The organism is Pseudorhodoferax aquiterrae, from assembly GCF_014652235.1.
Taxonomy (GTDB): domain Bacteria; phylum Pseudomonadota; class Gammaproteobacteria; order Burkholderiales; family Burkholderiaceae_C; genus Pseudorhodoferax; species Pseudorhodoferax aquiterrae.
Genome location: NZ_BMYK01000009.1, coordinates 1 through 56,479, shown reverse-complemented (window position 1 = coordinate 56,479; position 56,479 = coordinate 1). Strand labels below are relative to the sequence as shown.

50 protein-coding genes and 2 pseudogenes (1 of these 52 cut by a window edge) are annotated in these 56,479 nt (G+C 70.3%); 31 read left to right on the top strand and 21 right to left on the bottom strand.

Annotation, left to right across the window (positions count from 1 at the left end; all coding sequences use genetic code 11):
• Positions 1–1,054, bottom strand: partial view of an aromatic ring-hydroxylating oxygenase subunit alpha gene (locus IE209_RS15905; protein ID WP_189687936.1) — the 5' portion only. 122 nt of this gene lie to the left of the window's left edge; the window shows 1,054 of its 1,176 coding nt (coding positions 1–1,054); its start codon is at positions 1,052–1,054; the stop codon falls past the left edge of the window.
• A gap of 260 nt (positions 1,055–1,314) precedes the next feature.
• On the opposite strand from IE209_RS15905, the gene xseB reads away from it, so the two are divergent.
• The 4 genes from xseB to IE209_RS15885 all read left to right on the top strand — a co-directional run bounded on the left by xseB (position 1,315) and on the right by IE209_RS15885 (position 5,677).
• Positions 1,315–1,554 carry an exodeoxyribonuclease VII small subunit gene (gene xseB, locus IE209_RS15900; protein ID WP_189687935.1) on the top strand — a complete coding sequence of 80 codons (240 nt, stop codon included), beginning with the start codon at positions 1,315–1,317 and terminating at the stop codon, positions 1,552–1,554.
• Positions 1,551–2,513 (top strand): polyprenyl synthetase family protein, encoded by a 963-nt coding sequence (locus IE209_RS15895; RefSeq protein WP_189687934.1) that lies wholly within the window; start codon positions 1,551–1,553, stop codon positions 2,511–2,513. Before xseB ends, IE209_RS15895 begins: the two co-directional genes overlap by 4 nt.
• Before the next feature lie 22 nt (positions 2,514–2,535).
• Complete coding sequence (dxs, locus tag IE209_RS15890) at positions 2,536–4,461, top strand: 1-deoxy-D-xylulose-5-phosphate synthase (RefSeq protein WP_189687933.1); 1,926 nt, start codon at positions 2,536–2,538, stop codon at positions 4,459–4,461.
• Between the two features lie 133 nt (positions 4,462–4,594).
• Complete coding sequence (locus tag IE209_RS15885) at positions 4,595–5,677, top strand: TRAP transporter substrate-binding protein (protein WP_189687932.1); 1,083 nt, start codon at positions 4,595–4,597, stop codon at positions 5,675–5,677.
• 66 nt (positions 5,678–5,743) lie between these two features.
• Here the strand turns inward: IE209_RS15885 and IE209_RS15880 are convergent, their stop codons facing one another.
• On the bottom strand, positions 5,744–7,570 hold the full coding sequence (locus IE209_RS15880) for a TRAP transporter large permease (protein ID WP_189687931.1): 1,827 nt from the start codon (positions 7,568–7,570) through the stop codon (positions 5,744–5,746).
• 15 nt (positions 7,571–7,585) lie between these two features.
• Positions 7,586–8,188 (bottom strand): TRAP transporter small permease subunit, encoded by a 603-nt coding sequence (locus IE209_RS15875; RefSeq protein ID WP_189687930.1) that lies wholly within the window; start codon positions 8,186–8,188, stop codon positions 7,586–7,588.
• A 158-nt stretch (positions 8,189–8,346) separates the two neighbouring features.
• Here IE209_RS15875 and IE209_RS15870 point away from each other — a divergent pair, with 158 nt between their 5' ends.
• Entirely contained in the window at positions 8,347–9,561 is a 1,215-nt protein-coding gene (locus tag IE209_RS15870) for an SUMF1/EgtB/PvdO family nonheme iron enzyme (protein ID WP_189687929.1), read from the top strand.
• A gap of 3 nt (positions 9,562–9,564) precedes the next feature.
• Here the strand turns inward: IE209_RS15870 and IE209_RS15865 are convergent, their stop codons facing one another.
• Positions 9,565–10,134, bottom strand: coding sequence for a hypothetical protein (locus IE209_RS15865; RefSeq protein ID WP_189687928.1), 570 nt, complete (start codon positions 10,132–10,134; stop codon positions 9,565–9,567).
• Between the two features lie 75 nt (positions 10,135–10,209).
• Positions 10,210–11,085, bottom strand: coding sequence for an NAD(P)-dependent oxidoreductase (locus IE209_RS15860; RefSeq protein ID WP_189687927.1), 876 nt, complete (start codon positions 11,083–11,085; stop codon positions 10,210–10,212).
• A gap of 98 nt (positions 11,086–11,183) precedes the next feature.
• On the opposite strand from IE209_RS15860, the gene IE209_RS15855 reads away from it, so the two are divergent.
• Positions 11,184–12,269 carry an isocitrate/isopropylmalate dehydrogenase family protein gene (locus IE209_RS15855; RefSeq protein WP_189687926.1) on the top strand — a complete coding sequence of 362 codons (1,086 nt, stop codon included), beginning with the start codon at positions 11,184–11,186 and terminating at the stop codon, positions 12,267–12,269.
• A 2-nt stretch (positions 12,270–12,271) separates the two neighbouring features.
• Here the strand turns inward: IE209_RS15855 and IE209_RS15850 are convergent, their stop codons facing one another.
• The 6 genes from IE209_RS15850 to IE209_RS15825 all read right to left on the bottom strand — a co-directional run bounded on the left by IE209_RS15850 (position 12,272) and on the right by IE209_RS15825 (position 18,697).
• Positions 12,272–12,997, bottom strand: a complete 726-nt coding sequence (locus IE209_RS15850) for a transcriptional regulator NanR (RefSeq protein ID WP_189687925.1) — start codon at positions 12,995–12,997, stop codon at positions 12,272–12,274.
• Positions 12,998–13,033: 36 nt separating this feature from the next.
• Positions 13,034–14,419, bottom strand: coding sequence for a 3-oxo-isoapionate kinase OiaK (gene oiaK, locus IE209_RS15845; RefSeq protein WP_189687924.1), 1,386 nt, complete (start codon positions 14,417–14,419; stop codon positions 13,034–13,036).
• On the bottom strand, positions 14,419–15,681 hold the full coding sequence (locus IE209_RS15840; protein ID WP_189687923.1) for a ribulose-bisphosphate carboxylase large subunit family protein: 1,263 nt from the start codon (positions 15,679–15,681) through the stop codon (positions 14,419–14,421). The genes oiaK and IE209_RS15840 overlap by 1 nt, the downstream gene beginning before the upstream one ends.
• A 5-nt stretch (positions 15,682–15,686) precedes the next feature.
• Positions 15,687–16,661, bottom strand: a complete 975-nt coding sequence (locus IE209_RS15835) for a TRAP transporter substrate-binding protein (protein ID WP_189687922.1) — start codon at positions 16,659–16,661, stop codon at positions 15,687–15,689.
• A gap of 32 nt (positions 16,662–16,693) precedes the next feature.
• The gene (locus tag IE209_RS15830) at positions 16,694–17,524 is read right to left on the bottom strand and encodes a phosphogluconate dehydrogenase C-terminal domain-containing protein (RefSeq protein ID WP_189687921.1); all 831 of its coding nucleotides are present in this window, start codon (positions 17,522–17,524) and stop codon (positions 16,694–16,696) included.
• 96 nt (positions 17,525–17,620) lie between these two features.
• Positions 17,621–18,697 (bottom strand): helix-turn-helix domain-containing protein, encoded by a 1,077-nt coding sequence (locus IE209_RS15825; protein WP_189687920.1) that lies wholly within the window; start codon positions 18,695–18,697, stop codon positions 17,621–17,623.
• Positions 18,698–18,858: 161 nt separating this feature from the next.
• Here IE209_RS15825 and IE209_RS15820 point away from each other — a divergent pair, with 161 nt between their 5' ends.
• From IE209_RS15820 to IE209_RS15790, 7 genes are all read left to right on the top strand, one after another.
• Positions 18,859–19,329, top strand: coding sequence for a (2Fe-2S)-binding protein (locus tag IE209_RS15820; RefSeq protein WP_145546056.1), 471 nt, complete (start codon positions 18,859–18,861; stop codon positions 19,327–19,329).
• Positions 19,330–19,347: 18 nt separating this feature from the next.
• On the top strand, positions 19,348–21,717 hold the full coding sequence (locus IE209_RS15815) for a xanthine dehydrogenase family protein molybdopterin-binding subunit (protein WP_189687919.1): 2,370 nt from the start codon (positions 19,348–19,350) through the stop codon (positions 21,715–21,717).
• A gap of 14 nt (positions 21,718–21,731) precedes the next feature.
• On the top strand, positions 21,732–22,523 hold the full coding sequence (locus tag IE209_RS15810) for an FAD binding domain-containing protein (protein WP_189687918.1): 792 nt from the start codon (positions 21,732–21,734) through the stop codon (positions 22,521–22,523).
• Positions 22,524–22,588: 65 nt separating this feature from the next.
• Positions 22,589–23,488, top strand: coding sequence for an AAA family ATPase (locus IE209_RS15805; protein ID WP_189687917.1), 900 nt, complete (start codon positions 22,589–22,591; stop codon positions 23,486–23,488).
• Positions 23,488–24,672 carry a vWA domain-containing protein gene (locus IE209_RS15800; protein ID WP_189687916.1) on the top strand — a complete coding sequence of 395 codons (1,185 nt, stop codon included), beginning with the start codon at positions 23,488–23,490 and terminating at the stop codon, positions 24,670–24,672. Before IE209_RS15805 ends, IE209_RS15800 begins: the two co-directional genes overlap by 1 nt.
• A gap of 21 nt (positions 24,673–24,693) precedes the next feature.
• The gene (locus IE209_RS15795) at positions 24,694–25,227 is read left to right on the top strand and encodes an SRPBCC family protein (protein ID WP_189687915.1); all 534 of its coding nucleotides are present in this window, start codon (positions 24,694–24,696) and stop codon (positions 25,225–25,227) included.
• A gap of 28 nt (positions 25,228–25,255) precedes the next feature.
• Positions 25,256–26,356 (top strand): XdhC family protein, encoded by a 1,101-nt coding sequence (locus IE209_RS15790; RefSeq protein WP_189687914.1) that lies wholly within the window; start codon positions 25,256–25,258, stop codon positions 26,354–26,356.
• On the opposite strand, the gene IE209_RS15785 is transcribed toward IE209_RS15790, so the two are convergent.
• Positions 26,357–26,605 (bottom strand): hypothetical protein, encoded by a 249-nt coding sequence (locus tag IE209_RS15785; RefSeq protein WP_189687913.1) that lies wholly within the window; start codon positions 26,603–26,605, stop codon positions 26,357–26,359. It abuts the gene before it with no gap.
• Positions 26,606–26,681: 76 nt separating this feature from the next.
• Here IE209_RS15785 and IE209_RS15780 point away from each other — a divergent pair, with 76 nt between their 5' ends.
• The 10 genes from IE209_RS15780 to queC all read left to right on the top strand — a co-directional run bounded on the left by IE209_RS15780 (position 26,682) and on the right by queC (position 37,231).
• Positions 26,682–27,539, top strand: a complete 858-nt coding sequence (locus IE209_RS15780; RefSeq protein ID WP_189687912.1) for an SIR2 family NAD-dependent protein deacylase — start codon at positions 26,682–26,684, stop codon at positions 27,537–27,539.
• Positions 27,540–27,675: 136 nt separating this feature from the next.
• Positions 27,676–28,983, top strand: a complete 1,308-nt coding sequence (locus IE209_RS15775) for an ABC transporter substrate-binding protein (protein ID WP_189687911.1) — start codon at positions 27,676–27,678, stop codon at positions 28,981–28,983.
• Positions 28,984–28,993: 10 nt separating this feature from the next.
• Positions 28,994–29,851, top strand: coding sequence for a carbohydrate ABC transporter permease (locus IE209_RS15770; RefSeq protein WP_189687910.1), 858 nt, complete (start codon positions 28,994–28,996; stop codon positions 29,849–29,851).
• Between the two features lie 3 nt (positions 29,852–29,854).
• Positions 29,855–30,691, top strand: a complete 837-nt coding sequence (locus tag IE209_RS15765; RefSeq protein WP_189687909.1) for a carbohydrate ABC transporter permease — start codon at positions 29,855–29,857, stop codon at positions 30,689–30,691.
• Between the two features lie 11 nt (positions 30,692–30,702).
• Complete coding sequence (locus tag IE209_RS15760) at positions 30,703–31,737, top strand: ABC transporter ATP-binding protein (RefSeq protein ID WP_189687908.1); 1,035 nt, start codon at positions 30,703–30,705, stop codon at positions 31,735–31,737.
• A gap of 3 nt (positions 31,738–31,740) precedes the next feature.
• On the top strand, positions 31,741–33,147 hold the full coding sequence (gene dalD, locus IE209_RS15755; protein WP_189687907.1) for a D-arabinitol 4-dehydrogenase: 1,407 nt from the start codon (positions 31,741–31,743) through the stop codon (positions 33,145–33,147).
• Positions 33,148–33,149: 2 nt separating this feature from the next.
• Complete coding sequence (locus tag IE209_RS15750) at positions 33,150–34,100, top strand: carbohydrate kinase family protein (protein WP_189688075.1); 951 nt, start codon at positions 33,150–33,152, stop codon at positions 34,098–34,100.
• A gap of 3 nt (positions 34,101–34,103) precedes the next feature.
• Positions 34,104–35,033, top strand: a complete 930-nt coding sequence (locus IE209_RS15745) for an AraC family transcriptional regulator (protein WP_189687906.1) — start codon at positions 34,104–34,106, stop codon at positions 35,031–35,033.
• A gap of 12 nt (positions 35,034–35,045) precedes the next feature.
• Entirely contained in the window at positions 35,046–36,518 is a 1,473-nt protein-coding gene (gene xylB / locus IE209_RS15740; protein WP_189687905.1) for a xylulokinase, read from the top strand.
• A 2-nt stretch (positions 36,519–36,520) separates the two neighbouring features.
• Positions 36,521–37,231 carry a 7-cyano-7-deazaguanine synthase QueC gene (gene queC, locus IE209_RS15735; protein WP_189688074.1) on the top strand — a complete coding sequence of 237 codons (711 nt, stop codon included), beginning with the start codon at positions 36,521–36,523 and terminating at the stop codon, positions 37,229–37,231.
• Here the strand turns inward: queC and IE209_RS15730 are convergent.
• The 3 genes from IE209_RS15730 to IE209_RS15720 form a co-directional block, all read right to left on the bottom strand.
• Positions 37,205–37,786: a chromate transporter gene (locus tag IE209_RS15730; RefSeq protein ID WP_189687904.1), complete on the bottom strand. Its 582-nt coding sequence runs from the start codon at positions 37,784–37,786 to the stop codon at positions 37,205–37,207. The two genes, queC and IE209_RS15730, sit on opposite strands and share 27 nt — an antisense overlap.
• On the bottom strand, positions 37,783–38,373 hold the full coding sequence (locus tag IE209_RS15725) for a chromate transporter (RefSeq protein ID WP_189687903.1): 591 nt from the start codon (positions 38,371–38,373) through the stop codon (positions 37,783–37,785). Before IE209_RS15725 ends, IE209_RS15730 begins: the two co-directional genes overlap by 4 nt.
• Before the next feature lie 79 nt (positions 38,374–38,452).
• Positions 38,453–39,388 carry a bifunctional helix-turn-helix transcriptional regulator/GNAT family N-acetyltransferase gene (locus tag IE209_RS15720; RefSeq protein WP_189687902.1) on the bottom strand — a complete coding sequence of 312 codons (936 nt, stop codon included), beginning with the start codon at positions 39,386–39,388 and terminating at the stop codon, positions 38,453–38,455.
• 166 nt (positions 39,389–39,554) lie between these two features.
• Here IE209_RS15720 and IE209_RS15715 point away from each other — a divergent pair, with 166 nt between their 5' ends.
• From IE209_RS15715 to IE209_RS15700, 4 genes are all read left to right on the top strand, one after another.
• Positions 39,555–40,058: a sigma-70 family RNA polymerase sigma factor gene (locus tag IE209_RS15715; protein ID WP_189687901.1), complete on the top strand. Its 504-nt coding sequence runs from the start codon at positions 39,555–39,557 to the stop codon at positions 40,056–40,058.
• Positions 40,055–41,014 (top strand): FecR domain-containing protein, encoded by a 960-nt coding sequence (locus IE209_RS15710; protein ID WP_189687900.1) that lies wholly within the window; start codon positions 40,055–40,057, stop codon positions 41,012–41,014. Before IE209_RS15715 ends, IE209_RS15710 begins: the two co-directional genes overlap by 4 nt.
• Positions 41,015–41,158: 144 nt before the next feature.
• Positions 41,159–43,618 carry a TonB-dependent siderophore receptor gene (locus tag IE209_RS15705; protein ID WP_229882879.1) on the top strand — a complete coding sequence of 820 codons (2,460 nt, stop codon included), beginning with the start codon at positions 41,159–41,161 and terminating at the stop codon, positions 43,616–43,618.
• A gap of 19 nt (positions 43,619–43,637) precedes the next feature.
• The gene (locus IE209_RS15700) at positions 43,638–45,188 is read left to right on the top strand and encodes a PepSY-associated TM helix domain-containing protein (RefSeq protein WP_189687899.1); all 1,551 of its coding nucleotides are present in this window, start codon (positions 43,638–43,640) and stop codon (positions 45,186–45,188) included.
• A 48-nt stretch (positions 45,189–45,236) separates the two neighbouring features.
• Here IE209_RS15700 and IE209_RS15695 read toward each other — a convergent pair.
• From IE209_RS15695 to IE209_RS15680, 4 genes and pseudogenes are all read right to left on the bottom strand, one after another.
• Positions 45,237–46,043: pseudogene (locus IE209_RS15695) on the bottom strand (prephenate dehydratase).
• A 39-nt stretch (positions 46,044–46,082) separates the two neighbouring features.
• Positions 46,083–47,237, bottom strand: coding sequence for a mechanosensitive ion channel family protein (locus tag IE209_RS15690; RefSeq protein ID WP_189687898.1), 1,155 nt, complete (start codon positions 47,235–47,237; stop codon positions 46,083–46,085).
• 83 nt (positions 47,238–47,320) lie between these two features.
• Positions 47,321–48,493 (bottom strand): MFS transporter, encoded by a 1,173-nt coding sequence (locus tag IE209_RS15685; protein ID WP_189687897.1) that lies wholly within the window; start codon positions 48,491–48,493, stop codon positions 47,321–47,323.
• Between the two features lie 73 nt (positions 48,494–48,566).
• Positions 48,567–49,844, bottom strand: coding sequence for an HD-GYP domain-containing protein (locus IE209_RS15680; protein WP_189687896.1), 1,278 nt, complete (start codon positions 49,842–49,844; stop codon positions 48,567–48,569).
• Positions 49,845–49,990: 146 nt separating this feature from the next.
• On the opposite strand from IE209_RS15680, the gene IE209_RS15675 reads away from it, so the two are divergent.
• Positions 49,991–52,309 (top strand): YgiQ family radical SAM protein, encoded by a 2,319-nt coding sequence (locus IE209_RS15675; RefSeq protein ID WP_189687895.1) that lies wholly within the window; start codon positions 49,991–49,993, stop codon positions 52,307–52,309.
• Between the two features lies 1 nt (position 52,310).
• Here the strand turns inward: IE209_RS15675 and IE209_RS15670 are convergent, their stop codons facing one another.
• A complete protein-coding gene (locus IE209_RS15670) occupies positions 52,311–53,207 on the bottom strand; it encodes a transglutaminase family protein (protein WP_189687894.1) in 897 nt (298 codons plus the stop codon).
• A gap of 55 nt (positions 53,208–53,262) precedes the next feature.
• Positions 53,263–53,433, bottom strand: coding sequence for a hypothetical protein (locus IE209_RS15665; protein WP_186329730.1), 171 nt, complete (start codon positions 53,431–53,433; stop codon positions 53,263–53,265).
• Between the two features lie 157 nt (positions 53,434–53,590).
• Here IE209_RS15665 and IE209_RS33880 point away from each other — a divergent pair, with 157 nt between their 5' ends.
• The 3 genes and pseudogenes from IE209_RS33880 to IE209_RS15655 all read left to right on the top strand — a co-directional run.
• Positions 53,591–54,781 carry an imelysin family protein gene (locus IE209_RS33880; protein WP_229882878.1) on the top strand — a complete coding sequence of 397 codons (1,191 nt, stop codon included), beginning with the start codon at positions 53,591–53,593 and terminating at the stop codon, positions 54,779–54,781.
• Positions 54,778–56,202, top strand: coding sequence for a di-heme oxidoreductase family protein (locus IE209_RS33875; RefSeq protein WP_373305353.1), 1,425 nt, complete (start codon positions 54,778–54,780; stop codon positions 56,200–56,202). Before IE209_RS33880 ends, IE209_RS33875 begins: the two co-directional genes overlap by 4 nt.
• A pseudogene (locus IE209_RS15655) lies at positions 56,202–56,479 on the top strand (imelysin family protein); the annotation flags it as partial. The gene IE209_RS33875 and the pseudogene IE209_RS15655, both read left to right, overlap by 1 nt.

Genomic DNA, 56,479 nt, shown 5'->3' with positions numbered 1-56,479 from the left:
CGCCGCGCTCGAGCAGCGCCTTGCGGCCCGCGTCCATGCGCAGCGCGATCTCGTCGTCCTCCACGCAGGTTTCCATGTAGGCGGCCTGCTGGGCCTCGACGAACTCGCGCTCGAAGGCCGCGATCTCCTCGGGGTAGTAGAACTCCACGGTGTTGAGCGTCTTCTGCGGCGAGACCGGGTACAGCGTGGACACCGTCAGCACGTGCGGATACCACTCCACCATCACGGTGGGGTAGTAGGTCAGCCAGATCGCGCCATAGCGCGGCGCCTGGCCCTCGCGGTAGTCCATCAAGGCCTTCTGCCAGCGCTGGTAGGCCGGACTGCCGGCCTTGCCCAGGCGGCCGGCCACGCCCACGGTCTGCACCGAATGGTGCTCGCCGAACTCCCAGCGCAGGTCGTCGCAGGTGACGAAGTTTCCGAGGCCGGGGTGGAACGGGCCGACGTGGTAGTCCTCCAGGTAGACCTCGATGAAGGTCTTCCAGTTGTAGTCGCATTCGTGCAGCTCGACGCGGTCGAACACGTAGCCGTCGAAGCTGAGGTCCGCGCGCGGGCCCAGGCGGGCCAGTTCGCGCTCCACGCGGCCGGGTTCGGCACCCTCGAACAGCAGGCCGTTCCAGCTCTGCAGCGGGTAGTTCGCCAGGTTCAGGCAGGGGTCTTCGGCGAAATGCGGCGCGCCCAGCAGCGTGCCGGCCTTGGCGCCGCGGCCGCCGCTGTAGGTCCAGCGGTGCAGCGGGCAGACGATGTTGCCGCCGGCGCTGCCGCTTTGCGTGCTGGCCAGGTTGCCGCGGCCCTTGAGGATCACGGCCTGGCGGTGGCGGCAGACGTTGGACACCAGGTCCACGCCCTGCGGGGTGCGCACCAGCGCGCGGCCTTCGCGCTCCTGCGGCAGCACGTGGTAGTCGCCGACGTTCGGCACCAGGAGTTCATGCCCCACGTAGCGGGGCCCGCGCTGGAAGATGGTCTCCAACTCGCGCTGGAACAGCGCCTCGTCGAAGTAGCTGGAAACGGGAAGTTGGCTTTGGGCCTGCTGAAGTTGAAGACTTAAATCAGACATGCATGTCCTGACCTAGAGACTCCCCCTATGAAGGGGCAGGGTAGGCGCCTGTTCCGTCGGCACCAAGGCACCAGTGGAGATCTGCGCGGGAGGGGTGGATCGGCTGAGCCGCCGAGGCTCCTTTCGAAGCGTTGCCGCTTGCTGGGAAAAAGGGAGGGGCGATTGTAGCCGCGACCGATGTCAATGCACCCCGTAAGGAATGCCCCGCGGCACAAGGCCTAAAATCCCGCCCTTCGCCTCCAACTCCTTGCACTTCGCCCATGCCCAAGGCCACCGCCTCGCCCCCATCTGCCCCGGTCAGCTACGAGGCCGCGCTGCAGGAGCTGGAAGCGCTGGTGGGCCAGATGGAATCGGGTCAGATGCCGCTCGATGGCCTTTTGACCGGTTACCGCCGCGGCGCAGAGCTGCTGCAGTTCTGCCGCGGCCGGCTCGATGCCGTGGAAGAGCAGATCCGCGTGCTCGACCAGCAGGGCCAGGTCAAGCCCTGGAGCGCCGAATGAGCGGCGCCCGCTCCTTCGACCTGGCGGGCTGGAGCACGGCCACGCTGGACCGCGTGGAAAGCGCGCTGTCGGCCTGGGTCGCGCCCGAGACGGCCGAGGACGATGGCCACGAAGCGCCCGCCGCGCTGCGCGAGGCCATGCGCTATGCGGTGCTGGACGGCGGCAAGCGGTTGCGGCCCTTGCTCGTGCTGGCGGCCCGCGCGGCCGTGGCCGGCGCCGAGCCCGCAGACGTGGCCCGCGCGCTCGACGATGCCGCGCTGCGCGCGGCCTGCGCGGTCGAACTGATCCATGCCTACTCGCTCGTGCACGACGACATGCCCTGCATGGACAACGACGTGCTGCGCCGTGGCAAGCCCACCGTGCACGTGCGCTTCGGCGAAGCCCAGGCCCTGCTGGCCGGCGACGCGCTGCAGGCCCTGGCCTTCGAATTGTTGACGGCAGAGCAGGCCAGCGCCCCGGCCAGCGTGCAGGCCAGGCTGTGCCGCCTGCTGGCGCGCGCCGCGGGTTGCGAAGGCATGGCCGGCGGCCAGGCCATCGACCTGGCCAGCATCGGCCGCAGCCTGTCGGAAGACCAGCTGCGCGACATGCACCGCCTGAAGACCGGCGCGCTGCTGCAGGGCAGCGTGATGATGGGCGCGGCCTGCTGCGACCCGCAGAGCAGCTGCAGCGCCCAGGCGCTGCAGGGCCTGGCGGCCTACGGCGCGGCGCTCGGCCTGGCCTTCCAGGTCGTGGACGACATCCTGGACGTGACGGCCGATTCCGCCACCTTGGGCAAGACCGCCGGCAAGGACGCCGCGCAGGACAAGCCCACCTACGTTTCGGTGCTGGGTCTGGCACGCTCGCAGGCCTATGCCCAGGAGCTCCTGGGCCAGGCCCTGGCGGCGCTGGACGGCGCCGGCCTGGCCGACACGCGCGCGCTGCGCGCCCTGGCCGACATGGTCGTGAACCGCTCGACCTGAGCGTTACGGAGAGAACAACCCCATGGCGAATCCGGACGCAGCGGCCTACCCGCTGCTCATGCGCATCAACGACCCGGCCGACCTGCGCCGGCTGCCGCGCCACGAACTCAAGCCCCTGGCGGACCAGCTGCGTGCCTACGTGCTGGACAGCGTCTCCAAGACCGGCGGCCACCTGAGCTCCAACCTGGGCACGGTGGAACTTACCGTGGCCTTGCACTACGTCTTCAACACGCCCGAGGACCAACTGGTCTGGGACGTGGGCCACCAGACCTACCCGCACAAGATCCTGACGGGCCGGCGCGACCGCATGCCCACGCTGCGCCAGCTGGGAGGGCTGTCGGGCTTCCCGATGCGTTCGGAAAGCCCGTACGACACCTTCGGCACGGCGCACTCGTCGACCTCGATTTCGGCCGCCCTGGGCATGGCCATGGCGGCCAAGCAGAAGGGCGAGGACCGCCATGCCGTGGCCATCATCGGCGACGGCGCGCTGACGGCCGGCATGGCCTTCGAGGCGCTCAACAACGCGGGCGTGTGCGACTGCAATCTGCTCGTGATCCTCAACGACAACGACATGAGCATCAGCCCGCCCGTGGGCGCGCTGAACCGCTACCTCGCGCAGCTGCTGTCGGGCAACTTCTACGCGCGCGCCAAGAACGTAGGCAAGCAGGTGCTCAAGGCCGCGCCGCCGCTGTTCGAGCTGGCCAGGCGGCTGGAGCAGCATGCCAAGGGCATGGTCGTGCCGGGCACCATGTTCGAGCAGTTCGGCTTCAACTACATCGGCCCGATCGACGGCCACGACCTGGAATCGCTGATCCCCACGCTGGAGAACATCCGCCAGCTCAAGGGCCCACAGTTCCTGCACGTGGTGACCAAGAAGGGCCAGGGCTACAAGCTGGCCGAGGCCGATCCCGTGGCCTACCACGGGCCCGGCAAGTTCGACCCGCGCGTGGGCCTGGTCAAGCCCAGCACGCCTGCCAAGCCCACCTTCACGCAGGTGTTCGGTCAGTGGCTGTGCGACATGGCCGCCCACGATCCGCGCCTGGTCGGCATCACGCCGGCCATGCGCGAGGGCTCGGGCATGGTGGAGTTCGAGCAGCGCTTTCCCAAGCGCTACTACGACGTGGGCATCGCCGAACAGCATGCCGTCACGTTCGCCGCAGGCCTGGCCACCCAGGGCCTGAAACCCGTGGTGGCGATCTACTCCACCTTCCTGCAGCGCGCCTACGACCAGCTGATCCACGATGTGGCGCTGCAGAACCTGCCCGTGGTCTTCGCGCTGGACCGCGCCGGCCTGGTCGGTGCCGACGGTGCCACGCATGCGGGCGCCTACGACATCCCGTTCCTGCGCTGCATCCCGAACATGGCGATCGCCTGCCCGGCCGACGAGAACGAATGCCGCGGCCTGCTCAGCGCCGCCTTCGCGCAGGCGGGCCCGGTGGCCGTGCGCTACCCGCGCGGCGCCGGCGTCGGCGCCGCCGTGGCCACCGACCTGCAGCCACTGCCCTACGGCAAGGGCGAGGTGCGGCGCCAGGCACAGCAACCGGCGGCCGGCCGGCGCATCGCCATCCTGGCCTTCGGCACCTTGCTGTACCCCGCGCTGGAAGCGGCCGGGCGGCTCAATGCCACGGTGGTCAACATGCGCTGGGTCAAGCCGCTGGACACCGCGCTGCTGCTGCAGGTCGCGGCCGAGCACGATGCGCTGGTCACGGTGGAGGAGGGCGCGGTCATGGGCGGTGCCGGCAGCGCCGTGGCCGAGGCACTGGCGGGGGCCGGTGTGGTCAAGCCGCTGCTGCAACTGGGCCTGCCCGACCGCTTCATCGAGCATGGCGATCCGGCCAAGCTGCTGGCCTTGCAGGGCCTGGACGCTGCCGGCATTGCCCGCGCGATCTCCACACGCTTTCCGAGCCTGGTGGAGCAGGCCCAGGCCGCGCTCAAGCTGGTCGCCTGAGTTGTACATACAGGGGAAAACCCGCAAGGGTCGCTCTGTAACCGCTTTCTACAATCCGCGCCTGACGTTGTGTCCCCGTTCCTCCAAAAGAGGAGCGGGTTTTTCTTTTGTCGAATCTTCGGAGAGCTTTTCAATGGATCGTCGTTCCGTCATCAAGAATGCAGGCATCGCCGGCGTGCTGGCCACGGGTATCGCGCCCGCCGTGCACGCCCAGGCGGCAGTGCGCTGGCGCCTGGCTTCGAGCTTCCCGCGCTCGCTGGACACCATCTTCGGCAGCGCCGAAATGCTGTCCAAGACGGTCAAGGCCCTGTCGGGCGGCAAGTTCGAAATCTCCGTGCACCCCGCCGGCGAACTGATGCCCGCCTTCGGCGTGGTCGATGCACTGCAGGGCGACAACATCGAGATGGCGCAGACGGCGGCCTACTACTTCACCGGCAAGGACCCTGTCTTCGCGTTCAGCTGCGCCGTGCCCTTCGGCCTGACCGCGCGCCAGAACACCTCGTGGAAGGACCATGGCAACGGCCGCAAGCTGCTGGACGCCTTCTTCGCGCAGTACAACTTCAAGACCGCCAGCGCCGGCAACACCGGCACGCAGATGGGCGGCTGGTACCGCAAGGAAATCAAGACCGTCGCCGACCTCAAGGGCCTGAAGATGCGCCTGGGCGGCGGCGTGTTCGGCGAAGGCATGGCCAAGCTGGGCGTGGTCTCGCAGAACATGCCGGCCGGCGACGTCTACCAGGCGCTGGAGAAGGGCACGCTGGACGCCGCAGAGTTCGTCGGCCCCTACGACGATGCCAAGCTGGGCTTCAACAAGGTCGCCCCGTTCTACTACTACCCCGGCTGGTGGGAAGGCGGCGCCGACCTGGAGTTCTTCATCAACGTGAAGAAGTACAACGCGCTGTCCGACGAGAACAAGGCCATCCTGGATGCGGCCTGCAAGGTGGCGGCCACCGACATGACGGCCAAGTACGACGCGGTCAACCCGGTGGCGATCAAGAAGCTCGTGGCCGAAGGCACCAAACTCATGGCCTTCCCCAAGGCCGTGATCGATGCCGGCTTCAAGTCCTGCATGGAAGTGTTCGCCGAACACGAAGCCAAGTCGCCCGAGTTCAAGAAGATCCACCAGGACATGCGCGCCTTCCAGCGCGACCAGATCCTGTGGAACCGCTTCTCGGAGTTCCCGTTCAACCAGTACATGAACGGCGTGAAGATCTGAGTCTTCGGCCCCGAATGAAAAAAGCCCCGCGGCGCAGGCCGCGGGGCTTTTTTCATGTGCGCCCGGTCAGGGCTTTGGCTGCTTGAGCGCGTCCTGCATGGCCTTCATCGGATCGTCCTCGGCCGGGGCCGCGGCCGGCGCCTCGGGCGCCGGTACCTCGGGTGCCGAGGCGCCGCTCTCGGGCTCGGCCGGCTTCTCGTCGGCACCGTAGCCGCCATCGGAGCCGTAGCCTTCACCGGCTTCGGGCTGCAGGCCCTGGCGCATCTGCTCGCCGACGGCCTTGAGGTCGTAGGCCTGGGCCTTGTCCAGGCTGCCCGTCACGAGGTTGGGGAAGGCGATCATCACGCCGACCATGAACAGCTGGATCAGCAGGAACGGGATCGCGCCCTTGTAGATCTGCATGGTCGTGACCGGGTCCATGACCTTCTTGGTCACGCGGTCCACGTAGGGCTTGTCCGGTGCCACCGAGCGCAGGAAGAACAGCGCGAAGCCGAAGGGCGGGTGCATGAACGAGGTCTGCATGTTCATGGCCAGCAGCACGCCGAACCAGATCAGGTCGATGCCCAGCTTGTCGGCCACCGGTGCCAGCAACGGCACCACGATGAAGGACAGCTCGAAGTAGTCCAGGAAGAAGGCCAGCACGAACACCAGCAGGTTCACGAAGACCAGGAAGCCGACCTGGCCGCCCGGCAGGCTGGACAGCAGGTGCTCGACCCAGATCGGGCCGTCGGCGGCCTGGAACACCAGGCCGAACACGGTCGCGCCGATCAGGATGAACATCACGAAGCTGCCGAGCTTGGTCGTCGTGGCCAGCGCCTGCTTGAGCAGGGCCAGGCTCAGCCGGCCGCGCGCCCAGGCCATGACCAGCGCGCCGATGGCGCCCATGGCGCCGCCTTCGGTCGGCGTGGCCACGCCCAGGAAGATCGTGCCCAGCACCAGGAAGATCAGCAGCAGCGGCGGGATCAGCACGAAGGTCACGCGCTCGGCCAGCCGCGACAGCAGCTTCAGGCCGGCGAACTTGTTCACGAGCGCGATCAGCAGCGCCACCATGGCGCCGCCGCACATAGCGACCACGACCTTCTCGTCGGTCGCCACCGTGGTGATCTCCTTCTCCAGCCACCAGCTGTGCACCGCGGCCATGTGGCGCGCGAGGAAGGCCGAGACCAGGAAGGAGATGATGGTCAGCACCAGCAGCGAGGGGTAGCCGCCGCTGCCGTTGGCCTCGCGGTAGATGCGGGCCTCGGGCGGCAGCGCCGGCACGCTCTTGGGTTTGAAGATGGCCAGGAAGGCGATGTAGGCCACGTAGCAGCCCATTAGCAGGAAGGCCGGCACGAAGGCGCCCTTGTACATGTCGCCCACGCTGCGGCCGAGCTGGTCGGCCATGATGATCAGCACCAGCGAGGGCGGGAGGATCTGCGCCAGCGTGCCCGAGGCCGCGATCACGCCGCTCGTGAACTTCCGGTCGTAACCGTAGCGCAGCATGATGGGCAGCGAGATCAGCCCCATGGAGATCACGGAGGCTGCGACCACGCCCGTGGTGGCCGCCAGCAGCGCACCCACGAACACCACGGCCAGCGCGAGGCCGCCGCGCATGGGGCCGAACACCTGGCCGACCGTGTCGAGCAGGTCCTCGGCCATGCCGCTGCGTTCCAGGATCAGGCCCATCAGCGTGAAGAAGGGCACGGCCAGCAGCGTGTCGTTGGCCATGATGCCGATCAGCCGCTGCGGCAGCCAGGCCAGCACCGAAGAGGGGAACACCCCGAGTTCGATGCCGATGATGCCGAAGGTCAGGCCGCAGGCGCCCAGGCTGAAGGCGACCGGAAAGCCCAGCAGCAGGAAACAGATCAGCCCCGCGAACATGATCGGGGCGAAGTTGGTGGCGATGAATTCCATCGAACGGTGCTCCGATCAGTTCGCGGTGGCGGCCTTGGCGGCTTCGCGCTCGCGCAGGATCTCGGCCAGTTCTTCCTCGGCGCTCTTCTCGCCGGCCTTGAGGGTCGGGTCGGGGCCGTGACCGCTCAGGAAGGCAAGGCGCTTGATGAGTTCGGACCAGCCCTGCAGCATCAAGAGCGTGAAGCCGACCGGCAGGGCCAGCCACACCGGCCAGCGGATCAGGCCACCCGGGTTGCCCGACATCTCGCCCGATGCGTACATCTGCTGGGTCATGGGCACGGTGTAGTACAGCACCAGCAGGCACAGCGGCGTGAGGAAGAACGCGAAGCCGACGATGTCGATCCAGACCTGCGCCTTCTTGGGCAGGCGGCTGTTGAGCACGTCGATGCGCACATGCTCGCGGTTGAGCAGCGTGAAGCCGGCGGCCACCAGGAACGACCAGGCGAACAGATACCACTGCACTTCCAGGTAGGCGTTCGAACTGGTATTGAACACCTTGCGCACCACGGCGTTGATCGCGCTGATGGCCGTGGACGCCAGGATCAGCCAGATCACCCATTTGCCGACCTGGGCGTTGAGCCAATCGATGGCCCGCGAGAGCTTTAACAAGCCTTGCATGTCTTCCTCGTGTGTGTTGGATGCCCCGATGCGAAAGCACCCGGCACGCCGGCGTTGTGCGCCAGCGGGTCGGGTGCGTGAGGCGCGCGGATTTTATAGGGTGCGCCCGGCGCCCCTGCCGCGCGGGGCAGCCCGCGCCAGCATGCCCATAATGGCCCATGCCCACGTCTTCCGCCGCCACGCTGTCCGCGTCCGTGGACACGCCCGCCTTCCGCCGCGCCGGCCGCGAGGCCTTGTCGCTGGCGCTGATGGATGCACGCAACCACACGCTGCACCTGCTGGAGCTGTGCGAGCGCCATGGCGCGGGCATGGCGGGCCGTGCGGGCGACCCGCTGTGGCTGGCCGGCCATGCCGGCTGGTTCGCCGAGCACTGGATCGGCCGCAACCCGCAGCGCCACCAGGGCGCGGCCTGTCCACCGCGACCGCTGCGGCTGGCCTCGATCGAACCGCGTGCCGACCTGTGGTGGGCCGATGGCGCGGAGCAGGGCCCCGATGCGTCCACCACGCGCGCCTACCTGCTCGAGCAGTTGGAGAGCACGCTGGAACTGCTCGAGAAGGCGCCCGACAACGACGCCGGCCTGTACTTCTTTCGCCTCGCGGTGCTGCACGAGGACCAGCGCGGCGAAGACATCCTGGTGCAGGCCCAGCGCCTGGGCGTGCCCGTGCCGCTGCTGGCGCGCGAGCCGCGCCGCCCGTCCGCGCCCTTGCTGGTGCCGGCCACGCGCTGGCAGCTCGGCGCCCTGCCGGCCGGCCTCGTGCTCGACAACGAGCAGTGGGCCCACGCGGTGCAGATCCCGGAGTTCGAGATCGATGCGCAGCCGGTCAGCTGGGCCCAGTTCGTGGAATTCGTCGACGACGACGGCTACGACCGCGCAGAGCTCTGGCACCCCGAGGGCTGGGCCTGGCTGCAGCGTGAGCAGGCTCTGGACGAGGGCCGGCGCGGGCCGCGTTACGTGGAGCAGATCGGCGTGGCCAGCGGCGCCGTGCTGCAGCAGCGTTTCGGCCGACCGGTGCGCATGGCGGCCGAGCACAGCGCCGTGCACGTGAGCTGGTGGGAGGCCGATGCCTGGTGCCGCTGGGCCGGCCGGCGCCTGCCCGCGGAGGCGGAATGGGATTGCGCCGCCCACACCGCGGCGCGGCGCGGCTTCGACTGGGGCACGGTGCACGAATGGATGGCCGGGACGCTGCAGCCCTGGCCCGGTTTCACGCCCGGGCCCTGGGCCGAACTGAGCCAGCCCTGGATGGGCCGCGCGCGCGTGCTGCGCGGCGCCTCCTTCGCCACGCGTGCGCGACTGCACGACCGTGGCCTGCGCGGCTTCGCGATGCCCGACAACGACTGGCGCTTCGTCGGCTTTCGCAGCTGCGCGCTCTGAACCTCAGGGCTTGGCGGCCGGCGCCGGTGCGGGCTCCGGCGTGCCGATGGCGGCGTCCAGCTTCTTGCGGATGGTGGCTTCCAGCGCCTTGAGCTTGGGCTCCATGTCGCCGCGCACCTCGGGGCCGAGCTTCTCGGCCAGCGGGCGGAACATCTCGTCGTTGATCTGCTGGTACTTGCGGAAGGCCGGTGCCTCCAGCGCGCCGATCAGCTGCTTGAGTTCGGCTTCGGAGAACTTGGCCTCCAGCACGGAACCGGTGGTCGAGGGCAGCAGGCGCACCGCGGCTTCGCGCAGGATGGGCGTGCTTTCCTCCACGAACTTGCGCACGTCGGCCTGCACGTCGCGGATCAGTGCCTCGCGCTTTTCCAGCGGCACGCGCTGCTGGATCACGGAGCCGACCGACTGCATGATGGCGCCGGCCGGGCGCTCGGCCAGTCCGCGCACCTGGGTCTCCACGATGGGGCGCTGCAGCTGCAGCACCTTGGCGACGAGTTCCTTCTTGGCGGGCGAGGTTTCGGCGTGGGCCAGGGTGCTGGCCGCGACCAGCAGTGCAGCGGCGAGGATCTTGTTCAAAGCGTGTTCCTGTCTTGGAAGAAGCGGGCGTGCCGGCCATTATCGCCACGCCCGGTGACGCCGCCGGCGCCAGGTTCAGCGCGCTGCCAGCAGGGCCACGAGCTCGGGCAGCAGGCGCTCGCCGTTGCCGGACTGCACGGCCTGCTCCAGCGTCTGGCGCACGCCCTGCGCCACGGCGCGCGCGGCGCCGCCGTCTTCGGCCATCTGCGAGTAATAGTTGAGGTCCTTGAGCGCGTTGGACATCGAGAAGCGCAGGCCCGACGTGTCCTGCGCGAGCAGGAAGGGCTTGAGGCGCTCCAGCGCCGCGCCGCCACCACCGCCCTTGGCCAGCACATCGACCAGCACCTCGGGCGCCACGCCGGCGCGCTGGGCACAGGCCGCGGCCTCGGCCAGCAGCGTCACGAAGCCCAGCGAGACGTAGTTGTGCAGCAGCTTCATGCGGTGGCCCGCGCCGACGGGGCCGGCATGCGTGATGTTCTCGGCGAAGCAGGCGAGGAGGGGCCGGCATTCGGCGAACAGCGCGGCATCGCCGCCGACCAGCAGGTTGAGCCGGCCCTCGTGCGCCTCCTTGGGCGTGCGCGTCATGGGCGTATCCAGGAACCGGCCGCCCGCGGCCTGCACGGCCTGCGCCACGCGCTCGGTGGAGGTCGGCACGGCGGTGGAGCAGTCGATCACCACGGTGCCGGGCTTGAGGCCCTCCAGCACGCCGCCCGCGCCGAGCAGCACGGCCTCGACCTGGGGCGTGCCGGTCACGCACAGGATCACCACCTCGGAGGCGGCGGCCACATCCTTGGCGCTGGTCTGCGTGGTGACGCCGGCCGCCTTCAGTTCGTCCAGCGGCTGGTTGCCGGCATGCTCGAGCACCGTGAGCGGGTAGCCGTGTTTGGCGATGTTGCGGGCGATGCCGTGGCCCATGAGGCCGATGCCGATCATGCCGATCTTCTGTTTCATGGCGTTGTCCTTGCTTGTTGGCGGAGAGGGAAAGAGGGCCTGCGGCGCGGGATTGTCTGGCATATTCGTCGGCCACCGACACTGGAGACAAGACAGCCATGCGCAGCTACGACATCGCGACCATCGAAGGCGACGGCATCGGCCCGGAAGTGTGCCGGGCCGCCGTCACCGTGCTGGGCGAAGCCTGCGGCAGCGGCCTGCTGCGCTTTGCCAACCTGGACGGCGGGGCCTTGCACTACCAGCGCAGCGGCGCCGTGCTGCCCGAGGACACCTTCGCGGCCTGCCAAAGCATGCACGCCATGCTGCACGGCGCAGCCGGCCTGCCGGGCGTGACCTACCCGGACGGCACCGAGGTCGGAAACGACCTGCACCTGCAGCTGCGCTTCAAGCTCGACCTGTTCGCCAACGTGCGGCCGATCCGTCTCTACGCCGGCGTGCAGTCGCCGCTGTCGGGCTGGCAGGCCGGCCAGATCGACTACGTGGTCGTGCGCGAGAACACCGAGGGCCTGTACGCGAGCCGCGGCGCCGGCGTGAACCTGCGCGGCGAACTGGTCACCGACCAGCTCGTCGTCACGCGCAAGGGCACGCAGCGCGTGGCGAAGTTCTCGTTCGAGCTCGCACGCCGGCGCAAGGGCGCGCCGCGCGACGGCAAGCGCCGCGTGACGGTCTGCGACAAGGCCAACATCCTGCGCAGCTACGCCTTCTTCCGCGCCGTCTGCGACGAGGTGGCGGCCGGCTACCCCGAGGTGGAGATCGACTACGCCTATGCCGACGCGATCACCGTGCACATGCTCAAGAAGCCCGACTTCTACGACGTGATCGTGGCCGAGAACATGTTCGGCGACATCATCTCCGACCTGGGCGCCGGCACCGTGGGCGGCCTGGGCATCGCGGCCTCGGCCGAGCTCGGCGAGCGCCATGGCCTGTTCCAGGGTGCGCACGGCTCGGCGCCCGACATCGCGGGCCAGAACCTGGCCAGCCCGGTCGCCACCGTGCTGTCGGGCGCGCTGATGCTGCGCTGGCTCGGCGAGCAGCATGGCGACGAGGCCTTGCATGCGGGCGCAGAGCGCGTGGAACGCGCGGTCGAAGCCGTGCTGGCCGAGGGCCGCGTGGTGCCGCGCGACCTGGGCGGCCAGGCCAGCTGCACCGAAATGACCGACGCCATCTGCCGGCGCCTGCGCTGAGTTCAGTTGGCGCTCTGCTGCTGCGCGATGCGCTGGTACAGCGTGTTGGAACGCAGCAGGTGCGCGCGCATGGCCTGTTCGGCCGCATCCCCGTCGTGCGCCGCGATCGCGTCGACGATGCGCCGGTGCTCGGCCAGCGTGAGCTGCTCGGCGCCCGGCGCGCGCACCAGTGGCTGGTAGTAGTCGCTGCCCCAGCGGAAGATGGCCTCGACGATGGCCGGGAAGATCGGGTTGCCGCTGATGCGCGCGATCTCGCGGTGAAAGGCCATGTCGCGGTCGAGGAAGCGGTCCAGTTCGGCCAGCGAGGCCTCGTGCTCGGCGATGCGCGCCTCGAGCGCCTGCACGTCTTCGTGCGTGGCGCGCTCGGCCGCCATGCGCGCCATGCCGGCCTCCAGGAACACGCGTGCATCCTTGAGGTGCTCCAGCGTGTCGGGCTGCATGCTCAAGAGGTGCCGCGCGCCGCTGCCGATCTGGCGGATCAGGTCGTCGGCCGTGGGCACGACCACGCGGGCACGCTCGCCGTGCGAGATCTCCACGATGCCCGAGCGCTCCATGGCCTGCAGCGCCTCGCGCACGGCCGGCCGGCCCACGCCGTAGAAGTCCATCAGTTCGCGCTCGGGCGGCAACTGCTCGCCGGGGCGGATCTCGCCGCTTTCGATGCGGGCCATCAGGCGGTCCCGGACCTCCTGGTAGAGCTTGCGTTTCTGGATCGGGCCGGTGGTGCTCATGCGAAAGGCGCGGACGGGCGCTGTGGTGCCGGCGCATTATCCGGGCGCCGCTGCCACCGTGCCGTCGCGCACGCGGGCGAAGAAGTCGGCCCCGCCCATCTGGCCGCCCTTGAGCACGATCTCCAGTCCATCGCGCTGCGGCAGATCCGACCACGCGCGGCACAGCGGCGCGCCGGGCGCCAGGCCCGCAGCCACCGTCAGTGCCGTGATGCCGAGCGCGCCGGCGACCTCGCCGGAACTGTCGCCCCCGGCCACGGCGATGCGGCGCAGCGTGGGCACGCGGTCCAACACGGCGCGCATCAGCAGGGCCAGCACTTCGCCCGTGCGCTGGGCGGCCTGGGCGCGCGACAGGCCGGCAGCGGCGGCAGTGGCGTCGAAGGCCTGCACGGCCGGGTCGTCCGGGCCGCGCGCGGTGTAGAGCAACGGACTGGCGCCCTGGTCCAGCGCCGCGCAGGCTGCGTCGCACACCCGCGCCAGTTCGGCCTGCGCCGCAGCGCCCAGCGCGCGCGCCAGGTCGATGCGGAGCAGGGCGAAGCCGTCGGCCTCGGCCTGGTCGATCTGCCGCGCCGTGACCGGCGAGCAGCTGCCGCTGACGGCCGCGATGCGCCCGGCCGGCCCGGCGTGCGGCAAGGGCGCGGCCTCGGGCAACAGGCCCTGCGCGCGCCACCAGGCCGTCAACGCGTACTGCAGGCCGGACGAGGAGGCCGTGAACACGCCCGCGCCGCGCTGCTCCCAGACCAGGCGGCCGGCCTCGCACAGCGTTTGCGCATCGAGCACGTCGATGAGCACCACCGGGGGCTCGGCCGCCGCCTGCAGGCACTGTGCCAGCGCCTGCGCGCCCAGCCCCGCCTTGAGCTGCGTGAAGTCCACCAGTGCGCGTGGCCGCGCGGTCTGCGCGCCCAGGTGGCGGCGCAGGTCGGCTTCGGCCATGGGTGTGACCGGGTGGCGCGACATGGTCGGATGCCGGTCCAGCCGCCAGCCCTGGCCGTCGGCCACGGCGAACAGGTTGCCGAAGGCCTGGTAGCGGCCCAAGCGCGGCGCGCCGACCACCATGGGCGACCAGCGGCCCGGCATCAGCGGCACGCCGATGTCGACGGCGCAGCCGATCGAGCCCATGGCGGGCGAGGAATCGAAGGTCGAGCAGATCTTGTACTGCAGCAGCGGCGCGCCGAGCCCCGCCAGGTCCTGCAGGGCCGGGCGCAGATGCGCATGCATCCAGGCCGGGTCGCGGCCGCGCGACGGGCCGGCCAGTCCCACGCAGCGCGCCTGCGGAAAGCGCGCCAGCGCGGCCGCGTCCGGCGTCTGCAGGAACAGCACGGTGGGCACGCCGGCGGCCGCGAAGGCCTCCAGCACGTCGGTGGAACCGGTGAAATCGTCGCCATAGTAGGCCAGCAGCAGGCCCGGGGGCAGGGCTTGGGCCATCACCAGACGCCGAGCGCGGCCTGCAGTTCGGGGTGCTTGCGCGCATGCGCTGCCAGCGGCACGCCGGCCTGCGCGGCGTCCCAGGCCTGGCGCATCGCGGCCACGCCGGCGCGGATGCCGCCCGGGTGGCCCAGGATGCCGCCGCCGGCCGCGTGGATCAGGTCGCAGCCGCCGACCGCGGCATGCGTGGGCGCCGCCTGCAGCCCGGTCTGGCCGGAGCTGAACACCGGCATGGCGACCATGGGATGGCCGTCGAAGGCCGCCGCGAGCACCGCCTGCGCCGCCGCGACCACGCTGTCGTCGGGCTCGCTGAACTTGTTCGCCAGCCCGTTCACGTGCAGGTGGTCGGCGCCGGCCAGGCGCCACAGCAGCTGCCAGGGCGCGTAGTCCCAGCCCAGGGCCGGACTGCGCGAGAGGTAGCCCCAGCCGGCGCGGTGCGCGTGGATCGGCAACTGGGCATGGCGGCGCAAGGCCAGCAGGCCGGCCAGGCCGATGGACTGCAAGCAGACCATCACGCAGGTTCCGCCCAGGGCGAGCACGAGGTCGTGGCGCCGGCGCATCTCGTCCAGGTCGCCCGTGATGTTGAAGGCCACCATGGCCTTGCGGCCGCTGCGCTCGGCCGCGGCATGGACGACCTGCATGACGGCGCGCGCGCGCGCGTCGAAGGGGCAATGCGGGCCGTCGGCCTGCAGTTCGTCGTCCTTCACGAAATCGATGCCACCTGCGACCAACTGGCGAACGGTGTCGGCCGTCTGCGCCGGCGTGAGGCCCACGCTGGGCTTGACGATGGTTCCGATCAGCGGCCCCTGCGGCACGCCGGCCAGCCGGCGCGTACCGGCGATGCCGAAAGCCGGGCCGGGCATGGCCGCCGCGAAGTCGGCCGGCAGGCGCAGGTCCAGCAAGCGCAGGCCCGAAACCTGGCGCAGTTCGAACAGGTTGCCGGCCACGGTGGACACCAGGTTGGGCAGCGAAGGCCCCAGGTTCGCCAGGGGCCAGGACAGCGTGAGCCGGCAGCGTGTGTAGCGGGCCGAGGCCGTGCCCCCGGGCAGGCTGGGGCGGTCGCTGTGGTCGATGACGTCCAGCTGTTCCACGCGCGCGCCGGCGCGCGCCTTGAGCTCGGGCGTCTCGCCCGGCACGGCCGTGAAGGTGCCGCTGGACTGTTCGCCCGCGATGACTTCGGCCGCCTGGTGCGGGTCGGCGCCGGTCTCCAGCCAGTAGCTGGCGTGGATGCGGCCGTCGGGCGATGCGAAGCGCGCGGGCATGTCGGCTACCGCACGTCCTGGATCTTCTTGATGTTGTCGGCGCCGAACTCCTTGGCGTAGGCCGCATAGGCTGGCTTGAGCGCCTCCTGGAAGGCGGTCTTGTCCACGTTGCGCACCACCTGCATGCCTTCCTTCTCCAGCAGCGCTACGCCGTTGGCGTCGTCCTCGTCGACCTTCCTGCGCTGTGCCGCCACGCTGACCTTCGCCGCCTCCAGGAAGACCTTCCTGTCCGCCTCCGAGAGCTTGCTCCAGACCGCGTTGGACAGCAGCAGCAGGGCCGGTGAATAGACATGGCCGGTCAGCGAGAGGTGCTTTTGCACCTGGGCGAACTTGGAACTCGTGATGACCGGGATCGGGTTCTCCTGGCCGTCCACCGTGCCCTGCTGCAGGGCCGTGAACACCTCGGGGAAGGCCATCGGCGTGGGCAGCATGCCGAAGCTGCGGTAACCCTCCATGTGCACCTTGTTCTCCATGGTGCGCACCTTCAGACCCCTGGTGTCCTCGGGCTTGTGGATGGGGCGCCGGCTGTTGGTGATGTGGCGAAAGCCGTTCTCGGTCCAGGCCAGCGCGACCAGGCCCTTGGGCGGGAACTTGGTCAGCAGGTCCTGCCCGATCGGCCCGTCGAACACCGTGCGCGCATGGGCGTAGTCGCGGAACAGGAAGGGGATGTCGACGATCTTGACCTCGGGCACGAAGTTGCCCACCGGCCCGGTCGAGGTGATCACGGCGTCCTGCGTTCCGAGCTGCACGGCCTCGATCTGCTCGCGCTCGCCGCCCAGCGCCGAGCTGGGGAACTGCTGGCACTTGAAGCGGTTCTGCGTGTTCTTCTCGACCTCGGCGCAAAAGGCCGTGGCGCCGACCCAGTAGTGCGAGTCCTTGGCCGGCGTGTAGCCGATCTTGAGCACGGTCTGGGCCTGGGCGCTGCAGGCCAGCAGGGCCAGGGCGGCGACGGCGGTGCGGGCGAGGGTCGGACAGGGCATGCGTGGTCTCCTTGGTGTGGGTCGTGCAGGATTCAGGTGATGCGGCGGATGCTCTCGGCGATCTCCGCGCGTTCGAACACGCCCTTCCAGTCCTCGCGCATGAGCCGTGGCTTGCCGAAGGTGATGGCCTTGTTGCAGGCATCGGAGAACTGGCCCGGGATCTCCTGGAAGATCACGGCCGACAGGATGGTCATGTGGCCGAGCAGGAAATCGCGCGCCGCATCTGCGGGCACGCCGCGGCGCACCACCTCGTCCATGGCCTCGCGCATCACGTCCAGCAGCGTGGCGCACACGGTCTCCGACAGGCCGGGCTCGAGCAGCGCCATCTGCTCCACGGTCACGCGGTAGGAGCGCAGGATGGGCGCGTAGATGGTCTTGGCGACCTCCTCGCCAAGGTCGAAATCGGCGGGCCCGCCCTGCATCAGCGCGCTGACGACCGACTGCGGCGCATGGCCGCCGCCGAAGAAGTCGGGTCGGCCGTCCTTGCGCAAGTCGGCGCTGAAGATCGGCGGGTGGCAGGGATGAGCGACGAAGTACACGAGGTCGGCCCGCTCGGGCAGATGGCCTGCGAACGGCGCGGCGGCATCGAGCAGCATGACCATGGTGCCGGGCGCCAGCTGCGGCGCGATCGCATGCGCGATCTTGCCGATCAAGGTGTCGGGCACGGCCAGGATCACCACCTGCGCACCGTCCAGCGCGGCAGCCTGGTCCATGCAGGCGATGCCGGCCTCGTCACGCAGCCGCTGCCGGCCGGCCTCGCTGACCTCCACATGCCGCACCGCGAAGCGCGAGCCCTGCAGGTTCTTCGCCAGGCGCACGCCCATCTTCCCGCCTGCGCCGAGCAAGGCAATCGTCGTCGTCATCGTGTCCTCCTCCAGAACTGGCGTGATGGTATGACGACCAGACCAATTCGAAGCAGCCTGTTGGGCAGGAACAAGGGTAAGTCCGGAGGCTGGCGCTCAGCGCCGGCCGAGCTTGCGGTACAGCGTCGCGCGGCTGATGCCCAGCCGGCGCGCGGCCTGGGCCACGTTGCCGCGTGCCTCGTCCACGGCCCGGCGGATCAGCGCGTCTTCGACGGCGCGCAGCGAGGCCGCGCCGCTGCCTGCGGGCGGCTGGCCAGCGGCCTGGGCCAGCACGCTGATCCGCAGCCTGGACCACAACGGCGCCTCGATCGCCTGCGCATGGCGCGCGGCATCGAAGAGGCTGGCATGCGGCATCGCGAACAACTCGTCCGCATGGACCGGCCCACGCGCCGGAGGCAGGGCCAGCATGGCCCGCGCGGCGGCGTTGGCGGCCACCACCCGACCGTCGCCATCGAGCGCGAGCAGGCCGTCGGCATCGCCGCCGGGCGCGGTGCCGGGCCATGCCAGGCGCAGGGCCAGCGCATGCGGCACGGCCAGCGCCAGCGCGTTGGTGATGCTGCGCGCGGCCTGGGCCGCCAGATGCTGCAGTTCGGGCCGCTCGGCCACGTCCACGCCGGTCAGGTCCAGCATGCCGGCCAGCGTGCCGTCGGGGCCGTGGAACGGGGCGCCCGCACAGCTGTAGGCGCTGGTGTCGGCGAAGAAGTGCTCGGCCCGGTGCAGCCACACCGGTTGCTGCTCGGCCAGCGCGGCGCCGATGGCCGTGGTGCCCACGCGCGCTTCGGACAGGTCCGTGCCCACGCGCGTGATCAGCAGCGCGCGGCGGTCGCTGCGGTCGATCGCGCCCTGGGCGTCGACGACCACGCCCTCGGCATTGGCCAGCACCGCGAAGTAGCCGGTCTGCGCGAGCGCCTGCGCCAGGCGCTCGAGCACGGGCCGCGCGGCCCGCGCGAGCCGCTGGTTGGCCTCGGCCGCCGCACGCGCCTGCGCGGCAGACACCGCCTCGAAGCCCAGCCGCTGCTGCGGCGCATGGCCCAGCGCCAGGCAGCGCAGCCAGGAGCGCTCGATCCAGGGCGCAACCAGCCCGCCCGTGCCGGGCAGGCGTTGCTCCAGCACCTGCGCACGGGCCAGGCGGATCGGCTCGGTGCGGTCGGGCGGGGCAGGGTGGAGCAGCATGGTCATCGCGGGGGCACCCGATTGTGGGCCTGTCGTGGGGCTGTTTCATTTTGAGAATTTCTGAGGGCGCGCGCAGTCGCCTAGGGTTTCGCCTAGGTGGTGTACCGTGGTGCCTCCCAACAATCCAAGCCGACCCCACACCCCCAGATGGAGAGACTCCTATGCAGGTACAACTGACGGTCAACGGCAAGCAGGTATCGGTGGACGTGCCGCCCAACACCCTGCTGGTCCAGACGATCCGCGAACACCTTCACCTGACCGGCACCCACGTCGGCTGCGACACGGCCCAGTGCGGCGCCTGCACCGTGATCCTGAACGGCCGCGCCGTGAAGTCCTGCAACGTGCTGGCGGCCCAGGTCGCGGGCGCCGAGATCACCACCATCGAGGGCCTGGCCCAGGAAGACGGGACGCTGCACCCCATGCAGGCGGCGTTCAAGGAGTGCCACGGCCTGCAATGCGGCTTCTGCACGACCGGTATGGTGATGAGCGCGGTGGACCTCTGCACCCACCACCCCAAGGCGAACGAGCAGGAGATCCGCGAGCTGCTCGAAGGCAACATCTGCCGCTGCACCGGCTACCAGAACATCGTCAAGGCGGTGCAGGTGGCGCAAAAGACCATGGCCACGGCCTGAACGCGAAGGAGCGACACCATGGGCGCTTCCGACTTCTCCAAGCTGCCGCACATCGGCGAAGCCCTCCAGCGCAAGGAGGACCTGCGCTTCCTGACCGGCGCGGGCAACTACACCGACGACGTGCACCTGGCCCACCAGGCCCACGCCGTGTTCGTGCGCTCGCCGCATGCGCACGCCACCATCACCGGCATCGAGACCGCCAAGGCCGCCGCGATGCCAGGCGTGGTCCGCATCTTCACGGGCAAGGACGTCGAGAAGATCGGCGGCCTGCCTTGCGGCTGGCTCATCACGAGCTCGGACGGCCAGCCCATGAAGGAGCCACCGCACCCCATCCTGGCCCAGGGCAAGGTGCGTTACGTGGGCGACCACGTGGCCATGGTCGTGGCCGAGACGCTCGAGCAGGCCAAGAACGCCGCCGAGGCCGTCGAGGTCGGCTACGACGTGCTGCCCGCCGTGACCAAGGTCAGCGATGCGGCCAAGGCCACGGCACTGCACGACATCGCGCCCGACAACCACTGCTACAAGTGGGCCATCGGCGACAAGGCCCAGGTCGATGCGGCCTTCGCCAACGCCGCGCATGTCACCAAGCTGGACCTCACGAACAACCGGCTCGTTCCCAACGCGATGGAGCCGCGCGCGGCCATCGGCAGCTACAACCGCGCCAGCGACGAATACACGCTGTACGTCTCCAACCAGAATCCGCACGTCGAGCGGCTGCTCATGACGGCCTTCGTGCTGGGCCTGCCCGAGCACAAGGTGCGCGTGATCGCGCCCGATGTCGGCGGCGGCTTCGGCTCCAAGATCTACCTCTATGCCGAAGACGTGTGCCTGACCTGGGCCGCCAAACAGCTCAACCGCAACATCAAGTGGAACTGCGAGCGTGGTGAGGCCTTCCTGTCCGACGCCCATGGCCGCGACCATGTGAGCCACGCCGAGATGGCGATGGACAAGGATGGCAAGTTCCTGGCGATGCGCGTGCACACCGACGCCAACCTGGGCGCCTACCTGTCGACCTTCTCGACCGCCGTGCCCACCATCCTCTATGCCACGCTGCTGGCCGGCCAGTACACCTGCCCGCAGATCTACGTGGAAGTGGACGCCTGGTTCACCAACACCGCACCCGTGGATGCCTACCGCGGCGCCGGCCGGCCCGAGGCCACCTATCTGCTCGAGCGCCTGGTCAGCCGCTGCGGCTGGGAGCTGGGCCTGGGGCAAGACGAGATCCGCAAGCGCAACTTCATCAACCAGTGGCCCTACCAGACGCCGGTCGCACTGCAGTACGACACGGGCGACTACCTGCAATGCCTGACCCGGGCCCAGGAGCTTGCCGACGTGGCCGGCTTCGCCGCGCGCCGCGCAGCCAGCGAGGCCAAGGGCCTCAAGCGCGGCATCGGCTACAGCAGCTACATCGAGGCCTGCGGCATCGCGCCGTCCAACATTGCGGGCGCGCTGGGCGCACGCGCCGGCCTGTTCGAATGCGGCGAGGTGCGCGTGCACCCGACCGGCAGCGTGACCGTGTTCACGGGCTCGCACAGCCATGGCCAGGGCCACGAGACGACCTTCGCGCAGGTGGTGGCCGCGCGGCTGGGCATCCCGGTCGAGAACGTGGACGTGGTGCACGGCGACACCGGCCGCGTCCCCTTCGGCATGGGCACCTACGGCTCGCGCTCGATCTCGGTCGGCGGCGCGGCCATCATGAAGGCGCTGGACAAGATCGAGACCAAGGCCAAGAAGATCGCCGCGCACCTGATGGAGGCCTCGGACGCCGACATCGAGTTCGCCAATGGCGAGTTCACGGTCAAGGGCACGGACAAGAAGATCCCGTTCGGCCAGGTCGCGCTGACGGCCTACGTGCCGCACAACTACCCGCTCGACAAGCTCGAACCCGGCCTCAACGAGACCGCCTTCTACGACCCGACCAACTTCACCTTCCCGGCCGGCACCTACATCTGCGAGGTCGAGGTCGACCCGGCCACGGGCGTGGTGCGCGTGGACCGCTTCAGCGCGGTGGACGACTTCGGCACCATCATCAACCCCATGATCGTGGAAGGCCAGGTGCACGGCGGCATCGTGCAGGGCCTGGGCCAGGCGCTCATGGAGAACTGCGTCTACGACGAGAGCACGGGCCAGCTGCTGACCGGCTCCTTCATGGACTACGCGATGCCGCGTGCCGACGATTTCCCGCAGTTCAAGCTGGACACCGTCTGCACCCCGTGCACGCACAACCCGCTGGGCACCAAGGGCTGTGGCGAAGCCGGCGCGATCGGCTCGCCGCCGGCCCTCATCAACGCCGTGCTGGACGCGCTGGCGCCGCTGGGCGTGAAGGACTTCGACATGCCGGCCTCGCCCGCGCGCGTCTGGGCCGCCATCCAATCCGCCAAGGCTTGAGGGAGAAGAACACCATGTACGCATTCACGATCGAACGACCCGCCAGCGCCGCGGACGCCGCCAAGCTCGCCGCTGCCGGCGCCCGTCCGCTGGCCGGCGGCCAGACCCTGCTGGCCTCCATGAAGCTGCGCCTGGCCGACCCCGGCCAACTCGTCGACCTGGGCGGCATCGCCGACCTGGCCGGCATCCGCAAGGAAGGCGATGCCATCGTCATCGGCGCGATGACACGCCACCTGGACGTGGCGAACAGCGCCGAGGTGCAGGCCGCCATCCCCGCGCTGGCCGACCTGGCCAGCCACATCGGCGACCGCCAGGTGCGCGCCATGGGCACGCTGGGCGGCTCGGTGGCCAACAACGACCCATCTGCCTGCTATCCGAGCGCCGTGCTGGCGCTGGGCGCCACGGTCATCACCACGCAGCGCGAGATCGCGGCGGACGATTTCTTCACGGGCATGTTCTCCACCGCGCTGGAGGAGGGCGAACTGATCACCGCGATCCGCTTCCCGATCCCGAAGCGCGCGGCCTACCTCAAGTTCAAGCAGGCGGCTTCGCGCTTCGCGCTGGTCGGCGTGTTCGTGGCCCAGTTCGACAGCGGCGTGCGCGTGGCCGTGACGGGCGCGTCCAGCTGCGTGTTCCGCCATGCCGACCTGGAGGCCGCCCTGAACAAGAGCTTCACCCCAGAGGCCGCGGCGGCCGTGAAGATCGACGCGAGCGAGCTCAACGCCGACATCCATGCCACGGCCGCCTACCGCGCCAACCTGATCAGCGTGCAGACGCAGCGGGCCGTGGCCAAGGCCTTGGGCTAAATTCGAGGCCCCAACGTCCTGCCAGGCCCCGTCTCGACGGGGCCTTTTTCCTTCGAGGTCGCGCCTTGAGTTGTCCATTTCCTTCGATCGATGCCCTGTCGGCCGCGCTCGCCCAGGCCGGCTACTTCGCCGACCGCCGGCTTGCCACCGCCGTGTTCCTGGCCCTGAAACTGGAGCGTCCGCTGCTGCTGGAGGGCGAGCCCGGCGTGGGCAAGACCGAGCTGGCCAAGGCGCTGGCCAAGGCCTTGCAGCGCGAGTTGCTGCGCCTGCAGTGCTACGACGGGCTGGAGCAGCGCGAGGCGCTCTACGAATGGAACTACGCGGCCCAGCTGCTGCACATGCGCGCAGCCGAGAGCCATGAAGACGCCGCCACGCTGGAACGCGAGGTCTACCAGCCGCGTTACCTGATCCGCCGCCCGCTGCTGCAGGCGCTGCAGGCGCCACCGCCGGGGGCCGTGCTGCTCATCGACGAGGTCGACCGCGCCGACGAGCCCTTCGAGGCCTTCCTGCTCGAGTACCTGGGCGAGTACCAGGTCAGCGTGCCCGAGATCGGCACCATCCGCGCGCTGGCCAGCCCCGTCACCCTGCTGACGAGCAACCGCACGCGCGAGCTCAACGACGCGGTCAAGCGCCGCTGCCTGTACCACTGGCTGGACTACCCCGAGCGCGAACGCGAACTGGCCATCGTGCGGGCGCAGGTGCCACAGGCCAGCGAAGCCTTGTCGGCCCAGGTGGCCGAGGTCGTGGGCCGTCTGCGCAGCGCACCGTTCGCCGACGCCTTCCAGCGCGCGCCCGGCATCGCCGAGAGCGTGGAGTGGGCCAAGGCCCTGGTCGCGCTGGACACGCTGGCGGTCGACCCCGAGGTCATGGCGGATACCGCCGGCATCCTGTTCAAGCAGCGCGAGGATGTGGCCGCCCTCACCAAGGACATGGCCGCTGCGCTGCTCAAGCCGCAGGAAGCCTGATGCTTCTTGGCGACGCACGCCGCGGCAAGCTCGCCGACAACATCGGCGGCTTCGGCCGCACGCTGCGCCGCGCCGGCATGCGCATCGACCCGGCGCGCATCGCGCTGGCGCAGCAGGCCGCGCAACTGGTCGACATCGGCAGCCGCGACGAACTGGCCTATGCGCTGGAAGCCGTGATGCTGAGCCGCGAGCAGGACCGGGGCGTGTTCCGCGAACTCTTCGACGCCTACTTCCGCAATCCCGACGTGGCCAACAAGCTGCTCGCGCAGATGCTGCCCACCAGCGAAGGACGGGCCGAGCCGAGCCAGCGCCGCCCGCGCGTGAACGAGGCGCTGGCGCCGCAGCGCGCCTTCGCGCAGGCCCAGCCGCCCAGGAAGGAAGAGGACAAGATCGACTTCGACGCGGCCATGACCGCGAGCGATCTGCAGCGCCTGAAGCAGGCCGACTTCAGCACCTTGTCGGCCAGCGAGTACCGGCTGGTCGAGCGGCTCGCGCGCGACATCGCGCTGCCCGTGCCCAAGGTGCCTTCGCGCCGCCTGCGCCCCGGCACACGCGGTGGCCGGCTGCACTGGGCCGGCGTGCGGCGCGAGGCCGCGCGCACGGGCGGCGAGCTGATCCGCCTGCCGAAGCTGGAACGGCGCAGCCAGCCGCTGCCGCTCCTCGTGCTGGTCGACGTGTCCGGCTCCATGGAGCGCTATGCGCGGCTGCTGCTGGCCTTCCTGCACGCGGCCACGCGCGGGCTGCCGCGGCGCGACGTGTTCGCCTTCGGCACGCGGCTGACCGACCTCACGCCCACCTTCCGCCATGCCGACACCGACGCCATGCTGGCCGACGCCGGCCAGCGCATCGCCGATTTCGCGGGCGGCACCCAGCTGGGCGCCAGCCTGCAGACCCTGCGCCATGCGCATGCGCGCCGCCTGGTCGGCCGCCGCACGCTGGTGCTGCTGGTCAGCGACGGGCTCGACACGGGCGAGCCCGCGGTGCTGGCCGAGCACCTGGCCTGGCTGCGCCGGCGCTGCCGCCGGCTGCTCTGGCTCAATCCGCTGCTGCGCTTCGGCGGCTACGCCCCCATTGCGCGTGGGGCTGCCCAGCTGCACCGCCAGGCACACGCCATGCTTGCCGTCCACAATCTGGAGCGCTTGCAGGACCTGGCGCGCAGTCTCGCGCAACTGATGAAGCATTGACCGACAACAAGAGGAACCACCATGGAAATGCAAGGCAACCGCCAACTCGCCGTGACCCAGCAGCAGGCCTGGGACGCGCTCAACGACCCCGAGGTGCTCAAGCTCTGCATCCCGGGCTGCGACAAGGTCGAGGCCAGCGGCGAGAACCAGTACACGATCGGCATGGCGCTCAAGATCGGCCCGGTGTCGGCCAAGTTCGGCGGCAAGATCGCCCTGGCCGACATCGTGGCACCGCAGAGCTACACCATCGTCTTCGAAGGGCAGGGCGGCGTGGCCGGTTTCGGCAAGGGCTCGGCCAAGGTGAACCTGGTGCCCAACGCCGAGGGCTGCGAGCTGCAGTACGGCGTGCAGGCGCAGGTGGGCGGCAAGGTCGCGCAACTGGGCCAGCGGCTCATCGACGGCGCGGCCAAGTCGCTGTCCGAAGACTTCTTCAAGCGCTTCGATGCCGAGATGCGCAAGCGCCACGGCCCGGCCGAAGAGGCGCCGGCCGAGGAAGAACAGAAAGCCGGCTGGCTGGCCAAGCTGACCGGCAAGGGCAAGGACAAGGACGCCTGATCCCCGGGCTCCAGGGAAGGACTGCACGATGGAAAACCTCGACGTGATGGTGCTGCGCGGCCTGCGCGACTGGCGCAGGGCCGGCAAGCGCGCACTGCTGGCCACCGTGGTGCGCACCTGGGGCTCTTCGCCGCGGCCGGTGGGCTCCATCATGGCGCTGAGCGAGGACGGCGCCGTGCTGGGCTCGGTCTCGGGGGGCTGCATCGAGGACGACCTCATCTACCGCTACACCCAGGCCTATGCCGTGGGAGCTGCCGCGGACGCGGCCAGGACCCTGCCGTCCGGCCCGCCGGCCTTCGTCAAGTACGGCGTCACGGCCGACGAGGCGCACCGCTTCGGCCTGCCCTGCGGCGGCACGCTGGAACTGCTGCTCGAGCACGACCCCGACGCCGCCAGCCTGGCCGAACTCGTGACGGCGCTGGAGGCCGGCCGGCTGATGCGCCGCACGGTGCGGCTGGCCGACGGCGCGGTGCAGCTCGCGCCGGCCGATGCGCCGGCCGAACTCGACGTGGACGCGGACCGGCTCGTCAACACCTTCGGCCCGGAATACCGCATGCTGCTGATCGGCGCCGGCCAGCTGACCGAGTACCTGGCCACCATGGCGCTGTTCTCGGGCTTCGCCGTGACCGTCTGCGATCCGCGCGAGGAGTACCGCGGCGCCTGGTCGGTCGCCGGCGCCACGCTGCTGCGCGACATGCCCGACGACGTGGTGCGCGCCTTCCGGCCCGACCGGCGCAGCTGCGTGGTGGCGCTCACGCACGATCCCAAGCTCGACGACCTGGCGCTGCTGGAAGCGCTGGAGACCGAGGCCTTCTACGTCGGCGCGATCGGTTCGCGCCGCAACAACGAGGCGCGCCACCAGCGCATGGTGGAGCATTTCGACCAGACCGAGGCCTCGCTGGCGCGGCTGCGCGGGCCCATCGGCATCTACATCGGCAGCAAGACGCCGGCCGAGATCGCGGTCAGCGTGATGGCCGAGATCCTGGCCGTGAAGAACGGTGTGCAGCTGCCGCGCGACATGGCCGTGACGCACGCCAAGAATGCGCGCGGCATCGCGGCCAACGAAGGCGCGCAGCCGGCCCTGGCGGGGGCCACGGAAGTGGCCGCGGTCTGCGGCGTGCCGCGCTGATCAGGCCTGGCCCAGCATCCGCAGCGCGGTCTCGCGCGAGCGGAAACCCAGCATGGCGCAGACCACGGCCTGGCCGTCCAGGTGCTGCAGGCGGGCGCCGCCCACGTTGAAGAACTTGCCGGCGAGCACATCGCCGGCGCGCACGCGCGCGCCCTTGATGAACTGCAGGATGGCGCAACGGCCGCTTTCGAGCTCCAGTACCAGGCGGCCTGCCGTTGCCGCGACCGCGATCACGATGCCTTTGTGCATGGGGCCAGTGTAGGCAGGCCACATGACAGCCATGTAACACCCCTGGGCCCGGAAAGCCTTCTGTAGAGTAGGGCGCATGCCCTTGCCCGACACCGCGCTCGAAGCCGCCGCCGAAGCGATCGCCGGGGCCGATGCGCTGCTCGTGGCGGCCGGCGCCGGCATGGGCGTGGACTCGGGCCTGCCCGACTTCCGCGGGCCCGAGGGCTTCTGGCGCGCCTACCCGGCGCTGGGCCGCGCGGGCATCGACTTCTACAGCGCGGCCAGCCCCGCGAGCTTTCGGCGCGACCCGGCCCTGGCCTGGGGCTTCTATGGCCACCGGCTCGGGCTGTACCGTGCCACGGTGCCGCATGCCGGCTTCAGACTGCTCGACGCCTGGGGCCGCCGCATGCGGGCAGGCTGGGCCGTGTTCACGAGCAATGTCGACGGCCATTTCCAGCAGGCCGGCACGGCGCCGGCCGCGCTGCTGGAGTGCCATGGCTCCATCCACCACCTGCAGTGCCTCGACGATTGCCGCGGCGCCGTCTGGCCGGCCGACGGCTTCGCGCCCGAGGTCGATGCCGCGCAGTGCCGGCTGGTGAACGCGCCGCCGCGCTGCCCGCACTGCGGCGCACTCGCGCGGCCCAACATCCTGATGTTCGGCGATGGCGGCTGGAATCCCCAGCGCGAGGAGGCCCAGGCCGCGCCGCTGCAGGACTGGCTCGCCGGCCTGCGCCGTCCGCGGGCGCGGCTGGTCGTCCTCGAGATCGGCGCCGGCACGGCCGTGCCCTCGGTGCGCCACTTCGTGCAAGGGTTGCAACGCAGCCTCGACGCAAGGCTGCTGCGCATCAACCCACGCGAGTCCGCCGTGCTGGGTCCGCACGACCTGGCCTTGCCGGCCCCGGCGCTGCAGGCCCTGCAGGCCATCGCCGACCGCCTGCCCGCGCTGTCCCGCTGATGCTCCATGGTGCGAACCAAGGGAATATCCGGGGTTCATTGCGCATAAAAGTATCAATGCCGGGCTGAATAGGACAAGACCCGCAAGCCAGAGTCTCCAGAATCGCGGCACACCCGATTCCACGACAGGAGACACCATGCCGCGTTTCGCCCGCACCGCCCTGATGGCCACACTGGCCACGGCCGGCCTTGCCGCACAGGCCCAGGAGCTCGTCATCGCCACCGTGAACAACGGCCACATGATCGAGATGCAGAAGCTCACGCCCGAGTTCGAGAAGGCCAACCCCGGCATCAAGCTCAAGTGGGTCACGCTGGAAGAGGGCGTGCTGCGCCAGCGCGTGACGACCGACATCGCCACCAAGGGCGGCCAGTTCGACGTGATGACCATCGGCCTGTACGAGGCGCCGATCTGGTCCAAGAAGGGCTGGCTCAAGCCCATCGCCACCGACGCAGCCTACAACGTGGACGACCTGCTGCCGGCCATCCGCGAAGGCCTGTCCTACGAAGGCAAGCTCTACGCCGCGCCCTTCTACGCCGAAAGCTCGATGCTGATGTACCGCAAGGACCTGGCCGACAAGGCCGGCATCACCATCGGCGAGCAGCCGACCTGGGAGCAGGTCCGGGCCTTCGCCGCCAAGGCGCACGACCCCAAGGCCGGCGTCTACGGCATGTGCCTGCGCGGCAAGCCGGGCTGGGGCGACAACATGGCGCTGCTGACCACCATGGCCAATACCTGGGGCGGCCAGTGGTTCGACATGTCCTGGAAGCCGCAGCTCGAGTCGCGGCCCTGGAAGGATGCGATGGCGTTCTATGTGGACCTCATGAAGCAGTACGGCCCGCCCGGCGCCTCGGCCAACAGCTTCAACGAGAACCTCGCGCTGTTCAACGAAGGCAAGTGCGCGCAGTGGGTGGACGCGACCATCGCGGCCTCCTTCATCAGCGATCCCAAGCAGTCCAAGGTGGCCGACAAGGTGGCCTTCGCGCAGGCGCCCACGGCCGCCACGCCCAAGGGCGCGAACTGGTTGTGGTCCTGGAACCTGGCCGTGCCCGCCAGCTCCACCAAGGACGAGGCCGCGCAGAAGTTCATCCGCTGGGCCACCTCCAAGGACTACATCGCCCTCGTGGCCAAGACCCACGGCTGGCACGCCGTGCCCACCGGCACGCGCAAGAGCACCTACGCCAACCCGGAGTTCCAGAGGGTCGCCAAGTTCGCCGCGGCCGAGAAGAAGGCCATCGACGCCGCCAACCCCAACGACAGCACGCTGCCCAAGTCGCCCTACGTGGGCGTGCAGTACGCGGCGATTCCGGAGTTCCAGGCCATCGGTGTGGGCGTGGGCCAGCAGATGAGCGCGGCGCTGGCCGGCCGCTCCACGGTGGAGCAGGCGCTCAAGACCTCGCAGACCCTGGCCGAGCGCGAAATGAAGAAGGCGGGCTACACCAAGTAAGGCCCTCGCCATGAACCGGCTCCTGCCCCGGGCCCTGATGGCCCCCGCGGTGGTCACGCTGCTGCTGTGGTCCATCGTGCCGCTGCTGATGACGCTGTACTTCTCGTTCGTCAGCTACAACCTCATGACGCCCGGCGATCACCCGTTCGCCGGCCTGGAGAACTTCGAGTATTTCGTCACCGACCCGGACTTCTGGCCGGCGGTGGGCAACACGCTGGTGCTGATCGGCAGCGTGATCGCGATCACGCTGGTCGGCGGCGTGCTGCTCGCGCTGCTGGTCAACGATCCGTTCCCAGGGCAGGGCATCGTGCGCGTGCTGCTGATCTCGCCCTTCTTCGTCATGCCCGCGGTCAACGCGCTGCTGTGGAAGCACATGATGATGAACCCGATCTACGGCGTGCTGGCCAATGTCTGGCGCTTCTTCGGCGCCGAGCCGGTCGACTGGCTGACCGACCTGCCGCTGCTGTCGGTGATCGTCATGGTGGCCTGGCAATGGCTGCCGTTCGCCTGCCTGATCTTCATCACCTCGCTGCAGTCGCTGGACCGCGAGCAGATGGAGGCCGCGCGCATGGACGGCGCGAGCGCCTTCCAGCGCTTCTTCTACCTCACGCTGCCGCACCTGGGCCGGGCCATGGCCGTGGTCATCATGATCGAGATGATCTTCCTGCTCTCGGTGTTCGCCGAGATCGCGATCACCACGAGCGGCGGCCCGGGCAATGCGAGCACCAACCTGACCTACATGATCTTCAAGCAGTCGCTGCTGAACTTCGACGTGGGCGTGGCCTCGGCCGGCGCGCTGTTCGCGGTCGTACTGGCCAACATCGTCGCGGCTTTCCTGATCCGCATCATCGGCAAGAACCTCGATTGAGCCATGCACGCCAGCACCCCTCCCAACACCTTCTGGCCGACTGCGCTGCGCACCGTCGTGGCCTGGGCGCTCGCCCTGCTGCTGTTCTTCCCGCTGGGCTGGCTGTTCCTCACGGCCTTCAAGACCGAGCTGCAGGCCATCGCCGTGCCGCCGCTGTTCTGGTTCGAGCCCACGCTGCACAACTTCGCCGAGGTGCAAAGCCGCAGCGACTACCTGCTGTACGCCCGCAACTCGCTGATCGCGAGCGTGGCCTCCACCGTCCTGGGCCTGGCCATCGCCGCGCCGGCCGCGTACTCCATGGCCTTCTTCAAGACCCGGGCCACGCGCGACATCCTGATGTGGATGCTGTCGACCAAGATGATGCCCGCCGTCGGCGCGCTGGTGCCGATCTACGTGCTGGCCCAGACCGCCGGCATGCTGGACACGCTGCCCGCGCTCATCATCGTGTTCACGCTGTCCAACCTGCCCATCATGGTCTGGATGCTCTACACCAACTACAAGGAGATCCCGGCCGAGATCCTGGAGGCCGCGCGCATGGACGGCGCCAACCTGTGGACCGAGTTCCGCGAGGTGGTGCTGCCGCTGTCGGTCGGCGGCCTCGCGTCCTGCGGCCTGCTGTGCCTGGTGCTGAGCTGGAACGAGGCCTTCTGGGCATTGAACCTTACCTCGGCCAAGGCCGGCACGCTGGCCACGCTGATCGCCTCCTACTCCAGCCCCGAGGGCCTGTTCTGGGCCAAGCTGTCGGCGGCCTCGCTGATGGCCATCGCGCCCATCGTGGTGTTCGGCTGGTTCTCGCAAAAACAACTGGTGCAAGGCCTGACCTTCGGCGCCGTCAAGTGAAGGGAGTCCCCATGTCCTACCTGGAACTCAAGAACGTCCAAAAGAGCTTCGGCGACGCCCACATCATCAAGGGCGTCGACCTCGCGATCGAGAAGGGCGAATTCATCGTCTTCGTCGGCCCCTCGGGCTGCGGCAAGTCCACGCTGCTGCGGCTCATCGCCGGGCTGGAGCCCATCACGAGCGGCCAGCTCATGCTCGATGGGCGCGACATCACCTGGGCACCTTCGGGCAAGCGCGACCTGGCCATGGTGTTCCAGAGCTATGCGCTGTACCCGCACATGAGCGTGTACGACAACATGTCGTTCGCGCTCAAGCTGGCCAAGGTCGACGCGGCCGAGATCAAGACCAAGGTCGAGCGCGCGGCCGCGCAACTGAACCTCACCAACTATCTGCAGCGCACGCCCAAGGAACTCTCGGGCGGGCAGCGCCAGCGCGTGGCGATCGGCCGCGCCATCGTGCGCGCGCCCAAGGTCTTCCTGTTCGACGAGCCGCTGTCCAACCTGGACGCCGCGCTGCGCGGCAACACGCGCGTGGAAATCAAGAAGCTGCACGAGTCGCTGGGCGCCACCACCATCTACGTCACGCACGACCAGGTCGAGGCCATGACGCTGGCCGACAAGGTGGTGGTGCTCAAGGACGGACTCATCGAGCAGGTCGGCTCGCCGCTGGAGCTGTACGACCGCCCGGCCAACCGCTTCGTCGCCCAGTTCATCGGCATGCCGTCCATGAACATGCTGCCGGCCCAGGCCCTGCCCACGATCGCGCAACTGACCCAGGGCCGTTTGCCCATCGACGGTTTCCTGGGCGTGCGGCCGGAGGGCGTGCGCGTGCTGCCCGGTGAGCGCGGCGGCCTGCGGGGCCGGGTGGACCTGATCGAAGCACTGGGCTCGGACACGCTGATCCATGTGGACGTGAACGGCGTGAACATGGTCGCGCGGCAGAACGAGCGCACCCAGCTGGCCGAGGGCGACACCGTGGGCGTGGAGATCGACCCGGCCGTGCTGCATCTGTTCCACCGCGACGGCCGTTCGCTGGCGGCGGCCTGAGACATGACCCCCTTCACCATCCTGCACCTGGGCCTGGGCTCCTTCCACCGGGCGCACCAGGCCGTTTATCTGCAGCGCCTGATGGACGCGGGCGACCAGCGCTGGCAGCTTGCCGGCTGCAACATCCGGCCCGACATGGCCGACGTGGTGCAGGCCCTGGCCGAGCAGGGTGGCGCCTACACGCTGGAGACGGTCACGTCCGCCGGCGTGCGCCGCTACGAGCGCATCACCGCCATCCGCGAGGTCATCCCCTACGCGCCCGGCCTGTCGGCCATGGTGGTGCGCGGCGCCGATCCCGCCACGCGCATCGTCTCGTTCACGGTGACCGAGGCCGGCTACCACCTGGACAGCGCGCACCGGCTCGACCCGAGCCAGCCCGAACTGGCGGCCGACATCGCGCGCGCGGCGCGTGGCGAGGCCGGCACCACCATCTACGGCGCCGTGGCCGCGATCCTGCGCGCGCGCCAGGCGGCCGGGGCAGGGCCGCTCACGCTGCTCAATTGCGACAACCTGCGCCACAACGGCGAGCGCTTCCGCGCCGCGCTGCTGGCCTTCCTGGAGGCTGCGGGCGAAGGCCCGCTGGCGGCCTGGACGCGCCAGCACACCACCTGCCCGAACGCCATGGTGGACCGCATCACGCCGCGCCCGCCGCCCGAGCTGCGCGAACGCGTGCGGCAGGCCACCGGCATCGACGATGCGGCACCTGTCACGGGCGAGAGCTTCATCCAGTGGGTCATCGAGGACGACTTCGCGGCCGGCCGCCCGGCCTGGGAACAGGTCGGCGTGGAGCTCGTGCGCTCGGTCCAGCCCTACGAGGAGGCCAAGATCCGCATCCTCAACGCCAGCCACAGCGCCATCGCTTGGGCGGGTACATTGGCCGGCCTGCAGTACATCCATGAGGGCACGCTGGATGCCGAGATCCGGCAGATGGCCTACGACTACGTGAGCGACGACGTGATTCCCTGCCTGCACCGGCCCGACCACGCAAGCCCGGTGGACCTCCCGGCCTACCGCGACGTGGTGCTCGAGCGCTTCGCCAACCCGGCGATCCGCGACACCAACCAGCGCGTGGCGGCCGACGGCTTCGCCAAGATTCCGGGCTTCATCGCGCCCACGGTGCGCGAGCGGCTCGCGGCCGGCCAGTCCATCGCGGCCGTCGCCATGCTGCCCGCGCTGTTCCTGGCCTTCCTGCAGCGCTGGCATGCGGGCCGGCTGCCCTATGCCTACCAGGACCAGGGCATGGACCCGGCCGCCGCGCACGCGATCTGCGCCGCGGCCGATCCGGCGGCGGCGCTCGCGGCCGACCGCACGCTCTGGGGCGAGCTGGCCGGCGATGCGCGCCTGGTGTCTGCGCTGCGCGAGTCCTGCCGGCGCGTGGCGGCCTTCGTGCAGGCGAGGGCGACGCCATGAGCATGCGCATCGCCTTCGTCGGTGAAGCCCTGATCGACTTCACGGCCCAGCCCGGCCCGGACTTGCAGTTCCAGGGCCATGTGGGCGGGGCGCTGCTGAACGGCGCGGTCGCGGCCGCGCGCTTGGGCGCGCCCGTGGGCTACCTCACGCAGCTGTCCACCGACCTGTTCGGCGAACGCCTGCTGGCCCATCTCGAGGCCAACGGCATCGATACCGGGCTGGTGCTGCGCAGCAGCGCGCCCAGCACGCTGGCTTTCGTGGAACGCACGCCGCAGACCAACCGCTACGCCTTCTACATGCGGGGCACGGCCGACGTGCTGTGGGCGCCCGATCCGCTGCCCGTTCTGCCCGCCAGCTGCCGCTGGCTGCACTACGGCTCCAACCTGCTCACGCGCGAGCCCTCGGGCCAGCGCGTGCTGGACTTCGCGCGCGCCCAGCGCGGCCGCCTGCTGCGCGTGTTCGACCCCAATGCCCGGCCCAGCCTGGTCGAGGATCTGCCGGCCTGGCGCGCGCGCTGCGCCGAGTGCATCGCCGCCTGCGAGCTGCTCAAGCTCAGCGACGAAGACTGCGCGCTGCTCGCGCCGGGCCAGCCCCTGGATGCGCTGGCGCAGGCCTGGCTGCAGGCCGGCCCGCGCGCGGTGCTCATCACGCGCGGGGCCGAGGGCGCCACGCTGTACCGCCGCGGCCAGCCCCCGCGCGCGGTGCGGCCGCCGCCCGTGCAGGTGGTCGACACCATCGGCGCGGGCGACACCTTCGGCGCCGGCCTGTCCGTGGCCTTGCTCGACCAGGGCGTGCAGGACGCCGACGCGCTGGCCGCCTTGCCCGACGCTGCCTGGGCCGCGGTGCTGCGCTTCGCGGCGACGGCCGCCGCGCTGAACTGCGCGCGCGAAGGCGCCGACCCACCGCCGCGCGCGGCCGTCGAGGCCCTGCAGGCGCAGGCCACCCTGCGCTGAGCCATGGCCGCACCACGCCGCCGCCCGCGCCAGCGCCAGCCCGAACTGGAAGGCGAGTTCGCGCGCTCGCCGGCGCTGGGCTACGAGGCGCCCGAGGACGGCGGCCTCGTGCGCTGCCTCGCGCACGGCTTTCCGACGCCGCTGGCGCGCTGGCATTTCCACGACGAGTACGAGCTGCACCTGATCACCTGCACCTCGGGCAAGGCCTTCGTGGGCGACTGGATCGGCCAGTTCGAGCCCGGCCACCTGGTGCTGTGCGGCCCGCGCCTGCCGCACAACTGGATCTCGCTGGACGCGGGCGAGGGCGTGGCCGAGCGTGACCTCGTGATCCAGTTCGAGCACGCGCCGCTCGCGCGCGCCGCCGAATCGCTGCCCGAGCTGCGCGAGGTCATGGCGCTGCTGCAGCGCGCGCGGCACGGCATCGAGTTCTTCGGCATGTCCGAACGCGCCCATGCCCACTGGCACGCCGTCAAGGCCACGCGCGGCGTGCGCCGCTTCGGCCATTTCTGCGCCTACCTGGCCGACCTGGCGCAGTGCGGCGACTACCGGCTGCTGTCCACCGTGCAGATCCAGAGCGCCGAGGGCGACGGCGAGCTGGAGCAGATCAACCGCATCGTCGACCGCATCACGGGCGACCTGGCGGCCTCGGTGAGCCTGGCGGACCTGGCCGGCGAACTGGGCATGGGCGAGAGCCGGCTGTCGCGCTTCTTCAAGCGCGCCACGGGCAACAGCTTCACCGACTTCGTGAACATGGTGCGCATCAACAGCGCCTGCCGGCTGCTGATGCAGACCGACCATTTCGTCGCCGACATCTGCTACCAGGTCGGTTTCAACAACGTGGCAAACTTCAACCGCCGTTTTCTGGAGCTCAAGGGCGTGACGCCCACGGAGTTCCGCCGCCAGGCGGAACATCGCTTCGGCGGCGCTTCTTGAAGTGTTCTTGCCATGTACCTGGGCCTCGATCTCGGAACTTCCGAACTGAAAGCACTGCTGCTCGCCGACGACCACGGCGTCGTGGGGGTCGCGCACGCCGCACTGACGGTGCAGCGTCCACAGCCGCTGTGGTCCGAGCAGCAACCGCAGGCCTGGGCCGACGCGCTGGACGTGGTGATGGCCGCGCTGCGCGTGCGCCACCCGGACGCCATGCGCAGCGTGCGCGCCATCGGCCTGTCGGGCCACATGCACGGCGCCGTGCTGCTGGACGCGGCCGACGCCGTGCTGCGCCCGGCCATCCTGTGGAACGATGGGCGCAGCGCCGCCCAGTGCGCCGAACTCACGCAGGCCGTGCCGGACCTGGTCCGCATCACCGGCAACCTGGCCATGCCCGGCTTCACCGCGCCCAAGCTGCTGTGGGTGCGCCAGCACGAGCCCGAGGTCTTTGCCAGGACGCGGCGGGTGCTGCTGCCCAAGGACTGGCTGCGCCTGTGGCTGGGCGGCGAGGCCGTCAGCGACATGTCCGACGCGTCCGGCACGCTGTGGCTGGACGTGGGCCGGCGCGACTGGTCCGACGAACTGCTGGCCGCCTGCGGCCTCACGCGTGCGCACATGCCGCGCCTGGTCGAGGGCAATGCGGTCTCGGCCCAGCTCAAGCCCGAACTCGCGCAGCGCTGGGGTCTGCCGGCCGGCATCCCGATCGCGGGCGGTGGCGGCGATAACGCCGCCAGCGCGGTCGGCATGGGGCTGGTCGCGCCGGGGCAGGGCTTCGTCTCGCTCGGCACCTCGGGCGTGATCTTCGTCTGCTCCGACGGTTTCACGCCCAACCCGGCGCGGGCCGTGCACGCCTTCTGCCATGCGCTGCCGGGCCGCTGGCACCAGATGTCGGTCATGCTGTCGGCCGCCAGCAGCGTGGACTGGGCCGTGCGTGCTTATGGGTTCGCCGACATCCCGGGCTTCTTCCAGGCCGCGGCCGTGCTGGACGGCGCGGCGCGCGCCCGGGCGCCGCTGTTCCTGCCCTACCTGTCGGGCGAGCGCTCGCCGCACAACGACGCCCAGGCGCGCGGCGTGCTGTACGGGCTCACGCCCGCGCATTCGCGCGCCGACATCGCCTACGCCGTCGTCGAGGGCGTGGGCCTGGGCCTGCGCGACGGGCTGGACACGCTGTCCCGGCCGCCCAACGCCAGGCCGCTGTCGCTGGTAGGCGGCGGCGCGCGCAGCGCCTGGTGGTCGCAGCTGCTAGCCGACATCCTGCAGGTGCCGCTGGCCCTGGGCGCTGGCGGCGAATCGGGCGGCGCATTGGGCGCCGCACGCCTGGCCTGGCTGGCCGACGGCGGCGACGAGACCACGGTCTGCACCGTGCCGCCACGGCGTGGCTTGTTCGAGCCGGGCGAGGGCACGGGCGCGCTGCACCAGCCGCGGCTGGAACGCTTCCGCGCGGTGTATGCCGCGCTCAAGCCGGTCTTCGCGCAGGGCGTCCAGTGACCCTGCCGCGCCATGCCCTGGTGCTGTTCTCGGGCGGCCAGGATTCCACCACCTGCCTGGCCCACGCGCTCGCGCAGTACGAACGCGTCGAGACCATCGCCTTCGACTACGGCCAGCGCCACCGCATCGAGCTCGATGCGCGGCTGGAGGTGCTGCGCCAGTTCCGCGCACAGTTCCCGCACTGGGCCCCGCGCCTGGGCGAAGACCATCTGCTGGCCGTGCCGGTGCTGGGCGAGATCAGCGAGACCTCGCTCACGCGCGACATCGCGATGGAGATGCAGGAGCAGGGCCTGCCCAACAGCTTCGTGCCGGGGCGCAACCTGCTGTTCCTCACGCTGGCGGCCGCGCTGGCCTACCGGCGCGGGCTGGACGTGCTGGTCACGGGTGTCTGCGAGACCGACTTCTCGGGCTACCCCGACTGCCGCGACGACACCATCAAAGCCATGCAGATCGCGCTGTCGCTGGGCATGGACCGGCGCATCCTGATCGACACGCCGCTGATGTGGATCGACAAGGCCGCCACCTGGTCGCTGGCCGAGCGCCTGGGCGGCCGGGCGCTGGTGGCGCTCATCGTGGAGCACACCCACACCTGCTACCTGGGCGAACGCGGTGCGCTGCACGCCTGGGGCTACGGCTGCGGCAACTGCCCGGCCTGCGTGCTGCGGGCCAAGGGCTGGGAACGTTACTCAGACCCAGCCCAAGCCGCCCAGTAGCGCGCCGGCGCCCAGCAGCCACAGCAGGTGCACCCGCGTGCGCCAGACCAGCAGCGCCACCACGGCCGTCAGCAGCCACAGCCGCCAGTTCTGCGCGGCCATACCCTGGCTGCCGGCCAACACCCAACCCGTGGCGACCAGCAGGGCCACGACGATGGGCGCCATGCCGGCCTTGAAGGCGCGCACGCTGCGCCGGTGCCGGTTGCGGTGGCCCCATTGCGCGCTGAGGTAGGTCAGCGTGGAGCTGGGCAGCAGCACGCCGACCATGGTCACCGTGAGCCCCAGTGCGGCCGTCGCGTAGCCGCCCGCATTGAGCCCCACGTTCCAGCCCATCAGCGCGACGAACAGCACGTTGGGGCCGGGCGCGGCCTGGGCGATGGCGATCGAGGCGCTGAACTGCGGGTCGGTCAGCCAGTGCCGCTGGTCGACCAGGAAGCGGTGCATGTCGGGCGCCGTCGTGATCGCGCCGCCCACGGCCAGCAGCGAGAGCGTGGCGAAGTGCAGGAACAGCGCCAGCCAGTCGGCCGGGCCCAAGGCCAGCGACACGCCGTTCATGGCGCCATCCGCCGCCAGGCCAGCACGCAGGCCAGCGCGCCCAGGCCGAACAGCACGTAGGCCAGCGGCCAGCGCAGCAGCGCGATGCCGGCGAAGCACAGGCCGCCGAAGACCATGCACAGGCCGCGCCCCAGCACGTTGCCGCGCAGGGCCGGCACCAGCTTGAGGCCCGTGGCCAGGATGAGCCCGGCAGCCACGGCGCCCATGCCGCGCAGGGCGCCGGCCATGTGCGGATCCTCGGCGAACCGGGTGTAGGCCAGCGCCAGGCCGAGCACCACGGCCAGTGGCGCCAGCAGCATGCCGGACAGCGCGGCCAGTGCGCCCGGCAGGCCGAAGTGGCGCGCGCCGAACATGAGGGCCAGGTTCACGACGTTGGGCCCCGGCATGATCTGGGCCACGGCCCATTCCTCGACGAACTCGTCACGGCCCATCCAGCGCTTCTTTTCCACGAGTTCGCGCTGCACCACGGCCAGCACGCCGCCGAAGCCTTGCAATGCGAGCCAGGTGAAGGAGAGGAAGAGGTCGGTCTTGGAGCGCGGCTGCGCCAGGGCGCCGGCGGGTTGCGGCGCGGGGTCGGGGGCGGGCATGGTGCGGATTATCCCGGCCGTCGCCGTCCGGGAGCCGGCCGAGGCCAGTGCCGGGCCGGGGCGGCGCGCGCAGCCGACCCTAGAGCTTGAGCTCCCAGGTCTCGCCGACCAGCGACTGGCCGAAGTCCTCGTAGGGCTCGCTTTTCGTGAGCACGAAGCCGCGCGCCGCGTAGATGCTGCGTGCAGCCGTCAGGCAGCTGTGGGTCCACAGCACCATCTTGCGGTAGCCCCGGGTGCGTGCGAAGGCCAGGCATTCGTCGGTCAGGCGGCCTCCCAGGCCCATGCCGCGCGCGGCCGGCGCCAGGATCAGCAGGCGCAGCTGCGCCACGGTGGCGCTCTTGCGCGCGAGGAAGACCGAGCCCACGCGCTCACCGTCCAGCTCGGCGATCCAGCAGCGCTCCCAGCCGGGCTGGAAGTTGCGCACGAAGCGCGCCGCGATGTCGGCCACCAGGGCTTCGAAGCGCGCGTCCAGCCCGTACTCGCGCGCATAGAGTTCGCCGTGCTGCTGCACGACCCAGCCCATGTCCCCAGGCCGCGGTTCGCGCAGCACGGCCGTGCGCGGGCGTGCTGCCGCACTGGCCGCAGGTGGGGCGAGCAGGCGCTGCACCTTGGCCATGGCATCGACCAGTTCCACGCGCTCGGCGGCCGGCAAGCGCTCCAGCAGCGCACGCGCGGCATCGCGCGACTTCTGCTGCAGCGGCGCGAACGCGGCATGGCCGGCCGGGGTCAACCGCAGGTCTTGCTGGCGGCCATCGGCCGGTGAACTGTGGCGCTGCAGCCAGCCCCGCGCTTCGAAGCGTTTGAGGATGCGGCTCAGGTAGCCGGTGTCCAGGCCCAGCTCGCGGCCGATCTCGCTGGCGGCGCTCTGCGCGCGGTGGGCCAGCTCGTACAGCACGCGCACCTCGGTCAGCGAGAGCGCGCTGTCCAGGTAAGGCTCCAGCAGGCCGGTGCTGCGCGTGTAGCTGCGGTTGAAGGCGCGCAGCGCCTTGACCTGTTCGGTGATCGGTTCGTCCATGATTGACGGAGTCTAGCAAATTGGCTGACAGAGTCATGCAATTGCGCGCCGCGTGCAGCTTGATGCGGCGCCCGCAGCCGAGCCGCAATGGTGTGCGTTCTTGTCGATACAATCGATAGCAATTCTCATTTCTGCAAGATGGGCGCGTCATCGGGCGCATTGGTTCATGACATCTGCCGGTTTCTCGCCGACCTCCGTCGAAGCGCTGTACTGTGACCACCACGGTTGGCTTCTCTCCTGGCTGCGGCGGCGTCTGGGCAATGCGAGCGACGCTGCCGATCTGGCCCATGACACCTTCGTGCGGCTGCTGGTGTCCTCACGCGGGGACGCCTGGGGGGACGCACCGCGCGCCTTCCTGACGCATGTCGCCAAAGGCCTCGTGACCGATCTGTGGCGTCGCCGCGCCGTCGAGCGCGCCTACCTGGAAGCCATCGCGCAGCTTCCTCAGGCGCTTGCGCCGTCCCCCGAAGAACGGCTGCTGGTCGTCGAAGCGCTGGTGCGGGTGGACGCCATGTTGGCGAGCTTGCCGGCGCGCACACGCGAAGTGTTCCTGCTGGCGCAGTTCGACGGGCTGACACTCCAGCAGATCTCCGAGCGGATGGCGATGCCGGTCATCACGGTGCGGCGCCACATCCACCGGGCTTTCGTGGCCTGCATGGGCGTGACGTGACGGCCGACGTCCCGCCGGACCCGGCCTTGTTGAGCGAGGCGGCCGACTGGCTGATCGCGCTGCGCTATGGCGAGATGTCGGAACGCGACACGGCCGCCTTCGCACGCTGGCGCCAGCAAAGCCCCGCCCACCAGCAGGCGTGGGCGCGCGCCGAGACCATGCTGGGCACCTTCGCGCAGCTGCCGCCGCAGATCGGGCCACGCGCGCTGCGCAGCCTGCCGCGACCGGGCCGGCGCACAGGCCTCGGCCTGCTGGGCGCCATGCTGCTGGCGCCGCCTGCAGGCTGGCTGGCCTGGCGGCAGTTGTCTTGGCAGACCTGGATGGCGGACGCGCGCACGGCCATCGGCGAACAGCGCACGCTCCAGCTCGCCGACGGATCGCAGTTGACGCTCAACACCGCCAGCGCGGTCGATCTGCGGTTCAACCGTGACGAGCGGCGCATCCGCCTGTTGGCCGGAGAAATCCTGGTGCTCACCCAAGCCGATCCGGCACCGCAGCACCGCCCCTTCCTGGTCGAGACGCCACAGGGCACCGCACGTGCGTTGGGCACGCGGTTCAGCGTGCGCCGGCTCGATGACGACACGACACGTGTCGCCGTGTTCGCCCACGCAGTGGAAGTCCAGACGGTCGGCGGCGCGTCGCGGCGGCTGCGGGACGGCGAAACGGTCGACTTCTCCGCCGCCGGCATGGGCGCGGTTGCGGCCGTGGAGGCCAACGCCGCCGCGTGGACGCAGGGCATGCTGGTGGCCAAGAACATGCGGCTGGCCGATGTCCTCGCCGAGCTGGCGCGCTACCGGGCCGGCGCATTGCGCTGCGATCCGGCCGTGGCCGATCTGCGCCTGTCCGGCGCCCTGTCCCTGAGGAACACGGAGGCCAGCCTGGCCACGCTCGCGCGGTCGCTGCCCTTGCGCATCGAGCGCCGCGGTGCGGACCAGACCATGGTCGTGCCGCGGTAGTTCGGTTTCGCAGGGCACAACACGGGCCCCAAAAAAAAAGTTCGTCGAGGGTGATCACTTTCCGGGCCTCGTCCGGTGTGCAGGGGAACGCCGGCTCGAACTGCCGAGCGCCACGCTGCACCGAAGACACCAGGACGAACACCCATGCGACCACTGCAACCAAGCCGCCATCGGGCGGTCGAGCGCTTCGCGCTCGCCATCACCGCGAACGCCATGCGAGGCGCGCTGTGCGGCGTCTTCGCCACCAGCACCATGGCGGCACTTCCCGCGCTCGCAGCCGAACCGAGCGCTGGCGCGCGGCATTACACCATCGCGGCCGGCCCGCTGTCCGACGTGCTGGCCCAGTATGCCGCCGAGTCGGGCGTGCAACTGGTCTTCGAGCCGGCGACCCTGGCAGGCCTGCGCAGCGCCGGTCTGCAGGGCCGCTACACCGCGCGCGACGGCTTCGCGCAACTGCTGCGCGGCAGCGGCTACGAAGTGGCGCCCCAGGGCGCGGGCGCCTATGTCCTGCGCAAGTCGCAGCCGGTCTCGGCACCGCCGGCAGCAGCCGCGGCGGCGACGCTCGCCCCGGTGACGGTCAAAGGCCTTGCGGATCGGGAAACCGCGACCGGCCCGGTGCGCGGCTACGTGGCCCGGCGCAGCGCCACGGCCACCAAGACCGATTCGCTGCTGATCGAGAACCCGCAGTCCGTCTCCGTCATCACGGCCGAGGAGATCGGTGACCGCAAGGCCGAGTCCCTGGACGAGGCGCTGCGTTACACCGCAGGCGTCACGCCGAACCTCAAGCCCTGGGCGGTCGATGAGTTCTCCCTGTTGCGTGGTTTCGAACTTGGCACCGCCGGTGTCTACATGGACGGCCTGCTGACCTCGGGCCGGGCCTACGCGTCGCCCATCGAACCCTATGGCCTGGAGCGCCTGGAAGTGCTGCGGGGTCCGGCCTCGGTGCTCTACGGCAAGATGCCCCCGGGCGGCATGGTCAACGCCGTGAGCAAGCGGCCGACCGCGCAGACGCTGCGAGAAGTCGGCATCGAGTACGGAACCTACAACCGCAAGCAGATCAAAGCGGATCTGGCCGGGGCGCTCGATCCCGACAGCAAATGGACGTACCGCCTGACCTTGCTGGGGCGCGACTCGGACACCCGGCTCGACCACGACCGCGACGACCGTCTCTACGTGGCGCCTGCACTGAGCTGGCAGCCCGACGCCGACACCAGGCTCACCTTGCTGGGCCGCTACCAGAAGGAGAACCAGGCCTACGCCTGGCAGAACCAGCTGCAACATCCCGGCCCCCGCGGCCAGCCCAGCGCCAGCGTGAACGTGGGCGGCCTCGACAACCGCTGGCGCCGCGACAACCGCATGTTCGGCTACGAGTTCGAGCACCGTTTCAACGACACCTGGACGCTGCGGCAGAGCGCGCGGCGCACCGAGCTCGAGCGCGCGGAAACCAACGTGTTTCCGCGCGGCCTGCAGGCCGACCAGGAAACGCTCAACCGCAGCTTCTCCCCGCGCGAGACGCACTGGCGCGGCCTGCTCGTGGACACCCATGTGCAGGCCCGGCTGTCCACGGGTGTGGTCCAGCACCTGCTGCTGGCCGGCTTCGACTATTCGAACGGCCGCACCACCGATGAATTCCCCTACGCGACGCCCATGGTGTCGCCGCTGAACCTGTACGCCCCCGTCTACGCCCGCATCCCCGTGACGCCCAGCGCCAACCCCTACGTGGACAGGATCCCGTCCACGCAGCGCGGCCTGTACCTGCAGGACCAGATCAAGTGGGACAAGTGGGTGGTCACGGCCGGGCTGCGGCACGATTCGGCGGACACGTCGGGCACGCGCACGTTCACCAACGACAACAGCCGTGTGTCGGCCTACCAGAACAACAACAGTGCCACCACCGGCCGCCTGGGTGCGGTGTACCTCTTCGAGAACGGTTGGGCGCCCTATGCGAACTACGCGACCTCGTTCTCGCCGGAGATCGGCAAGGACGTGAGCGGCGCGCCGCTCAAGCCGTCCAAGGGGCGGCAGGTCGAAGCCGGCGTGCGCTACCAGCCCGCGGACCGCAGGCTCAGCTCCACCGCATCGGTGTTCGAGCTCGTGCGCACCAATGTCTCGACGACGGCGCCGAACGTGCCCGGAGAAGTCATCCAGACCGGCGAGGTGCGCTCGCGCGGCCTGGAACTGGAGGCACGCGCGGACCTGTCGAGCAATGTGAGCCTGGTGGCGCAATACACCTGGCTCGACACCGAGATCACCCGCAGCAACGATGGCGACCTGGGGCTGTCCCAGATGAGTGCGCCGCGGCACAACGCCTCCGTGTGGACCAAGTACACGTTCGAGCTGGATGGCGCGACCAGCGCCTTTGCGGCGCTGGGTGTGCGCCATCTTGGCAAGTCGCGGTCCGCCTGGGACACCGGTAACCTCGACATCACCAACCCGAGCTTCACGTTCGTGGACCTCGCGCTCGGCGTCGACACGGGTCCCTGGCGCTTTTCGCTGAACGTGAACAACCTGTTCAACAAGCAAGCGCTGATGGATTGCAACGGTTCGATCTGCTATCGCAGCGCGGAGCGCACGGCCAACCTGAGCGCGATGTACCGCTACTGACGCCGGCGGACGCATGCGCATGGACGCGCAGTCATCCGCCTCGCGCGGCGCGCCATCGGTGCGCCAGGCCATGGCCGGCCTGCACAGCTGGGCCGGCCTGCTGCTGGGCTGGCTGCTCTATGCGATGTTTCTGACCGGCGCTGCGAGCTACTTCCGCGAAGAGATCTCGCAATGGATGCGGCCCGAAGTTCCCGCGATGCCGGAGCGTCCGCCCGCGCCGCACAGCGCGGCGCAGGCCCTGCTTGCGTTGCAGGAGCTCGCGCCACCCGGCGGGCAATGGAGCATCGAACTGCCCGGTGCGCGCAGCAATGTGGTGGCGCTCGCGTGGGATGGTCCGCAGGGGGCCGGACGGGCCCTGCTGCACCCCGGCACGGGCGCCCGGCTCGCGCCCCGGAGCACCGCAGGCGGCGAGTTCTTCTACTACTTCCACTTCTCGCTGCACTACCTGCCGCGCATTCCGGCCAGATGGCTGGTCGGTCTGGCGGCGATGTCCATGCTGGTCGCCCTGGTGACCGGCGTCGTCACGCACAGAAAGCTCCTGCACCACTTCTTCACGTTCCGCCCGGGGAAGGGCGCACGTTCCTGGCTCGACGCGCACAACGCGCTGTCGGTGCTGGCGTTGCCATTCCATTTCATGATCACCTACACCGGGCTGGTGACGCTCATGACGCTGTACATGCCCTGGGGCGCACAGATGGCCTTGAACACGGCCGAGCAACGGCTCGCGCTGCGCGCCGCACTGACCGCCCACATGCCGCCCGGTCCGGCCAGCGGAGCAGCCGCCGCGCTGCCGGATGTCGCGGCCATGGTTGCCCTGGCCGAGCGCGCATGGGGCGGGCCCCACGTGGGTCGCGTGGTGGTGGACCATCCCGGCGACGCAGCCGCGCGCGTCCGCGTGGTGCATTCGGACGCGGACCGCGTGTCGGTCAGCCCGCGCTTCCTGCTGTTCGAAGGGCGCAGCGGCGCATTGCTGGAGCGACGCGATGCAGCCAGCGCGGCGGGCCAGCTCCACGGCGTTCTCTATGGGCTGCACCTGGGACGGTTCGCGCAGCCCGTGCTGCGCTGGCTCTACTTTCTCTCCAGCCTGGCGGGCGCAGCCATGGTCGCAACGGGCCTGGTGCTGTGGGCATGGAAACGCCGCGTGCCATCGGCCGCCGCACACCGGGCCGGCCTCGGCGTGCGCAGCGTGGAACGGCTCAACGTCGCCACCATCGCGGGGCTACCGCTCGCCATGGCCGTCTTCCTGTGGGCCAACCGCTTGCTGCCAGCGTGCTTGCCGGACCGCAGCGCCTGGGAAATCCATTTGTTCTTCCTGGCCTGGGGCGCGGCTTGGCTGCATGCGCTGCTGCGACCGGTGCGCCGGCTGTGGTTCGAACAGTTCCGGGCGGCGGCCATCCTCCTGGCCACGCTGCCGGTCTGGAATCTGTTCTTCAGCGAACGGAACCTGGCGTCGGGCCTGCTGGCCGCAGACACGATGGCGGCCGCCTTCGATGCGACGCTGCTGGTCCTCGCCGGCGCCTGCCATGCGCTGGCCATCGGTGCCCGCGCCCAGGCATCCAGGGTGTCTTGACCGGGCCGGCCCCCGCCGGCGCCGCACGATCGCCGTGCGAACCCGTGCTCAGTAGCAGCGCGGATACGCGCCCAGCAGGTCGAAACCGGCGTTCGCGTCGAGGAACGACTTCAGGGGCTCCTGCGCGGCATGCCCCGCGAGGTCGATCAGGTACACGTGGCCGTCCAGCGTGGTCCTGCCGGGACGCTCGTAGATGGCCAGGACCCGGCCGGTCAGCCCGGCCAGGGCCTGCAGCGCGCTGCCGAACGCCCGCTCCGATGTGCGCAGCCGCAGGCTCGTCTTGTCGTGGCCGGTCGGCGGCGGCACTTCGCGCCCGATGACCCACCACCGCGTGACGTTGTGCGGCCCTTCTTCGATGCCCTGGGCCAGCGCGACCAGCCCGTGGATGCGGGCCGCGGCGGGCGGGCCCATGGCCGCCAGGCCCGGTGCCGCAGCGCCGGCGACCTCCTGGGCCGCCGCACCGGCGCTCGCTGCCGGCCGGCGCTCGACCGTGGGCATTTCCCGGTCCAGCCAGGGTTTGACCTCCTGCAGCGCGACAGGATGGGCCAGCACGGCCTTCACCTGGGCCCGCGCGGTGCCCGGCTTCACGAGCAGGCTGTAGCCCAGCATCCTCGTGTATTCGGCCACGATGCGGCCGCCGCGCATGGCCAGCACATCGTCCAGTTAGGGCGTGGCCCCGACGAGCGAGGTCGTCACGGGCACGCAGAGCCTGGCCAGCCGGCCCTGCGCAAAGGCAGCGAACAGCTCTTCGCGTTCGCACGGCACCAGGCCGCGCTCGCCATAGAGCTCGGTGCAGGCCTGGTGGGTCCAGCTGCCGGCCGGCCCGAGATAGCCCACGGGCGTGGCGGTGGCCATGGCGGGCGGCACGGCGGGTTGCGGCAATGCGGTCCGGGTTCAGGCCGCGCCGGGCTGGGACGCAGCGGCGGCCGCGCCGGGCGCTTGCGCCGCCGCCTCCGGTGGCAGCGGCGAGGGCCCGGACAGCACCACGTTGCGCGTCGGGAACGCGAATTCCACGCCCATGGCCGCGAATTCGCGCATCAGGCCGATGTTGATGGCCTGCTGGTTGTCCATGTACTGGCCGTAGTTGGCGGTCTGCATGACGTAGACCACCACATAGTCCAGCGAGCTTTCGCCCAGCTTGGCGAAATGGGCGCGGTCGAACACCAGCTCGGGCTGGGCCTCGACCACGCGGCGGATCACGGCCGGGATCTCGGCCGCCTGCTCGGGCGTGGTGGCGTAGCTCACGCCCACCGTGAACTCGATGCGGCGCGTGCTCATGCGCTTGAAGTTGCGCAGCGAGCCCTTGAGCAGCTCGGTGTTGGAGACCACGATCTGCTCGCCGCTGGGGCTGCGCAGCCGCGTGGTCTTCATGCCCACATGCTCGACCGTGCCGTTGACGCTGCCGTTGTTGATGGCGTCGCCGACCTCGAAGGGCTTGTCCAGCGCGATGGCGATCGAGGCGAACAAGTCCCCGAGGATGTTCTGCGCGGCCAGCGCGATGGCGATGCCGCCAATGCCCAGGCTGGCCACGAAGGCCGTGATGTTGAAGCCCAGGTTGGACAGCACGGCGAGCGCCACCACGGCCCATAGCGCGGTATTGAGCCCCCAGCCGATCAGCGTGCTCGACACCGTGGCCTGCGGCGAGCTGCCCGGCGCGGCATGGCGCATGAGCTGGCGCTGCATCAGCACGTCGATCAGGCGCGCGCCCCACAGCGCCAGTTGCAGGGCCACGGTCACGTACCAGAGCTGGGCCACGCGGTCGGACCAGCGCGCCGGCAGGTCCAGCAGCGACAGGCCGACCAGCAAGGAGGCCACCGTCAGCAGCAGCCCGTTCGTGGCGTCCAGCATCTGCGCGAGCGTGGGCCGCACCTGGCCCAGGCCGCGCGCGGCCGGGTCGGCTTCGGCGCTCCGGCGGATGCGTCCGCGCGCGAACCGCAGGGCGGTGCGCATGACGAAGTAGGCGGCGAGGGCAGCGCCGGCGGCCAGCACCCATTGGGTCATGGGCACGCCGAGCAGCAAGGTGGTGTGGAACCAGTCGGAGAGCAGCATCGGCGGTTTATATCCGCTCGGCCGCACCCGGGGCGATCAGCCCTGGGGTGTGCATCCTGTAGGAGGCGCGCGCACGGACCGCTTCACGCGCTGCGCGAGAAGCGCCGCGCGTAGGCCGTCCCACCCGACAGGATGGCCGCCAGCGTCCAGAACGCCGGCCCCATGCCGGCCGCCGAGCCCAGGCCGCCGAACAGGATGGGCAGGAACACCTGGCTGGCGTTCATGATGGTGGCGCGCACGCCCAGGGCCTCGCCGGAGCGCCCCGGCGGCGCCACCTGGTGCACCAGGCTCATGACCATGGGCTGCGTGGAACCCAGGCTCAGCCCGTTGACGAAGGCCAGCGCCAACAGCAGCGGCACGGCCGTCGTCAGCGGGAACAACAGGTAGACGGCGGCCGTCACGCCCAGCGAGATGGTCAGCGTCTGCCATTCGTTGAGGTGGCGCTGCAGCAGCGGCATGGCCAGGCGCACGACGAAGGTGGCCACGCCGAAGCAGCCCATGATGAGGCCGATGGTGGAAGCCGACAGCCCGATGCGCGCACCCTGCACGGGCACCATGAAGGTGAACATGTCCCAGCCCATGGACAGCAGGCCGCTCACGATGAAGACGGCGCGCATGCGCGGGTCGCGCAGCAGGTCCATGACCTTGCCGGCGCCCGCCACACCGCCCGGCGCGTTGCGCGGCGCCACGCGGATGCGCAGCACCACGAGCACGGCCAGCGCCAGCAGCGGGAACAGCAGCAGCAGCGCGAAGGTCCAGCGGTGGCCGATGCCGTCGATGGCGATGCCGGCGATCACCGGGCCCATCACCGTGGAGGTAGAAAACGCCAGCGCCAGCAGCGTGAACGCGCGCACGCGGGTCTGGTCGTTGGTGCTGTGGCCGACCTCGTTGTAGATGGTCATGTGCAGCAGCATGAAGCCGCTGCCCAGCAGCATGCTGGCCAGGCACAGCACCGGCACCGAGGGCCACAGCGCCGGCAGCGCCGCGCCCACGGCCGTGGTGGCGATCGCGATGCGGGCCGGCCGCTGCATGCCCACGCGGTCGATCCAGCGGCCCAGCCGCACCGACAGCAGCATGGGCAGCACCGACAGCAGGCTGACCTGCAGGCCGACGACCACGGTGGGCGCATGCAGCGCGATGGCGTAGAGCGAGAGCGCCACGCGCCCTCCCGTGAAGGCCAGGTGCACGAGCACCATGACCACCATGAGCGGCAGCAGCTGGCGTGCCAGCGAGGGAGGGGAAGCGGGGGAATCCATCGGGGCGGCAGGGCGCGGCAAAGCCGTGCAGTGTCCCACGGTCGTCGCCGCGCTGCCGTGCCGCCCGCGCGCTTCAGGCCAGGCAGGCCTCCACCTCGCCCACCCAGGCGGCGAGGGCGGCCGGCAGCGCCTCGTCGGCCGCCGGCGCCCAGCGGCGGCTGGCGTTGCGCGCCAGCGTGCGCAGCTGCCAGGCCATTTCCTGGGCGATCAGCGAGAGCTCGTTCATGAGATCGGCGTCCTGGTCGTCGTCGCCGAGCATCTGCAGCTGGTCGCCGCTGGCGCCCACGTCGGCCAGCAGCCGGCGCATCTGCCTGCACTGGCGGCCGATCGCGGCCATGCCCTGCACGCGTGCCGGTGTGGCTGCGGGGTCGGAGGCCAGCGTGGCCGGCCAGGCGCCGAGCACCCGGTCGAAGCCGATGAGCTGGCCGACGGGCGAGGCCACCGGCTCCAGCGCTGCCATGCCGGTGACGGTGCCCAGCGCGTGCTCGCTGGCCAGGCCGCGCAAGGCGTTCAGCACGCGGTCGCCCAGCGCCGGGTCGAACTGGTGGCGGTTGGTGCGCAGCAGGAGCGACAGGCGCAGCGCCGACAGGGCGCGCCCGGGCCGCAGCAAGGCCGACATGACCTGGGCCAGCGACACCACGCGGCCCCAGGGGCTGATCCGGTCCCCCGCCAGATGGGCGGGATAGCCCGAGCCGTCGAGCAGCTCGTGGTGTTCGCGCACGGCGCGGATCAGCTCGCGCGGGTATTCGTGGTGGCGCTCCAGCAACAGCGCCGAGACCAGCGGATGCGAATACAGCTGGCGCCGCTGCTCGGCCGTGAGGTCCCCCTTGGGTTGCAGCAAGGCGTGGTCGATGTGCATCATGCCCAGGTCCTGCAGCAGGCCGGCCGCCATGGGCATGACGAGGTCGTAGCGCAGCAGGCCCGGGCGCTGCACCAGCCAGCCGGCCAGCAGGGCCGTGCACACGGCGTACTGGAACAGGGCAGGGTGCACGTCGCGCGCCACACTGAGCTGGAAGGCGACCGGCGGCGGCAAGGGAATGGCTTCCAGCGCGTCGAGCAAGGCGGCCTGGTGGTTGCCATGCCGCAAGAGGAAGGCCAGCACGGGCCGGCGCTCGATCAGATGTTCCGCCGTGCCGCGCAGTGCCTTGCCGTGGATGCTGTCCTGGGCCTGCAGGGCGTCTTCCAGCGGCGCCGCGAGCTGGTGGCGCAGCAGCCGCTCGTACAGGCGGGGGTCGACCTTGACGCCGCGCTCGATCAGCTTGATGCCCTGGGAACTGTAGATGGCGTTGACAGCGGTCGGCGGCCGCCCGTCCACGAGCTGTTGGACGGCTTCCCGGAAATTGGACGACATTTGTGAGAGTTTTGTGTCTGATCGCTACCAAGATTTGTAGCACAGCGACGGCTGCTGTGCCCTTACGCGGGCAGGAACATGGCGTGGCCGCCTAAAATCGCGCCTTTCCCCGCCTGCCGTCCCGCTCCGAGGACATCCCCCACCCGATGAACGCCCCCGTCGACGTTTCCTTTTTCGCGCGCGCCGCCAAGCCGCTGACCAGCTACCGCAAGTACTGGGCGGCCCGCTTCGGCACGGCGAAGTTCCTGCCGACCTCGCGCGAGGAGATGGCGGCCCTGGGCTGGGACAGCTGCGACATCGTGCTGGTCACAGGGGACGCCTACGTCGACCACCCCAGCTTCGGCATGGCCGTGATCGGCCGCATGCTGGAAGCCCAGGGCTTTCGCGTGGGCATCATCGCCCAGCCGGACTGGACCAGCGCCGAGCCCTTCCGCGTGCTGGGCAAGCCCAACCTGTTCTGGGGCGTGACGGCCGGGAACATGGATTCCATGATCAACCGCTACACGGCGGACCGCAAGATCCGCAGCGACGACGCCTACACACCGGGCGATGTCGGCGGTGCGCGGCCCGACCGTGCGGCCATCGTGTACTCGCAGCGCTGCCGCGAGGCCTTTCCCGAGGTGCCCATCGTGCTGGGCGGCATCGAGGGCAGCCTGCGCCGCATCGCGCACTACGACTACTGGAGCGACAAGGTGCGCCGCTCCATCGTGGTCGACGCCAAGTGCGACCTGCTGCTGTACGGCAACGCCGAGCGCGCCATCGTCGAGGTGGCGCACCGGCTGGCAGCGCGCGTGCCGGTCGCCGAGATCACGGACGTGCGCGGCACGGCCTTCGTGCGGCGCGAGACGCCGGAGGGCTGGTTCGAGATCGATTCCACCAGCGTGGACCTGCCGGGCCGCGTCGACGCGCACGTGAACCCCTACCTCATGGTCTCGGAGCAGGCCAAGGCCAATGGCGCCACCTGCGCCAAGGAAGACGAGGCCCAGGCCGTGGCCGACCAGGCCAATGCGGCCAACCCGCCGATCCAGACCATCCAGTTCGTCGCCAACCCGCGCGTGGCCCTGAAGCCGCCGCCACGCGACAAGAGCGTGATCCGCCTGCCCAGCTACGAGCAGGTCAGGTCCGATGCCGTGCTCTATGCCCACGCCAACCGCGTGCTGCACCTGGAGACCAACCCCGGCAACGCGCGCGCACTCGTGCAGGCGCACGGCGAGGGCCACACGGCGCGCGACGTCTGGATCAACCCGCCGCCGATCCCGCTGACCACGGCCGAGATGGACCACGTCTTCGACCTGCCGTACGCGCGCAGCCCGCACCCGCGCTATGCGGACGAGCACGGCGGCCACGACGGCGCGACCAAGATCCCGGCCTGGGAGATGATCCGTTTTTCCGTGAACATCATGCGCGGCTGCTTCGGCGGCTGCACCTTCTGCTCGATCACCGAGCACGAGGGCCGCATCATCCAGAGCCGCTCGGAAGAATCCATCATCCGCGAGATCGAGGAGATCCGCGACAAGGTGCCGGGCTTCACGGGCACCATCTCCGACCTGGGCGGCCCCACGGCCAACATGTACCGCATCGGCTGCAGGTCGCCCGAGATCGAGGCCGCCTGCCGCAAGCCCAGCTGCGTCTACCCTGGCATCTGCCAGAACCTGACCACCGACCACGGCCCGCTGATCAAGATCTACCGGCGCGCGCGTGCGCTCAAGGGCATCAAGAAGATCCTGATCGGCTCGGGCCTGCGCTACGACCTGGCCGTGCAGTCGCCCGAGTACGTCAAGGAACTCGTGCAGCACCACGTGGGCGGGTATCTGAAGATCGCGCCAGAGCACACCGAGCAGGGGCCCTTGTCGAAGATGATGAAGCCGGGCATCGGCAGCTACGACAAGTTCAAGCAGATGTTCGAGAAGTTCTCTGCCGAGGCGGGCAAGAAGCAGTACCTGATCCCGTACTTCATCGCCGCGCACCCGGGCACCAGCGACGCGGACATGATGAACCTGGCCATCTGGCTCAAGAAGAACGGTTTCCGCGCCGACCAGGTGCAGACCTTCTACCCGAGCCCCATGGCCACGGCCACGGCCATGTACCACAGCAACAAGAACCCGCTGCGCAAGATCACGCGCGACAGCGAGGGCGTGGACATCGTGCGCGGCGAGAAGCGCCGCCGGCTGCACAAGGCCTTTCTGCGCTACCACGACCCCAACAACTGGCCGCTCTTGCGCGAGGCGCTCAAGGCCATGGGCCGGGCCGACCTGATCGGCAACGGCAAGCACCACCTGATCCCGACCTGGCAGCCTTTGACCGATGGCGGCTACCAGAGCGCGCGGCGCAAGAACTCCACACCCGCGCCGCAGCAGGCCCGCACGGTGGCGGACAAGGCCGTCAAGGGCCGCCTGCTCACGCAGCACACCGGCCTGCCGCCGCGCGCCGGCACCGCCGCGCGCAAGCCCGGCAAGGCGCGCTGAATCAGCCCTGGCGCCGCGTGACCTTCACGGCCACGTCCATGCCCTCGTAGGCGTCGGGCTCGCCGAACCAGCTGCCGCTGATCGGCGTGGCCAGCGCCGGGTCGCGCGCCACCCCCACGCGCAGCAGATGGCCGCTGCCCATCAAGTCGTTGGTCGGGTCGAAGGCGACCCAGCCTGCGCCGGGCAGGTAGGCCTGCAGCCAGGCGTGCGTGGCGCCGGCGCCCACGATGCTGTCGCCGGCCTGCTGGCCCGCGGCGTCCAGGGCTGGGTCGTACAGGTAGCCCGACACGAAGCGCGTGGCGATGCCCAGCCGGCGCACGGCCTCCATCATGAGCAGCGCGTAGTCGCGGCAGCTGCCACTGCGCGCCGCCAGGGTCTGCAACGGCGTCTGCGTGCCTTCCTCGTCGCGCGACTGGTAGCTGAATTCGGTGTGGATGTGCGCGTTCATGCGCTTGAGCGTCTCGCGCGTGCTGTTGGGCGCGTCGCTGCGCAGGAACTGGTGGGCCCAGCGCAGCAGCAGGCCATCGGGGTCCTCGTGGTGCGGGCGCAGGTAGTGCTCCAGGTCCAGCCGGTCCTGCAGCGAGTAGGCGAAGGGCAGGAACTCGGCCGCCGGGTCCAGCGCCAGCAGGTCGCCGGGGGAGGGCACGTGCTCGACCGTGAAGGCGCACACGATGCTCAGTGCGGTGGCCTCGCCCTCGGGCTGCACGAGGGCGACGGAGTTGGAATGCGGGTCCTGGATCAGGCGCACGGAGGCGGCCGGGCTGACCTGCAGGTCGGTCGCCAGCACGCGCAGGTCGTGGCTGTCGCGCGGCCGGAACATCACGCGGTGCAGGCCGAAGCGGACCGGCGTGCGGTAGCGGTAGGTGGTGGTGTGGTGGATGTCGTACTGCGTGGCCATGGCGGCATGCCTCGCAAAGGGGCGGCCCGCATTGCACGGGCCGCGGCAGGGGCGATCAACCGCCCTTGTGGGGCCGCTTGCCCGGGTTCTTCTTGCTGCGCGTGGCGACGCCGCGCTCCAGGCTCACGCGCTGGCCGCCGCCGGAACGGCGCAGGACCAGGCCGCCGGCGGGCGTGGGTGCGGGGGTGGCGCGGCGGTCGGCTTCGGTGACGAGTTTGTTGCCCATGGTCTTCTCCTGTCGGACGGTAAAAACGAACCCGCGATGATCGCACATCGACCGCCGCCGCCTGTCCGGTTGCTGTCAGCCAGCCGTCGGCCCCAACAACTTGATAATCACTCGCATCTAGAATGGGCTCCTCGCTGCAACTCCGAGAAGCACTGCCTTGAAGCATTCGACCATCGCCTGGGTCCTGGCCGCCACTGCCGCGGCCTGCGCGCCCGCCTGGGCCCAGAGCCCCGCCGCCAAACCCGCCGCCGCCAGCAAGGCCGTCGCCGCCGACATCGCTCCCGCCGTGCGCCACCACGCCCAGCTCGTCAGCGCGGCGTACGAGGACGCGCTGGCCGCCGCACAGGCGCTGCAGACGGCCATCCACGCCTTCCTCGACAAGCCCTCGCAGCAAGGACTGGACGCCGCGCGCAAGGCCTGGCTGGAAGCACGCGAGTTCTACGGCCAGACGGAAGCCTTCCGCTTCTACGGCGGTCCGATCGACAGCGACGACGGCCCCGAGGGCCGCATCAACGCCTGGCCCATGGACGAGTCTTACGTGGACTATGTGGTCGACGCGCCCGACGCCGGCATCATCAACAACCGCAAGGTGCCCATCACCAAGAAGCAGCTGTCCTCGCTCAACGAGCGCGACGGCGAGGAGAACATCGCGACCGGCTGGCACGCGATCGAATTCCTGCTGTGGGGCCAGGACCTGTCGGAAACCGGCCCGGGCAACCGGCCCTACACCGACTTCGTGGACGGCGGCAAGCCCAACGCCGACCGGCGCCGCCAGTACCTGCGCGTGGTGACCGAGCTGCTCGTCGACGACCTGCGCTCCGTGGCCCGCGCCTGGGCGCCGAACCAGGCCAAGAACTACCGCGCGCGCTTCGAGCGCGGCGGCATGGAGTCGGTGCGCAAGATGCTCGTGGGCCTGGGCTCGCTGTCGCGCGGCGAGCTGGCCGGCGAGCGGCTCGAGGTCGCCCTGGCCAGCCAGGACCAGGAGGACGAGCACTCCTGCTTCTCGGACAACACCCACCGCGACGCCGTGGCCAACGCGACCGGCATCCAGAACGTCTGGCTCGGCCAGTTCAAGCGCCGCGACGGCAGCCAGCTGCAGGGCCCCGGCCTGCGCGAGCTCGTGGCCGCGCGCGACGCCGCCGTGGCCGAGAAGACGACGAAGCAGATCGCCACCTCGGTGGCCGCGGCCGAGGCCATCCCCGCGCCGTTCGACCAGGCCATCAAGGTCGGCAATCCGGGCCGCGCCAAGATCCAGGCCACCATCGACAGCCTGACCCAGCAGTCCAAGGACATCGTCGAAGCCGCCAGCGCGCTGGGCATCACCAAACTCACGCTGGTGCAACCTTGAGCCCTCGTCGCATCGCAGGCGCGGCGGCCGGCATCTCCCTGGCCTCGCTGGGCCTGGCCTGGGCCGCCAGCGACCCGGCGCCGGCCGACGACGTCGCCGTCGGCGGCGCCACCACGGTCTACGCCACGGGCCAGAACGCCTTCTCGTTTCCCGCTGCCAATCTGACCGACCCGGAGCGCACGCGCTTCGTGATCGGCAACTCCTTCTTCAAGCGCAACTGGGTGCAGGCACCGGCCTCGACCAAGGCGCGCGACGGCCTGGGCCCGCACTTCATCGCGCGCTCCTGCGGCGGCTGCCACACGCAGGACGGCCGCGGCCAGCCACCGGACTTCGCGAGGGGCCTGTCGGACCAGCCCGTGGGCCTGCTGCTGCGCCTGTCGGTGCCGGGCCGGGACAAGGCGGGCGGGCCCTTGCCCGACCCGGTCTACGGCGACCAGTTCTCCAACTTCGCGGTCAACGGTGTGAAGCCGGAGGGCAGCATCACGATCCGCTACGAGGCCGTCCACGGCCGCTTCGCCGACGGCACGCGCTACACGCTGCAAAAGCCCGTCTACGGCTTCAAGGGCCTGAACTACGGCCCCATGGCCAAGGACGTGATGGTCAGCCCGCGGCTGGCGCCGCAGGTGATCGGCATGGGCCTGCTCGAAGCCATTCCCGAGGACGCCATCCGCGGCAACGCGCGCGCCCAGGCCGACGCCGGCGGGCCGATCCGCGGCCAGGTCAACGAGGTCTGGGACCAGCCCTCGCAGAAGACCCTGCTGGGCCGCTTCGGCTGGAAGGCCAACGTGGCCACGGTCGCGCACCAGACCGCCGGCGCCTTCCACGGCGACATGGGCATCACCTCCAGCCTGTTCCCCGACGAGACCTGCATGCCCAGGCAGAAGGACTGCCTGGCCGCGCCGCGCGGTGCGCAGGGCCAGCAGCCCGAGGTCGACGACAAGACCTTCGAGGACGTGGTGTTCTACACCGCCACGCTGGCACCGCCGGCCCGGCGCAACGCCGACGATCCCCAGGTGCTGCGCGGCCAGCAGCTCTTCGCGCAGGCCCAGTGTGCGGTCTGCCACCGGCCCAGCTACACCACGGCCGAGGGCCCGTTCCCGCGGCTGACCAGCAAGGCGCTGTCGGGCCAGACCATCCACCCCTACACCGACCTGCTGCTGCACGACATGGGCGAGGGCCTGGCCGACGGCCGGCCCGACTTCCAGGCCAACGGCCGCCAGTGGCGCACGCCGCCGCTGTGGGGCATCGGCCTCATCAAGGACGTCAACGGCCACACCCGGCTGCTGCACGATGGCCGCGCCAACGGCGTGCTCGAGGCCGTGCTGTGGCATGGCGGCGAGGCCCAGGCCAGCCGCGATGCGGTGATCCGGTTCACGGCCGAGGAGCGCGCAGCCCTGGTCAAGTTCGTGGAGTCGCTGTGATGACCACTGCCATCGACGGATCGCGCCGGCGCCTGGTGCTGAGCGGCCTGGCGGCCCTGGCGTTGCCGGCCGCGGCCCAGCATGTGCCGGGCAACGTGGCGCTGCCGTTCTACGGGCCGCCGGACTTCATGCAAGGCGCCTGGCGCCGCTGGTTCGCGCCGCGCGCGCAGGACTTCCAGCAGCGCGCGCAGGCGCTCGTGGCCGCGCTGTCGGCCCAGTGCGCGGCAGCGGCCGGGGACGGCGCCGCGCTGGCCGAGGCGCGGACCGGTGAAGGCGC

Coding starts and splice junctions, on each gene's coding strand:
- IE209_RS15895 (WP_189687934.1), top strand. CDS start 1,551: ATGAGCGGCGCCCGCTCCTTCGACCTGGCGGGCTGGAGCACGGCCACG.
- IE209_RS15730 (WP_189687904.1), bottom strand. CDS start 37,786: ATGAACGGCGTGTCGCTGGCCTTGGGCCCGGCCGACTGGCTGGCGCTG.
- IE209_RS15760 (WP_189687908.1), top strand. CDS start 30,703: ATGTCCTACCTGGAACTCAAGAACGTCCAAAAGAGCTTCGGCGACGCC.
- IE209_RS15765 (WP_189687909.1), top strand. CDS start 29,855: ATGCACGCCAGCACCCCTCCCAACACCTTCTGGCCGACTGCGCTGCGC.
- IE209_RS15830 (WP_189687921.1), bottom strand. CDS start 17,524: ATGACGACGACGATTGCCTTGCTCGGCGCAGGCGGGAAGATGGGCGTG.
- IE209_RS15775 (WP_189687911.1), top strand. CDS start 27,676: ATGCCGCGTTTCGCCCGCACCGCCCTGATGGCCACACTGGCCACGGCC.
- IE209_RS15870 (WP_189687929.1), top strand. CDS start 8,347: ATGCCCACGTCTTCCGCCGCCACGCTGTCCGCGTCCGTGGACACGCCC.
- IE209_RS15745 (WP_189687906.1), top strand. CDS start 34,104: ATGGCCGCACCACGCCGCCGCCCGCGCCAGCGCCAGCCCGAACTGGAA.
- IE209_RS15825 (WP_189687920.1), bottom strand. CDS start 18,697: ATGCTGCTCCACCCTGCCCCGCCCGACCGCACCGAGCCGATCCGCCTG.
- IE209_RS15665 (WP_186329730.1), bottom strand. CDS start 53,433: ATGGGCAACAAACTCGTCACCGAAGCCGACCGCCGCGCCACCCCCGCA.
- IE209_RS15800 (WP_189687916.1), top strand. CDS start 23,488: ATGCTTCTTGGCGACGCACGCCGCGGCAAGCTCGCCGACAACATCGGC.
- IE209_RS15685 (WP_189687897.1), bottom strand. CDS start 48,493: ATGGATTCCCCCGCTTCCCCTCCCTCGCTGGCACGCCAGCTGCTGCCG.
- IE209_RS15880 (WP_189687931.1), bottom strand. CDS start 7,570: ATGGAATTCATCGCCACCAACTTCGCCCCGATCATGTTCGCGGGGCTG.
- IE209_RS15680 (WP_189687896.1), bottom strand. CDS start 49,844: ATGTCGTCCAATTTCCGGGAAGCCGTCCAACAGCTCGTGGACGGGCGG.
- IE209_RS15705 (WP_229882879.1), top strand. CDS start 41,159: ATGCGACCACTGCAACCAAGCCGCCATCGGGCGGTCGAGCGCTTCGCG.
- oiaK (WP_189687924.1), bottom strand. CDS start 14,419: ATGGCCCAAGCCCTGCCCCCGGGCCTGCTGCTGGCCTACTATGGCGAC.
- IE209_RS15815 (WP_189687919.1), top strand. CDS start 19,348: ATGGGCGCTTCCGACTTCTCCAAGCTGCCGCACATCGGCGAAGCCCTC.
- dalD (WP_189687907.1), top strand. CDS start 31,741: ATGACCCCCTTCACCATCCTGCACCTGGGCCTGGGCTCCTTCCACCGG.
- IE209_RS15840 (WP_189687923.1), bottom strand. CDS start 15,681: ATGCCCGCGCGCTTCGCATCGCCCGACGGCCGCATCCACGCCAGCTAC.
- dxs (WP_189687933.1), top strand. CDS start 2,536: ATGGCGAATCCGGACGCAGCGGCCTACCCGCTGCTCATGCGCATCAAC.
- IE209_RS15780 (WP_189687912.1), top strand. CDS start 26,682: ATGCCCTTGCCCGACACCGCGCTCGAAGCCGCCGCCGAAGCGATCGCC.
- IE209_RS15770 (WP_189687910.1), top strand. CDS start 28,994: ATGAACCGGCTCCTGCCCCGGGCCCTGATGGCCCCCGCGGTGGTCACG.
- IE209_RS15720 (WP_189687902.1), bottom strand. CDS start 39,388: ATGGACGAACCGATCACCGAACAGGTCAAGGCGCTGCGCGCCTTCAAC.
- IE209_RS15855 (WP_189687926.1), top strand. CDS start 11,184: ATGCGCAGCTACGACATCGCGACCATCGAAGGCGACGGCATCGGCCCG.
- IE209_RS15675 (WP_189687895.1), top strand. CDS start 49,991: ATGAACGCCCCCGTCGACGTTTCCTTTTTCGCGCGCGCCGCCAAGCCG.
- IE209_RS15785 (WP_189687913.1), bottom strand. CDS start 26,605: ATGCACAAAGGCATCGTGATCGCGGTCGCGGCAACGGCAGGCCGCCTG.
- IE209_RS15810 (WP_189687918.1), top strand. CDS start 21,732: ATGTACGCATTCACGATCGAACGACCCGCCAGCGCCGCGGACGCCGCC.
- IE209_RS15700 (WP_189687899.1), top strand. CDS start 43,638: ATGGACGCGCAGTCATCCGCCTCGCGCGGCGCGCCATCGGTGCGCCAG.
- IE209_RS15835 (WP_189687922.1), bottom strand. CDS start 16,661: ATGCCCTGTCCGACCCTCGCCCGCACCGCCGTCGCCGCCCTGGCCCTG.
- xylB (WP_189687905.1), top strand. CDS start 35,046: ATGTACCTGGGCCTCGATCTCGGAACTTCCGAACTGAAAGCACTGCTG.
- IE209_RS15790 (WP_189687914.1), top strand. CDS start 25,256: ATGGAAAACCTCGACGTGATGGTGCTGCGCGGCCTGCGCGACTGGCGC.
- IE209_RS15820 (WP_145546056.1), top strand. CDS start 18,859: ATGCAGGTACAACTGACGGTCAACGGCAAGCAGGTATCGGTGGACGTG.
- IE209_RS15725 (WP_189687903.1), bottom strand. CDS start 38,373: ATGCCCGCCCCCGACCCCGCGCCGCAACCCGCCGGCGCCCTGGCGCAG.
- IE209_RS15875 (WP_189687930.1), bottom strand. CDS start 8,188: ATGCAAGGCTTGTTAAAGCTCTCGCGGGCCATCGATTGGCTCAACGCC.
- IE209_RS15850 (WP_189687925.1), bottom strand. CDS start 12,997: ATGAGCACCACCGGCCCGATCCAGAAACGCAAGCTCTACCAGGAGGTC.
- IE209_RS15715 (WP_189687901.1), top strand. CDS start 39,555: ATGACATCTGCCGGTTTCTCGCCGACCTCCGTCGAAGCGCTGTACTGT.
- IE209_RS15670 (WP_189687894.1), bottom strand. CDS start 53,207: ATGGCCACGCAGTACGACATCCACCACACCACCACCTACCGCTACCGC.
- xseB (WP_189687935.1), top strand. CDS start 1,315: ATGCCCAAGGCCACCGCCTCGCCCCCATCTGCCCCGGTCAGCTACGAG.
- IE209_RS15795 (WP_189687915.1), top strand. CDS start 24,694: ATGGAAATGCAAGGCAACCGCCAACTCGCCGTGACCCAGCAGCAGGCC.
- IE209_RS15885 (WP_189687932.1), top strand. CDS start 4,595: ATGGATCGTCGTTCCGTCATCAAGAATGCAGGCATCGCCGGCGTGCTG.
- IE209_RS15750 (WP_189688075.1), top strand. CDS start 33,150: ATGCGCATCGCCTTCGTCGGTGAAGCCCTGATCGACTTCACGGCCCAG.
- IE209_RS15860 (WP_189687927.1), bottom strand. CDS start 11,085: ATGAAACAGAAGATCGGCATGATCGGCATCGGCCTCATGGGCCACGGC.
- IE209_RS15690 (WP_189687898.1), bottom strand. CDS start 47,237: ATGCTGCTCTCCGACTGGTTCCACACCACCTTGCTGCTCGGCGTGCCC.